The following is a 57671-nucleotide window of genomic DNA, read 5'->3' on the forward strand; positions in this document are numbered from 1 at the left end:
AGTGCGACCGTGACGTCATACGACTGCGCGACCTCTTCGGCGAACTTGGCAAACGCGATGGCTCCACCGGCGCGGTTCTTGACCGTGTGCCCGGCGAAATAGTCGGCGCCGCCCGTGGTGACCTGAATGATGCCGTCTGAGCCTGCCTCGGCGAAGCCCTGGAGGGCGGCGTTCAGGGTCTGCGAGCTCGACACGTTGACGGCGGGGAAGGCGAACGCCCCCGACTTCGCTGCATCGATCATGGCTGCGTACTGTTCCGGGCTTGCGACGGGCATGCGCGCTCCTTGACTTCGTTGGGTCAGCTTCGACAGCCCAGTCTACGCGGTAGGGTTGGGGCCATGACTGAACCTGTTTCGCTGGGCGAGTGGCAGCCCGATCGCAACCTCGCCATGGAACTCGTCCGCGCAACGGAGGCCGCCGCGATGCGCGCGACTCCGTGGATCGGCCGTGGTGACAAGAACGCCGCCGATGGCGCGGCCGTCGATGCGATGCGTCGCTTCCTCTCTACCGTCAACATGCGCGGCACCGTGGTCATCGGAGAGGGCGAGAAAGACGACGCCCCGTGGCTCTACAACGGCGAGGTCGTGGGTAACGGCGAGGGCGCTGAGTGCGACGTCGCGGTTGATCCCATCGACGGTACCCGCCTGACGGCGGAGGGTCGGCCGGGAGCGCTCTCGGTCATTGCGGTCGCCGATCGCGGCAGCATGTACGACCCGTCGGCAGTGTTCTACATGGACAAGCTCGTCTGCGGCCCTGCAGGCGTCGGCGTCGTCGATATTCGTCGCCCGATCGGCGAGAACATTCGGGCACTCGCGCGTGCGAAGAATGTCGATGTCACCGATATTCGTGTTGCCGTGCTGGATCGGCCGCGCCACGAGCAGCTCATCGCCGAGATTCGCGAGGCGGGTGCCGGCACCCGACTGCTCATGGATGGCGATGTCGCCGGTGGTGTGAATGCGGCTCGATGGGACTCGAACATCGACCTCTGCGTGGGCATCGGCGGTACGCCGGAGGGCATCATCACCGCGTGCGCGGTGAAGGCGCTCGGCGGCGTCATCCAGGGCAAGCTGTGGCCGCGCGACGATGACGAGCGTCAGCGCGCGATCGATGCCGGTCACGATCTCGACCGTGTCCTCGAAGCGAACGATCTCGTTGCGAGCGATAACTGCTACTTCGTGGCGACCGGCATCACCGACGCCGAGTTCGTCGACGGTGTGAAGCGGAATGGTCCGTTCGTTCGCGCGGAGAGCATCGTGATGCGCGCGCACTCGGGCACCATCCGCCACGTCATCAGCGATATGGATCCGAACCGCTGGGTGTGATTCTGGTGTGACAACGGAGGCCCGGGCACTGAGTGCCCGGGCCTCCGTTGCGTTTGGCGCGCGTGCGAATGGTGCGTGGTGATCGGTACGTGGTCGTATGCGCGCGGTCGTGCTCAGATTTCGAAGGGTGCGTCGGTCGGAAAGTACGCCCGGAGGCTGAGGCCAACGCCGTCTTCATCGTTCGAGAGTGTGCGCACGACGTGTTCGGCGACGGACAACGTGGGGTCGGCGTTGCCCATCAGTACGCCGACGCCGACCTGCTCGAGCATGGGAATGTCGGCTTCGGTGTCGCCGAACGCGATGCATGCGTCGAGTGGGATCTTGAGGTGCTCGGCGAGGGCTGCGAGCGCGACGTGTTTGCGCGTCGTGGTGATTTCGAGCACGCGGCCGGCGAAGTGGGCGAAGACCTCGGGCAGCGATGCGTCGATGCCGGCCTTGATTGGTGCGAGGTGCTCGGGCTCCCCGCGGAACATGACTTTGTAGACGGGGCGCTCAGGGGCTCGTGCGGCGACGTCTGGGCCGATGCGGTTCGGCCAGATCGAGGTGTTCCGTGCTTCACGCAAACCCCAGATGCCGATGTCGCTCACGTGCCACTCTGATTCGGTGTAGATGCCCACGTGCACCGGACGCCCCGCTGCGATGTCGAGCATGGTGTCCACCGCTGCCGAGGTGAAGGGGCGATCAAGGACGGTCTCGAAATCGTCGGTGTTGCGGGCACGCACGAGAGCGCCGCCGAAGGCGATGTGCGACGTCGCGGTGCCGAGTTTGTGCTCGATGATGCGTGAGGCCGCGATGCTGCGCGCGGTCACAATGGAGACGATCGCACCAGCCTCAGCGACCCGTGCGACTTCATCTCGGGTGAACGCCATGATCTGCTTTGCGCTGTTGATCAGGGTGCCATCGATATCGATGGCGACGAGTCGCAGATCGGTGCGTGTACGTTCTGCGCTCATCGACGAGCGCCCAGCACCTCGATGATGAGTGCATGGTCGTCTTGCTGGGGAAGGCCACTGACCGTGACCGACCCCAGCACCGAGCCGTCGATGAGGATGGGCACTGAGCCGCCGTGCGGGGCGAAGTCGGCCTCGGGCAGTGCGTCGGTGACCGGCCCCAGCCCCTGTGCGGCGAGCCGCTGCCCGACGAGAAAGCTCGGCAGGCCCGTGGCCTCGGCGACATTGCGCTTGCGTGGAATCCATTCGTCGTTGACCGTGCTGGTGCCGGGGAGCGCCAGTCGGTAGACCTCGTGGTCGCCGAGTTTCACTGAGACGGCGAACACGAGCCCGCGCGCCCGCCCGAGTCGCACGATCTCCTCGCCGATCTCGATCGCGTCGGCATGCGTGTACGAGTGCAGTGCCGCTTCGGTGAAGCCGGCTGCGATGATCTCGGGGTCAGCGATAAGGGGAAACGCATCTGTGGCCATGGTCATACGCTAGCGCAGCCTGCGGTCATGACAGGACAAATGAAGTGCTGGTTCATCGGTCTTCCCAGAGCCCGGTGTGTGCGTCAGCCTCGGCTACGGTGTCTTCGTCAGCACCGGCTCGTGCGCGAGCAGCTGCGAGCGCATCATGCTCGGGCGCGGGTTCGGTGACGTACTCTTCGAGTGCATGCGCGCCGCCTTCGCCGGCGGTGTCGAACGTCTCGACGGCTCGGAGTCGCTTTTCGACCGCGCGCGTGCGTCGGCCGGCCTCGCTCACGGTGTTCTGTGCCGTGGCCAGCTGCTTGCCGAGTTTCTCCCAGACCTGCCCATACTTCTGAAACTCGACTTTTGCCGCGCTCAGCACTTGCCACACCTCGGAGCTGCGCTGCTCGATGGCGAGCGTGCGGAACCCGAGCTGAAGGCTGTTGAGGAGCGACATGAGCACGGTCGGGCCGGCGACGGTGACGTGATATTCGGTCTGCAATTTGCTGGTCAACCCCGGGCGACGGATGACTTCGGCGAAGAGGCCCTCGGTCGGCAGGTACATGATGCCGAAATCGGTCGTGTACGGCGGCTCGAGGTATTTGTCGCGGATGAGTTTCGCCTGCGTCAGAATGACTCGTTCTACGGTTTTGCTTGCGGACTCGATTTCAGCGCGATCCCCGCGCTCCTGGGCTTCGAGAAGTCGCTCGTAGTCCTCCTGGGGAAACTTCGAGTCGATCGGCAGCCACACCGGGTCACCGAGATCACCGCGGCCCGGAAGCTTGACCGCGAACTCGACCCGCTCCGCGGAGCTCGGTCGCACGGCGACGTTCTCTGCATACTGCTCAGGGGTCAGCATGTCTTCGAGCTGGCGCGCGAGCTGCACCTCGCCCCAACTGCCGCGATTCTTCACGTTCGTGAGCACGCGCTTCAAGCCCCCGACATCGGTGGCGAGCGTCTGCATCTCGCCCAGGCCCTTCTGCACCTGCTCCAGGCGATCGCTCACCAAACGGAACGACTCGCCGAGTCGCCGTTCGAGCGTGCCCTGCAACTTCTCGTCGACGGTCTCGCGCATCTTCTCGAGCTTGGCTTCATTGCCCTCACGAAGCTTCTCGAGCTCATCGCGCAACACGCGCTGCAGCTCGGCCTGCTTGGCGACGTGAGTGTCGGCGAGCGCCTGCACTCTGCCGGCATTCTCGTCGAGTGAGGCCTTCAAACGATGCTGCAACTGCTCGCCGACGGCCTGACGCACCTGTTCGAGTTTCGCATCGTTGGCCTCGCGCAGGTCTTCGAACCGTGCTTCGACGCTGGCGCGCAACGAGTTCTGCGCGGTCAGCGTCGCTTGCGCTCCGGCGTGTACCCGATCGCTGATGCCGGTGAGCGACTGCCCGATTTCGCCGCGCTGCGCGGAGAGGTCGCCGCGAATCTCAGCGGCGAGACCGCGCCCGTCGAATGCCGACGCCGGCGTTGCGCCTCGCGAACCGGTGCGCAGGAACACGACGACGAGCAGCGCAACGAGCAGGAGCAGATTCGCTCCGAGCAGGATGAGGGTGGCAATCGCCATGATGCACCGTGCTTTCGATCAGTGGAAGGTTCGCATCCACGTTCTCACGGGCCACCGACATTTATGTCGTGGCTGCCCCGGTGTCGCATCAGAGCTTCAGCGGAATGGCCTTCAACTGCTGAATGCGCAGCCCAGTTTGCTTCGCGAGTGCCGTCACCGAGTCGACCCCGTGGCGCTGCGCGGCATCCGAAATGATGGCGGCGCAGGCTTCGGCGTCGGCGAGGGCATCGTGGTGCGCGAATTCGCCGTAGCCCGCCGCAGCCGCCGAAAGCGGCAAGCGATGCGATGGAATCTCGTAGGTCTTGCGCGAGACCTGCACACTGCAGAGGTACTTCAGGCGGGGCGTCGGTGCCACCGACTCGGCGCACGCTGCGCGAATCACACCCATATCGAAGCTGGCATTGTGCGCAACGGCGACATCGGCGCCGATGAACTCGCGGAGCTCGCCGAGTTGCTCACTCCACGACCGTGACTCGGCCACCATTGCCGCGGTGATGCCATGGATCTTGATGTTGAAGGGCAGAAACGCGGCGTGTGCGGCGGGCGGGCGGATCAACCAGTGCACGCGATCCACCACCACCCCGGCACGCACGCGGACCATGCCGACCGAGCATGCCGAAGACGGATGGCTGTTCGCAGTCTCGAAATCGATCGCGGTGAAGTCGACGGGCACGTGTCCACTCTGACACACACCCCTGACATTGATGCGTCCGCGTGGCGCCGGGGGTGTGCATGCGTGCGCGAGGGGCGACAATGGAGTTCACGATCCACCCGTCGAAAGGGATGACCATGGCCGAGCATCGCATCTACGGCATGAGCTTTGCGAGCATCTACCCGCACTACATCGCCAAGGCGGAGCGCAAGGGGCACACGCAGGAAGAGATTCACCAGGTCATCACCTGGCTCACGGGCTACGACGACGCCGACCTGCAGCGCGTGCTCGACGACGAGACCGACCTGCGCACGTTCTTCGCCGAGGCACCTCGCATGCACCCCAACGCGACCCAGATTACGGGCCTCATCTGCGGAATACGGGTGGAAGAGATCGAGGATCCGCTGATGCAGCAGATCCGCTACATGGACAAACTCGTCGACGAGGTCGCACGGGGCAAGAAGATGACGTCGATTCTGCGCGGAGGTGCCGCATGATTCCCGAGATCAACTACTGGGCCGTGATCGTCGCCACGCTCTCCACGATGGTCGTGGGGTCGGTGTGGTACACCCCGAAAGTGTTCGGCACACGGTGGATGCGACTCGCGAACGTGAACCCGAGCGGCGATGCGAAGGCTGCGGTCGGCCCGATCTTGGTCACGCTGGTCGTGAGTTTCATTACGGCGTGGGTGTTTGCCGGGGCGAGTTGGATCGCCTTCGCGTTCTACGGCGGCTCGTTTCTGGCGGCGACGCTCGTGACGGGGCTGCTGCTGTGGGCTGGCTTCACCGCATCGCGTTTCATCACGCACGACGCGTTTGAAGGTCGCCCAGCAGGCCTGACCGTGCTGAACATCGCGCACGAACTCGTCACCGTCGTCGTTATGGCGATCATCATTGGGGTGTGGCCGCCGGCGATCGGGTAGTGCGGGATCGCCTCGCGGCGGCGAACGGTCATGCTCGGCCGCATCCCCGCGTAGACTGATGCCTCGTGGCTCTGACTATCGGCATCGTAGGACTCCCCAACGTGGGCAAGTCGACCCTGTTCAACGCGCTCACCCAGAACGACGCGCTCGCGGCGAACTATCCGTTCGCGACGATCGAGCCGAACGTCGGCGTGGTGAACCTGCCCGACCCGCGACTCGACGCGCTCGCGGAGATCTTCGGCTCGGAGCGCATTCTGCCCGCACCGGTCAGCTTCGTCGATATCGCCGGCATCGTGCGCGGTGCCAGCGAGGGTGAAGGGTTGGGTAACCAGTTCCTCGCGAACATCCGCGAGGCTGACGCGATCGCACAGGTCGTGCGCGGATTCTCAGACCCCGACGTCATCCACGTCGACGGTGCCGTCAACCCGGCCAGCGACATGGAGACGATCAACACCGAGCTGATCATCGCCGACTTGCAGACGATCGACAAGGCGCTCGTGCGCTACGAGAAAGAGCTGAAGAACAAGAAGATCGACGCGTCCGTCGTCGATGCAGCGAAGGCCGCGCAGGCCGCGCTGAACGACGGCCAGGTGCTCTCGCAGTCGAAGATCGATCTCGAGCCGATCAAGGAGCTCGGGCTGCTGACGGCGAAGCCATTTCTGTACGTGTTCAACGTCGACGAGACTGTGCTGCAGGATCGCGCGAAGCTCGACGAGCTCGCCGCCCTGGTGGCACCGGCCCAGGCGATCTTCCTGGACGCGAAGATCGAAAGCGAACTCATCGAACTCGACGCCGAAGATGCCGCGGAACTGCTCGCGTCCATCGGCCAGGAGGAAAGCGGGCTCGACCAGCTCGCGCGCATCGGCTTCGAAACCCTGGGCCTGCAGACCTACTTGACCGCGGGCCCCAAGGAGGCGCGCGCCTGGACCATCAAGCAGGGCGCCACGGCGCCGCAGGCGGCCGGCGCGATCCACACCGACTTCGAAAAGGGCTTCATCAAGGGCGAGATCATCTCGTTCGAAGATCTCGTCGAGGCCGGTTCGGTCGCCGAGGCTCGCGCCAAGGGCAAGGCCCGCATGGAGGGCAAGGAGTACGTCATGCAAGACGGCGATGTCTGCGAGTGGCGGTTCAACGTCTGAGCTGATGCACCGCTAGCGCGGTGCGTAGCCGCACTCGGCGGTGCCGTCCGGCCGCTCGGCGCAGAGCCGTGCTCCCGGTTGCGCGAGCCCTTCGAGCGTGACCAGTCGCGCCTCCAACGCATCGATGCTTGAGTTCTGCGGAGCGGTGACGGTCACCTTTCTTGGAGACACGGTGACTGCCGTGATGTCAGGGGAATCGAGCACTGTGCTCGCTTGGGCAGTGACCGCCCCCAGCTGCGACGGTTCAGCGGTGACGCTGAGTTCGGGGTCGTCGGGCGCTCCGACGACGATCGTCAGCGACGCGAAGTCTGCGGACTCGGGCTGCGCAGAGATCGCGGACGCGAGGGCTTCCGCGTCGGCTGGCGACGCCGCGCTGAACGTCGCGCCTGCATCATCGGTCCATATCGACTCGATCAGCGCGCGGTCGGCGTCTTCAAGCCCACCGAGCAATGCACGGGCGGGCGCACCGGTCGCCTCAGCACCGAGCGACACCAGCGGGCTGGCGAATGCCACGGGGTAGTCGCTCGTCAATGCCTGCTTGGCGAGGCGCGCCGTGGCGGCGGCCACCTCGAACTCATCGTCGAGCGTGATGACGATGCCGTCAGGCGAAGCTCGCACGCCAGTCACTGCGGCCACTGGGGCGGAGTCCGTGAGGCCGAGCAGTGTCGCCTCCGCGTTCGACCACCACGATCCCGGAGGGCCCTGCACGGTGAAGTAGGCTGCGGGATCGCGCAGCGTGATGTGCGGCCCCGACGCGATGGCGATTTCGGCCAGGCGATCCGGAACCTCACGCGCCAGCGCGAACGCGGCGGTGAAATCGGTCGGGGAAGGAAGACTGAGGTCGAGCGTCACCGCGGAGATGCGCTCCGCATCATTGGCGGCGACGAGCTCGACTGACTCGACGCCCGGAACGGTCAGCAGATCATGCGCCGCGTCGGTGATGGCCGCAGTCGTCGTTGCTGATGCGACGACGGGCAGGCTGATGGATGGGGTGTGCACCGTGATGTGCACCTCGGTGCCCGACCGCTCTGCTGCGAAAGCGCTGAGTTGAGTCACCAGCGACCGGAACGCATCATCGGAAGCATCTGGACGCACGTCGACGTCGGCACTGAGCCCGCCGGTGAACGCTTGGTTATCGGCGGTCGAGAGCTCGAACCCGGCGACGGCCGGATCATCACCGAATGTTCGCGCAAAATCCCCGCGCACCGAGTCGCCGCTGCAGGCGGCGAGCAGCAGCATTGAGGCGCCGAGCAGGGCGCCGACCAGGCTGCGTCGTGCCCGCTGCCGTATCGATCGTGACCCGCTCACCATGCACATCAGCGTAGCGAGGGTGCTCGTCGCGAGGGTGCCCGCAGGGGCCTGGGCGACCGCAAGCGTGCCGGCCGGTGTCAATGTCGGTCGTGCCGATTACGCTGACGACATGGACTCAGCACCGAATGCCTCGCGCCCTGCAAGCGATGACGAGATCGAACTCCTCCTGCGCTACCTGCAGCTCGCCCGAGACGCCCTGCTCTGGAAGCTGGAGGGCGTTGGCGAGTACGACGTTCGGCGGCCGCTCACCGCGACCGGATCGAATCTGCTCGGCATCGTGAAGCACGTCGCGAGTACGGAATACGGGTACCTCACCGAATGCCTCGGTCGCGACGGGGGCATATCGACGCCCTGGATGGCCGAGGATGCTCCCGCGAACGCGGACATGTGGGCGACCGCCTCCGAGAGCCGGGCCGACATCATTGCGCTGTATCGACAGGTCTGGGCGAGCGACGATGCGGTGGTGCGCGAACTCGGCCTCGATGCGGTCGGCATCGTGCCGTGGTGGAGCGAATCCAGTGTGACCGTGCGACGCCTGCTCGTTCACATGATCGCCGAGACGCACCGTCATGCGGGCCACGCCGACATTCTGCGCGAACAGATCGACGGTGCCGCAGGCATGCGCGCTGCGGCCACGAACCTACCGGCGGGAGATGCCGAGTGGTGGCGCGACTACTCGGAGCGCGTCGAGTCCGCGGCGCGCACTGCGGCAGAGGCCGCGGGGGAGGCCGTCGGGTCGCCCGTCGCCGAGTGAATCGGTGTGTCGGTGTGCGGCAACGCGGTTTCGCGGTCTACCGCGAATGCGAGGTGCGGCATATCAACCCCGCGGTAGTGCTTCACGAAACGCGAGCGCACCGTCATTCCCAGTCGGATCGCCACGTTCATCGACGCGAGATTGGTGTCACGCACTTGTGCGTAGACACGCTCGGCGTCGAGATCAGAGAATGCGAAGTCGCGGCAGGCGACCGCCGCCTCCGTCGCATATCCGTGATGCCAGTGCGATCGTTCGAAGAGATACCCGACCTCGTGCACGCGGGCGCCGTCGATCTGCTGCCACGTGATTCCGCACTGACCGATCATCTCACCGGTCTCCCGCAGATCAACCGCCCACAATCCGAACCCGTCGGTGCGGTAGCGATCCCGCATGCTCGTCAGCCATGCATCAACTCCGGCATCATCGAACGCGCCCTCGTACGCGTGCATCGCTTCATCATCTTGCAAGATGCGCGAAAGCGCCGCGCGGTCGGCCGGTTGGATCTCGCGCAGGCTCAATCGTTCGGTGTGCAGCATCACCCTTCCATTCTGGGGTCTCGCGCTCGTTAGGGTGGAACGATGACGCACGCAGCACTCCACGATCTCTTCGCGCTCGATGGCCGCCGGGCGCTCGTCACCGGCGGCAGCTCAGGCATCGGCCGTGCGATCGCGGTCGCACTCGCAGACGCCGGCGCGCAGATCGTCATCGCGGCGCGCACCGAATCTGCGATCAACGAAACGGTGGTGCAGATCACCGAACGTGGCGGATCCGCGGTCGGCGCAGTAGCCGACCTGTCCGAGCGATCCGGAGCGCACGCGCTCGCGCAGGAGGTCGGCGACGTCGACATCCTGGTGAATTGCGCCGGCATCAACCTGCGACCCCCATTCCCGGAACTCCGTGAAACGGAGTGGGATGCGACGATGCGCGTCAACCTCGATGCCCCGTTCATCCTGGGCCAAGCGCTGGCACCGGGCATGGCGCAGCGCGGCTACGGTCGTCTCATCCACATCAGCTCGCAGCAGGCACAGCGACCGTTCGCGGCGAGCGGCGCCTACGGCGTCTCAAAGGCTGCGCTCGAGGCGCTCGCACGGAGCCAAGCCGAAGCCTGGTCGGCCCACGGCGTCACCGCCAACGTGCTCGTACCGGGATTCGTGCAGACCGCCCTGAACACCCGGCTCTCGGCCGACCCCGAGACAGTGCGTGCGCTTGCGTCGCGCACGCTCATCGGGCGAAACGGCGTTCCCGAAGACTTCGCGGCGCCTGCGGTGTTTCTCGCCGGCGCGGGCTCACGGTACGTCACCGGGCAGACGATACCCGTCGACGGTGGGTTCTCCGTGCACTGAGGTATCGGGCGTCAGCACCGACACCAGAGGCTCGAATCGTCAGCGCACCCCGCGCATCAGATGCAGGACCGGCTTGCGCACCACGACCAGCACGATGCCGACCGCAATCGATGCCAGACCAATCGTCAAGAAGTAGGGCACCTCAGTGTCTGCCGAGTAGAAACCGGAGAGCGCGCCGGCTGCCGCCGAGCCGAGAGCGATCGACAGGAAGTACAGCGCCACCATCTGCGAGTGGAATGCGTGCGGCGACAGCTTCGTTGCAAGCGACTGACCAACCGGCGAGATGCAGAGCTCCGCGAGGGTGAAGAGGAAGAGGATCAACACGATCGCGAGGAACGGCACCGAGCCGTTCGCGCCGCCCGAGAACGGGAGGAACGCGAGGAAGGCGAGGCCCATGATCATCGTGCCGAGCGCGAACTTGATCGGCGTACTGGGCTGGCGCTCGCCAAGCTTGGTCCACATCGCGGCGAAGACACCCGCGAAGATGATGATGAACACGGGGTTGATCGAGGTCACCACGCTCGGCGGCAATTCGAAGCCGAATACATGGCGATCGAGGCGCTGATCGGCGTAGATCGCCAACACCGTGAACTGCTGCTGGAACAGCGTCCAGAAGACCGCGGAGGCGATGAAGAGCGGGATGAAGGCGAAGACGCGACTGCGCTCCTCAGTGGTGACGCGGCGACTCGACCCGATGACGCTGAAGAGAGCGATCGCAGTGACGATCGTGAGCCCGACGACGATGACCGAGAGGTTCTCGGGGCGCAGTGCGCCCAGCAGGGCTGCGCCGACGATGACGATGATCGCCGCGAGCAGAATGATCGACCAGCGCGTGCGTTCGGGGCGCGTCAGCGGGTTCGTCGGTCGGGCACTCGACGCGGTGACCGTGTGCCGGCGCAGCAGCAAATACTGCACGAGGCCGAGCGCCATGCCGATGGCAGCGAGACCGAAGCCCCAATGGAAGCCCTGCCAGCCCCAGACCAGACTGGTCAGCAGCGGGCCCACGAAGCCGCCGATGTTCACGCCCATGTAGTAGATCGAGAACGCCGCGTCGCGTCGCAGATCTTTCGGGTCGTAGAGATCGCCCAGCACGGTCGAGGTCGTGGTCTTCAGTGATCCTGAACCGAGCGCGACGCTCACGAGCCCGATGGCGAGGCCGAGGCCCCCGGGGAACACGGCGAGCGCGATGTGCCCGAACATGATGATGATCGCTGCAGCGAGCAGTGTCTTCTCCGCGCCCAGCACACGGTCGGCGACCCACCCGCCGATTACCGATGAGAGATAGACGAGCCCGCCATAGGCGCCGACAATCGAAGTCGCGGCGGCCTGCGACATGCCGAGGCCGCCCTCGGAGACCGAGTAGTAGATGTAGAAGGCCAGGAGGCCCTGCATGCCGTAGAAGCTGAAGCGCTCCCACATCTCGACGCCGGCGAGGTTCGCCAGACCCCAGGGATGCCCGAAGAAGCCGCGCTCGTCGCGCGAGTTCGGTCGCGGTGCGCTTGCGTCGTGCGCCGTGCTGGTCTGTTCGGTCACGGGTGTCCTCTGAATCCTCCCGCCATGGGCTGACGGGACTCGGTGGTTGCGGCCGTGCTCGATCCTACTCGGGGCCACGGATACCGCGCAGGCTGCGGTGTCGAGCGCCCGCCGAATGTCGGCCCGTCGTGTTAGCTTGAGCGCACCACGGTGCAATCGTGACGGTGAATCAGGAGGCAGACATGACCGAGCCAGTCAAGGGCCCCAAATCCTACTTCCCATCGATCGAGGCCAAGTATGGCCACTCGATCGATGAATGGATGGAACGCTTGCGACCATTCGCCGGTCAGAAGCACATGGAACAGGTGGCATTTCTGAAAGAGCAGGGCATGGGGCATGGTCATGCCAATGCGCTCGTGCATGTCTTCCGGGCCGAGCACGACGGAGCCTGACCGGCCATGACTCGCCTGCCGGTGCGCGCGCAGGTGCGTTTGCGCTGGGCGATTGCGGTCGTCGTGGGCGGAGCCGTCGCTGTGGCCTCGGTGCCGGTTCTGGGAGTGCCGGCCGGTGTACTCGCGGGGTGGAGTGCCATTGCCGGCGTGAGCTCGGTCACCGTGCTCCTGCAGGTCTGGCGTCTCTCGCCAGCTGAGACCCGCAGCCATGCGACTGCGGAAGACCCTGGACGCAGGGTCGCGCGCGTCGTCGCCACCATCGGCAGCATCGTGAGCCTGGGGGCGGTCGCGGTGGTGATCGTGCAGGCGAGGCACGCCGAAGGGGCGCTCGGGCCGGTACTCGCGGCGCTCGCGCTCCTCAGCATCGTGGCGTCGTGGACCCTGATTCACGTCGATTACTTGTTGCGTTACGCGCGTGAGTATTACGACACCGAAGCAGACGGTACCGTGAAGCGGGGCATTGATTTCAATCAAGAAGCCGACCCCTGCTACGTCGATTTCGCCTATTTCTCGGTGGGCCTCGGCATGACCTACCAAGTGTCAGACACCGACGTGCAGCGCACGGAGATTCGGCGCCTCGTGATCGCGCAAACCCTGCTCGCCTATCTCTTCGGAGCGGGCATTCTGGCGACGGTGATCAATCTGGTCGCGGGGCTCGGATGAGTGGTGCGGTGACAGGACTGCGTACCTCGGTCGCAGTGCTGCGAGGCCGACGATGCGGGGCCGACGATGCGGGGCGCAATCACAGACGATGCACGCGAGCGAGAGGTAGCCTGAGGCCATGAGCATTCCGGCAATGCCGGGGTTCGATGCGAACCCCGGCGAGGAACCCGAAGACGATGAGATCACGATCTCGGCGAGCGCGTTGCGATCGCTCGGAGACCAGATGCAGCGCTTCCTCCTCGAGTACCGATTCGCGATGCAAGAGGTTGAGACGAAACTCGCAATTCTGCGCGAAGAGTTTCTGCACATGCACGAGTACAACCCCATCGAGCACGTATCGAGCCGCGTGAAGTCGGTCGACAGCCTCGTCGCAAAACTGGAGCGACGCGGTATCGGCACCGACTTCGACATCATCCGCACCGAGATCTACGACATCGCAGGAGTGCGTGTCACGTGCGCATTTATTCGCGATGTCTACCAGCTCTTCGATCTGCTGACTCAGCAAGATGACATCACCGTGCTCGAGGTCGAAGACTATATCGAGACGCCGAAACCCAACGGGTACAAGAGCCTGCACACGATCATCTCGGTGCCGGTCTACCTCTCAACGGGGCGAGTGGATGTGCCCGTCGAAGTGCAATTCCGCACGATCGCCATGGATTTCTGGGCCAGCCTCGAGCATAAGATCTACTACAAGTACGCACGCCAGGTGCCCGACACCCTCATTCGCGAACTCAAGCACGCCGCTGAGACCGCTGCAGAACTCGATACGCGCATGGAGCGACTGCACGTGCAGATGCACGGCGAACCGCCGTCTCAGGCGACGCCGCTCGAACTGCACCGCGTCGCCGAGCAGATCCACCGCGCCTAGCGGCGGCTCCCATTCAGCGCTTCACGCAGGGCGAACCCGGGAGTGGCGCGGCCGTGCGATCAGGAACGCGATCACTGCGATCGCTGCGGCGCACGTCATGACGATGCCGAGCGGCACTGCGGTGCGTTCGCCCGCAATACTCACGAGTGGTGAGGCGAGCGCGGCAAGACCGAACTGCAGTGCGCCGAGCAGAGCTGACGCGGAGCCTGCGGCACGCGGCACCGCCCCCAGGGCGAGCGCGGTCGAATTGCCGAGCACGAACCCGAGCGAAGCGACCACCACGAATACTGCCGCGGCAATGCTCCACGGCGTGATCGGGGCGATCGCACAGCAAACGACGGCCACGGAGCCGATCACGACGCTGCTGAGACCGAAGCTGATCAGGCGGTGGGGCGCAATGCGCCCCACCCATCGAGCCGAGATGGCGCTCGCCCCCATCAGGCCGAGCGCGTTGAGCCCGAACAGGAGCCCGTATTGCAGCTCCGAGACACCGATCAAGGATTGATACAGGAATGGAGACGCAGAGATATACGCCATCATCGCGGTGAATGCGCTGGCGAACGCGACGGTGTATCCGAGGTACTGGCGCGACAGTAGATCTCGCAACGGTGACCCGAGTGCTAGTTTTGCCTGGGCGAGTTCGGCGCGACGGGCGGGCGTCAGAGATTCACGCACGCCGAAGATGGCGGCGACCAGCATGATCGCGGCGATCCCGAGCACGATTGCGAGTACCCCGCGCCACCCCAGAGCGTCGGCGAACAGGCCGCCGACGAGCGGTGCGATGACCGGGGCGACACCGGTGACGATCATCATCAGGCTCATTGCGCGTGCGACCGCGGCGCCTCGCGCGAGATCTGAAATGATCGCTCGACTGAGTACCATGCCTGCCGCACCCGACATGCCCTGAAGCAGGCGTGCACCGATGAGCATGCCCAGCGAGGGCGCACACACCGCGCCGAGGCTTGAGGCCACCAGTACTGCTGCGCCGATGAGGAGCAACGGTCGACGACCGAAGCGATCGGAGAGCGGGCCGAACACGAGCTGACCGGCGGCGATTCCGAGGAGGAACGCGGTCAGCGTCAGCTGCACACCGGTCGGGGTCGCCTCGAACTCGCGCCCAATTGCAAGAAACGACGGAAGGTACAGGTCAGTCGCGAACGGTGCCACGGCAGACAGCAGCGCCAAGATGAGCAGGAGGCCGCCAGAGAGGGCCGGGGGGCGCTGCGGCGAGCCGACGGGCAATGCGGGCGGTACTGGTGCAGGGGGAGTGGACACGAATAGTTATTTTAACATAACCACTTTGGGTCACCGTACGATATGTGCATGGCCGCATCGCAGACCGACGCCGAGGCGCTCGCCGATATCGCCAGCGCAGTGCTCTCGTTGGCGCGAGAGATCGAGTTTCGCCACGCCCACGACGACTACATTCCACTGACGCAGACCGAACGGCTCGTGCTGGGCACGCTCGATCGGCAAGGCGAGAGCGCGCCGAGCGCACTTGCCGCGCAACTGGGCCTGCAGCGTTCAAATCTGAGCACGGCCCTGCGCGGATTGGAATCGAAAGGGTTGGTCGGGCGACGCCGCTCGGACCCGGATGGTCGAGGAGTGCTCGTGAGCTCGACGCCGCTCGCCGCCGAGAATCTGGCGCGATTGCGAGCGCGGTGGTCGCAGGTCATTGCATCGGTGGCTCCTGAAGACGTCGAGCCCTCGGATCTCGCGCGGCTCTTGAGCGGCATGGCACAGGCATTCGTGGACCGCCGACGCACGGGCGACTGAATCCGCATCCCACTCGTCGGCCGCGTATTGCCCGTGTCAGACCCACGGACGCCAACAAAACGCGGTAGCGTCGCAGGTATGGTGAGCGAACATCTGCCGGGCGGATCCGGCGGCGTGTGGCGAGTATCAGAGCCGGGGCAGGAAACCCGAGTGCACCGGCCGACTGGCCCGTGGACCCCGGCTGTGCACGCGCTCCTGGAATATCTGCGTGCCGCGGGGCTTGACGGCGTGCCTCGCGTACACGGCCTGGATGCGGACGGGCGCGAAGTGCTCGAGTATCTGCCCGGCGATACCCTCGACCCCGAGCGTGAGACGGTGTCGGACGCGGCGCTCGCCGCAGCCGTGAAGTGGTTGCGTCGGTATCACGATGTCGTGCAGGGCTTCCGGCCCGGTGCTCTCGAGTGGCGACAGGGGCTGCAACCGTTGCGCGACGACCAGGTCATCTGCCACAACGATCCGGGGCTCTACAACTGGGTCGTGAGCGATGGCGCATTCGCAGGCATGATCGATTGGGACCGGGCCGGTCCGGGCCGACCGATCGATGATCTCGCCTTTCTCTGCTGGTCAGGAGTTCCGCTGTTGCGCGAGACCCCGACGCACGATGCCGCACGACGGTTGAGAGTCGCGGCCGATGCCTACGGAGGCATCGACGTGGCGGAACTGCTGGATGCCGTCGATACGCGTATGGCGCTCATCTCGGAGCGTTGGAAAGCTGGTCTTGACCGGCGCGATCCCGGAACCATTGCGCTGCGCGATGCCGGCATCATGGGTCGCCATGAAGCGCGCGTCGCCGCATTCCGCGAGCGCAGCGAGCTGATTCGTCGTGAAACCTGCACAGTATCGCCGAGCACCGAGGAGACACCATGACCTTGTCCATCGCCGATGGCGGCATCGAGACCGCGCTCACCGATCGTCTCGGTCAGCACCTCCGAGAGTTCGCGGCATTCGAATTGCTCGATACAGCGGCGGGCAGGATCGCCCTCACCGAGTACTACGCACCCTTCATCGCAGTGGCGAGGCAGCACGCGTTGCCGCTCGTGCTCGACACCCCCACCTGGCGCGCGAACACCGACTGGGGCGAACGGCTCGGCTACCGTGCAGATGCGCTCGCACGGATCAACGCGGATGCCGTTGCCTTCGTGCGTGAGCTCGACGAGGAATCGCCCGTCGGTGCACCCGAGATCGTCGTCAACGGCTGTGTCGGGCCGCGGACCGATGAGTACGTGGCCGCGCAGCGCATGACGGCCGGGGAAGCGGAGGAATACCACGCCCCGCAGGTGCGCGCACTCGCGGAGGCGGGTGCCGACCGCGTGACCTCGGTGACCACCCTCGATGCTGTGGAAGGCATCGGGGTTGTGCGCGCCGCTCTTGCCGCGCGTGTGCCCGGTGCGGTGTCGTTCATCGTCGGTGCCGATGGCTTGCTCGCCGATGGCAGCACGCTCGATGCGGCAATCGCCGAGGTCGACGCGGCGACGGAGGGTGGAGCAGTCGGCTTTTTGGTGAACTGCGCGCACCCCGCGGAGGCCGCTCGAGCACTCGAACACGCGCACGGTGCGGCCGAACTCGAGCGATTGATCGGCTTTCGGCTGAATGCAGCTCGCGCGGGAACAGACTCTGCTGATTCAGCAGCAGACTTCGCCGCAGCTGAGATCGCACTCCGTAACGCTGCCCCGTCGGCGAACGTGTTCGGGGGGTGCTGCGGCACCGATGTCGACCACATCGCAGCGCTCGCAGCAGCGATGGGGGAGCGGCCAACCGCGGGTTGACACCGATCTTTCCGGCGGACGTGGTTAGGCTGTCGGCGTGAGTAAAGACCCATTCGAGGAACTCTTCGGCCCGGCGGACTCTGCAGAGCCTCCGACTGAGCCGCAGCCGGTTCCCGCGCGCCAGCGCCTCTCGTACGAGCAGGCGGAACGCGTGCGCACGGCGCAATTGTCCACTGAACCACGCGCCGCACGCTCGCAGAGCGGCGAAGCTCCGCGAGCGCTGCCTTGGATTGTCGTCGGCGTCGTCGCCGTCGTCGCGATCATCGTCTGCATCGTGTTGGTCAACATCGCGCGCGGAGGGCAGGCCTCCGAATCCCCGAAGCCGAGCAGCTCACCGTCGTCGACGCCGAGCGCCACCCCGACTCCGTCGGCGCCAGACGAAGACGATGCGGCCGATGCACAGGCCGACGCCGACGGCGACGACGCGGATGACCCGAACGCGGTTCCCGATGTCGAGGTTGGGCCGACGTCTCAACTCCAGATCACCCAGTGGAACGCGACGTCAGATCTGAGCCAGAAGTTCGGCCGCACCCAGTACTACATCGAGGGCGAGAACCTGCAGCTGCTGGAAAGCCCCCTCATCGCGTCACTGCCGGAGTCGTGCGCCGCGATGCGCACACAATGGGGCGCAACGCGCGGAGCCGATGGCACCTTCACGCTGATGAAGCCCGCGGAGAAGTGCGCGGCGGCACCCGAGGTCTATGACGAAATCTGGGGTCTGACCGACGCGTTCGTGAAGACCATCAAAGTCACCGCGTAGCGCCAGCAGTCGCCGCGTCAGCCTCCTGCTGGCGCGGCGAACAAGCCTGGCGCGAGCAGCACGGCGAGCGGATACCCCGCGAAACTGACGATATCGAGAATCCAGTGGGCGACGATCAGCGGGAGTGATCGACCCCAGCGCTGGTAGGCCCAGCCGAAGACCACCCCCATTACGACGTTGCCGATGAAGCCGCCGAAGCCCTGGTACAGGTGATAGCTGCCGCGGAGCAGCGCACTGGCGACGATCGTCGCCCAAGGACCCCACCCCAATCGCCGCAGTCGATCGAAGAGGTAGGCGACGACGATGAGTTCTTCGCCGAGTGCGGCGCGAAGTGCCTGCAGCACGAGCACCGGAACGGTCCACCAGGCGGCGTCGAGTGCGGTGGGAACAACGGTCGCATTGATGCCGATCTGCTTCGCGAACAGGTAGAACGCGATCCCCGGAATCCCGATGAGTGCCGCGAGGACGAACCCGCCGCCGACCTCCCGCGCCCACCACCCGCGGGCAGCGCCGGGAACGCGTCCGAACCCGAGTCGTGACAGGTGCGGGGTGCGATACGACCACAGCAGGAACACGACGAGCGCGATTGGGGCGAGCCCGAACGCGAACTGCAGCAACTGGTAGACGAGATCGAAGACCGGGCGATCCGACAGTGATCGATTGATCGTCGCCGTCTGCGTTGACAGTGCCGTGTCTCGGGTGAGCCGCTCGGTAATGGAGACAATCGCGTAGACCGCGGATGCTCCGAACGAGAGCGCGAGCACAATCGCGATCTCCCAGCGCAACCGGGTGCGAGATGCAGAAGCTGGCATGGCCACAGCGTACTGCGACCTCGCGAGACGAATGTTGGGAGCGCACAGTTCGAAGACTTTCGAATGGAAATCGGTGAGCGAACTCCTACAGAAATCGGTTACGAAGGCGTTACGCTCTGTCGATTTGTGCGCATCCGGTCTGACAGGTCGCTAGGCTGTGAACGACCATCGATTCTGTTGGACGTCCGTGAATAGAGACATTCGTGGTCATCCGGCAGACACTTTCAAGGAGGAAACCAGTGAAGCGATCACGGATCGGTTACGGGCTCATCGCCCTGGCCGCCGCAGGCGCCCTGGCGCTGTCCGGCTGCTCGTCGAGCGGCGGAAACAGCGGCGGCGGCGAAGCAGACAGCGCGGCCATCATCACGACGAACGGCTCGGAGCCGCAGAACCCGTTGATCGCCACCAACACCAATGAGGTCGGCGGTGGCAAGATCCTCGACCTGATCTTCGCAGGTCTGGTCTACTACGACGCAGAGGGCGCGGCGCACAACGATATCGCCGAGTCCATCGAGAGCGATGACGCGACGAACTACACCATCAAGATTCGCGACGACGCGACCTTCACCGATGGCACGCCCGTCAAGGCGGAGAATTTCGTCAAGGCGTGGAACTACGGCGCCAACGCCGAGAACACTCAGCTCAACAGCTACTTCTTCGAGGACATCGAGGGCTTCAGCTATGAAGAGAACGTCGCTGAGCTCTCGGGCCTCAAGGTCGTCGATGACACTACCTTCACGGTGAAGCTCAACAAGGCCGCATCGGACTTCCCGCTGCGCTTGGGCTACTCGGCGTTCTACCCGCTGCCCGACTCGGCATTCGACGACATGGACGCACAGGGCGAGAACCCCGTCGTCAACGGCCCGTACAAGCTGGCCGGCGATGACGCGTGGCAGCACGACGAGCAGATCGAGCTCGTCGTGAACGAGGACTACAACGGACCCCGCGTGCCGCAGAACGGTGGCGTGACCATCAAGTTCTACGCCACGCAGGATGCGTCGTACTCCGACCTCCTCGGCGGCAACGTCGACGTCATCGACCAGATCCCCGAGACCCAGCTCGCCAACTTCGAGTCTGATCTCGACGGCCGCTCGGTCAACCAGCCGGCAGCGATCTTCCAGTCCTTCACCATCCCGGAGCGCCTCGAGCACTTCTCGGGCGACGAGGGCAAGCTGCGCCGCCAGGCCATCTCGATGTCGATCAACCGCGAGCAGATCACGGACAAGATCTTCGAGGGCACCCGCACCCCGGCAAGCGACTTCACCTCGCCCGTCATCGACGGCTGGAGCGACTCGCTCGAGGGCGCAGACGTGCTGGCCTACAACCCCGACGAGGCGAAGAAGCTGTGGGCTGAAGCCGACGCGATCTCGCCGTGGTCGGGCACCTTCGAGATCGCTTACAACTCGGACGGTGGCCACCAGGCTTGGGTCGACGCGACGACAAACAGCATCGCATCGACGCTCGGCATCGACGCGGCAGGCAAGGCCTACCCGAAGTTCGACGTGCTGCGCGAAGAAGTGACGAACCGCACGATCCAGACCGCCTTCCGCACCGGTTGGCAGGCTGACTACCCGGGTCTGTTCAACTTCCTCGGGCCGTTGTACGCAACGAACGCCTCCTCGAACGACGGTGACTACTCGAACCCCGAGTTCGACAAGCTGCTGCAGGAGGGCTCGGTCGACACCGACATCGCTTCGGCGAACGAGAAGTTCCAGCAGGCTCAGGAGATCCTCCTCGAAGACCTGCCGGCCTTCCCGCTCTGGTACTCGAACGTGAACGGCGGCTACGGCGAGAACGTTCAGAACGTCGAGTTCGGTTGGAACTCGGTGCCGCTCTACTACGAGATCACCAAGAACTAACCACCCCGAAGTCGGAGGCCCCGGGCGCACTGCCCGGGGCCTCCGCGCTGGGCGGAGCGCTACCCGCGCACCGCCTGGACCCAGACCTGTAAACCGGAAACATCGACGTTCCCTGAGTTTGCATCGCAACACAACTGCGAGAGAATACGCGACATGTTCAACAATCAGATTCGGAGGAACGGCACATGCTGAGATACGTCCTCTTCCGACTGCTCCAGGTCATCCCAGTGCTGCTGGGCACGACCTTCCTCATCTACTTCATGGTCTTCGCCATGCCCGGCGACCCCATCCTCGCCATGTTCGGCGACAAGACGCCCGACCCCGCGGTTGTCGAGCGCCTCCGCGAGCAATACAACCTCGATCAGCCTTTCATCGTGCAGTACCTGCTCTACCTCAAGGGCGTGCTGATCGGAGACTTCGGTACCAGCCTGTCGGGTCAGTCGGTCTCGAGCATTCTGGAGCGCACCTTCCCGGTGACGATCAAGCTTGCGGCGATGGCCATCGTCATCGAGCTCGCGATCGCGATCACCGTCGGCCTCATCTCGGGTCTGCGCAAGGGCAAGCTGTTCGACAACGTCAACCTGATCATCGGTCTGCTCTTCATGAGCGTGCCGATCTTCGTGATCGCCTTCATCGCGCAGTGGGGCCTCGGCATCAAGCTTGGCTGGTTCCGCACGACCGTCGGTACCGGGGCGCCGGTGCAAGACCTGCTGCTTCCCGCGATCGTGCTGGGCTTCTCGCTCTACGCGACGAGCATGCGGCTCACGCGAGCGTCGGTGATTGACACGATGAACCAGGACTTCGTACGCACCGCGTACGCCAAGGGCCTGAGCCGCGGCCGCGTCATTCCGGTGCACGTGCTGCGCAACTCGCTGATCCCGACCATCACCAACACGGCCACCGACTTCGGTGTGCTCATGGTGGGCGCCACCGTCACCGAGGGCATCTTCAACGTGCCCGGTGTCGGCAACGCACTCTTCGGTGCGATCCTGAAGGGCGACAACCCGCTGGTCGTCTCCTTCGTCACGTTCATGGTGCTCATCTACCTCGGCGTCAACCTGGTCGTCGACCTGATGTACGCCGTACTCGACCCGAGGATTCGTTATGCCTGATCCGAAGAAACCGAACGTGGAGCATTTCGTCGCTCCGTTCGAAGAGACGCCGGTCGCCGCCGTCGATGCGGTGAAGATCGACGAGAAGAAGTCAAACCTGTGGCTCGACGCCTGGCGCGATATGCGCGGCCGTCCGATGTTCTGGATCTCCGCCGTCATCATCGTCGTCGTGCTCGCCGTCGCGCTGTTCCCGCAGTGGTTCACGCAGGTGGACCCCCGCGCCGCCGATCTCGCGATGTCGAAGGAGGGCCCGACCGCCGGGCACCTGCTCGGATTCACCGCGCAGGGTCAGGATGTGTTCGCGCGCATCATCTACGGCACCTCCACCTCGGTGTCCGTCGGCATCCTCGTCGTGCTGATCACGTTCGTGGTCGGTATCGTCGCGGGCTCGCTGGCCGGTTTCTTCGGGGGCTGGGTCGATACCGTGCTGTCGCGTCTCGGCGACATCTTCTTCTCGATTCCTTACATCCTCGCGGCGGTCATCGTCATGACGGTGTTCCAGGAGTACCGCAATCCTCTGGTGATCGCATTCGCGATCGGCGGCTTCTCGTGGCCGGTGTCCGCGCGTATTCTTCGCTCGGAGATTCTGCGAGTGCGCAACGCCGACTTTGTGATGGCATCAACGGCGCTCGGGCTCTCGAAGTTCAAGACGCTGATTCGCCACGTGCTGCCAAACTCGATCGCACCGCTGCTCGTCGTCACGACGCTGTCGCTCTCCGCGGCGATCGTCGCCGAGGCCGTGCTGTCGTTCCTGGGCGTCGGCCTGCCGCCGGCCGAGTACATCAGCTGGGGCAACGATATCTCCGCGGCACAGCGAGATCTGCGGAATGATCCGCAGCTGCTTCTCTGGCCGTCACTCGCGCTCGCGACCACCGTGCTCGGCTTCGTGCTGCTGGGCGAGGTCGTTCGCGATGCGCTCGATCCGAAGGCGAGGGCACAGCGATGAGCGAGCAGCAGCCACTCCTGAGCGTCCGCGACCTGAAGGTCGAGTTCGGCTCGAAGAAGGAGCGCCGCGAGGTGCTCCACGGCATCGGTTTCGATGTCTACCCCGGCGAGACCGTTGCGATCGTCGGCGAGTCCGGTTCGGGCAAGTCGACGACGATGCACGCCGTCATCAATCTGCTCCCGGGTACCGGTCAGGTCTCCGGCGGTTCTGTCACCTGGCAGGGGCGCGAGTTGGTGGGTATCGGCCGTCGCGACATGGAATCGATTCGCGGTCGCGAGATCGGTCTCGTGCCGCAAGATCCGATGTCGAACCTGAACCCGGTGTGGTCGATCGGCTTCCAGGTCGAAGAGGCGATTCGTGCGAATGGACTTGCCTCGGGCAAGAAGGAAGTTCGCGCGCGCGCCGTCGAGGTGCTCGAGCAGGCCGGTCTGCAGAACGCCGAGCAGCGCATGAAGCAGTACCCCCACCAGTTCTCGGGCGGTATGAAGCAGCGCGCGCTGATCGGCATCGGCCTCGCGGCGAACCCGCAGTTGCTGATCGCCGACGAGCCGACTTCGGCGCTCGACGTCACGGTGCAGCGGGTCGTACTCGATCACCTGCAGAAGCTGACGAACGAGCTCGGCACGGCCGTGGTCTTCATCACGCACGACCTCGGCCTCGCGGCCGAGCGCGCGGAGAAGCTCATCGTCATGTATCAGGGCAACATCGTCGAGTCGGGCCCGAGCCGCGAAATTCTCGAACGTCCGCAGCACCCGTACACGAAGCGTCTCGTGTCGGCGGCTCCGAGCCTTGCATCCCGCCGTATTGGCGATGATGCGACGCTTCCGACGGCGCCGACCGCGACTTTCGACCTCGCCGCACTCGCGGAGGAGTCGAAGCCGACGGTTAAGCACGGCGAAGCCATGATCGAGGTCAGTGATCTCGGCAAGGTGTACAAGCTGCGCAAGGGCAACTTCGGGTCGGAAGACTTCCACGCCGTATCGGGGGCGACGTTCACGGTCAATCGCGGCGAGACCATGGCCCTGGTGGGCGAGTCCGGTTCGGGCAAGTCCACGATCGCGAAGATGGTGCTGCAGCTCGAGCAGCCGTCGTCGGGCTCGGTGAAGATTGCGGGCAAGGAGACCCGCGGCATGTCGTCGCGCGAGCTCTTCGGCTTGCGACGCACGCTGCAGCCCGTGTTCCAGGATCCGTACGGGTCGCTCGATCCGCTGCATAACATCGGCAACACGATCATGGAGCCGCTCAAGATTCACAACGTGGGCGATGCGGCGAGCCGCAAGGCGCGCGTGCTGGAGCTGCTCGATCAGGTCGCGCTGCCGCGCGAACTGGCGACGCGGTACCCGAACGAGCTCTCAGGCGGTCAGCGTCAGCGCGTCGCCGTGGCTCGTGGTCTGGCACTCAAGCCCGACATTCTCGTGCTCGATGAAGCCGTTTCGGCGCTCGACGTGCTGGTGCAGGCGCAGATTCTCGATCTGCTCGCCGAACTGCAGCGCGACCTCGGGTTGACGTATCTGTTCATCACGCACGATCTTGCGGTCGTGCGCCTCATCGCGGATCGCGTCTGCGTGATGCAGCAGGGGCGCATCGTGGAGCAGGCCACCACCGATGAGGTGTTCGAGAACCCTCGCGAGGAGTACACGAAGAACTTGCTCGCGGCTATCCCGGGCGCGCATATCGAGCTCGGTCTCGAGGCGTAACCTCTCGCACGCAGACGCCCCCGATTGTCCGGAATGCCGGACAGTCGGGGGCGTCGCTGCGTTGTCGGGGGCTCCCGGTCACGATGGGATAGAGGCACGCGGATTTCCCGCAGACTGCACACGAAAGGTCCAATGATGGCACTTCCCGGCGCACGCCCCGTCCGATCACCCCGCGGCACCGAACTCTCGGCGAAGAGCTGGCAGACGGAGGCTCCGCTGCGCATGCTCATGAACAATCTCGATCCCGAGGTCGCCGAGCGCCCCGATGATCTGGTCGTCTACGGCGGCACGGGGCGTGCGGCGCGCAGCTGGGAGGCCTTCGATGCGATCGTCGATACGCTGCGCGATCTCGAAGAAGACGAGACCCTGCTGGTGCAGTCGGGCAAGCCGGTCGGCGTCTTCCGCACCAACGTGTGGGCACCCCGCGTGCTGATCGCGAACTCGAACCTCGTGGGCGATTGGGCGACCTGGCCCGAGTTCCGCAAGCTCGAAGCCGAGGGGCTGATGATGTACGGCCAGATGACGGCGGGGTCGTGGATCTACATCGGCACGCAGGGCATTCTGCAGGGCACGTACGAGACGTTCGCGGCGGCAGGGCGCAAGCTGCAGGGGCAGGGGCGGATCGCCGCTGCCGCAGACAAGGGGCCGCTCGCGGGCACGATCACCCTGACGGGCGGCTGCGGTGGCATGGGCGGCGCGCAGCCGCTCGCCGTGACCCTGAATGACGGCGCCTGCCTCATCGTCGACGTCGATCGCACCCGCCTGGAGCGTCGCGTCGGCAAGCGGTATCTCGACGAAGTGGTCGATGATCTTGATGAGGCGCTGGCGAAGGTGCAGCAGGCGAAAGACGAGCAGCGCGGCTGGTCGGTGGGTCTGGTCGGCAACGCCGCCAAGGTGTTCCCGGAGATCCTGCGCCGGCACCAGTCAGGCGAGGTCGTGATCGATCTCGTGACCGACCAGACGTCGGCGCATGATCCGCTGTCGTACCTGCCGATCGGCTACCACGTCGACGAGCGGCTCGCGCGGGCCGATGCCGACCCGGAGCAGTTCACGGCGGACGCGCAGGCGGCGATGGCCCAGCACGTGCGGGCCATGGTCGAGTTCCAGGATGCGGGTGCCGAGGTCTTCGATTACGGCAATTCCATCCGCGATGAGGCACGCAAGGGCGGCTACGACCGTGCGTTCGAATTCCCGGGTTTCGTGCCGGCATACATTCGTCCGCTGTTCTGCGAGGGGCTCGGGCCGTTCCGCTGGGCCGCGCTGTCGGGCGATCCCGAAGACATCCGCGTCACCGACGCGGCGCTCAAGGAGCTGTTCCCCGAGAACACGCACCTGCACAACTGGCTCGACGCTGCGGCCGAGCGGGTCGAGTTCGAGGGTCTGCCGGCGCGCATCTGCTGGCTCGGGTACGGCGAGCGCGCTCGCGCGGCGGTGCGCTTCAACGAGCTGGTCGCGGAGGGCAAGTTGTCGGCACCGATCGTCATCGGTCGCGACCACCTCGATTCGGGGTCGGTGGCGTCGCCGTATCGTGAGACCGAGGCGATGGCTGACGGTTCTGACGCGATCTCCGACTGGCCGCTGCTCAACGCGCTGACCGCGGCGTCGTCGGGGGCGACGTGGGTGTCGCTGCATCACGGCGGCGGGGTCGGAATCGGCCGTTCGCAGCACTCGGGGCAGGTATCGGTTGCTGATGGCACCCCGCTGGCTGCGGAGAAGCTGCAGCGTCTGCTCACGAACGACCCGGGCATGGGCGTGATACGTCACGTCGATGCCGGTTACCAGCGTGCGGTCGACGTGGCGCAGGAGCGCGGGGTCCGTGTTCCGGTGGCACCCGTGATTCGCAACACCGATACGGCCTGGTGATCCGATGACTCACGTGACGCGCAGCCTGCTCATCGACAACATCGGCGAGCTGACGACGAACGACGATGCCCATGGCGGTCGCATGCGCGATGCGGCGGTGGTGGTCGAGCAGGATCGCGTCGCGTGGGTCGGGCCGTCGTCGCAGGCGCCGTCAGCCGACGAGCGCCTCGACGCCGCCGGTCGCGCAGTTTTGCCGGGGTGGGTGGATTCGCACACGCACCTCGTGTTCGCCGGTGACCGGACCGCCGAGTTCGAGGCCCGAATGGCGGGGGAGTCGTACGCGGCCGGCGGCATCAACGTGACGGTCTCGGCGACGCGTGCGGCGTCGGACGCCGAGCTCGAGGCGAACCTCGAACGGCTCGTCGCGGAGGCGCGGCAGGGCGGCACCACGACGATGGAGACGAAGACCGGGTATGGGTTGACCGTCGCCGACGAGGTGCGCTCGGCGCAGATTGCGGGGCGCCACGTCGACGCGGTCACTTTTCTGGGGGCGCACGTGGTTCCCGCCGGATCGGATCCGGAATCGTACCTCGATCTCGTGACGGGACCGATGCTCGAAGCCGTGGCCCCGCACGTCAGTGCGGTCGACGTGTTCTGCGAGACCGGCGCCTTCGATGAGGCGGCAAGTCGTCGCGTACTCGACGCCGCCGGCCGAGCCGGCCTCGCGACGCGCGTGCACGGCAATCAGTTGGGCCACGGCCCGGGGGTGCGCGTTGCGGTCGATGCGGGATCGCTGAGCGTCGATCACCTCGGCTTTCTGAGCGAGGGCGACGTCGCGGCGCTCGCCGGTTCGTGGGGTGATTGGCGCGGTGGCGTCGGTCGCCGCGGCACGGTCGCGACGGTGCTGCCCGCCTGTGATCTCTCGACGCGCATGCCGCTGGCTCCCGCGCGTGAACTGCTCGATGCCGGTGCAGTGGTCGCGATCGCCTCGAACGCGAACCCGGGCACGTCGTACACGAGCTCGATGGCGTTCTGTGTCGCCACGGCGGTGCTGCAGATGCGGCTGACGATCCAGGAGGCCGTGCGGGCGGCGACACTCGGCGGTGCGTTGGCGCTGGGCATGGAACGCGATGGGTGGCACGACGCTGCCGGGGTGGCCCAGGGGGCCGTCGGCATGGTGCGACCCGGCGCGCGCGCCGACCTGCAGATGCTCGCCGCGCCGTCGGTGACGCACCTCGCGTACCGGCCGGGGATGCCGCTCGTCGATGCCGTGTGGCGGGCGGGCGCGCGCATCGTCTGAGAGCGCTACTTTGCGGACCCCTCAATACAGAGTGTTGAGGGGTCCAGTGCGACCTGCCAGACAGATTTACCGTTCCGTTACTGCTTCGTGATGACGCGTCGCTAGGCTGCGGAGTACGAAACCGGGAGCATCCACACCGACGTGATGCGCACTGCCCGGTGAGTGAGAGGGAAAGCATTGAAGAAGACGATGATGTCTGCGGCCGCTCTGATGGGCGCAGCACTGCTGTTCACCGGTTGCGCCACCAGCAGCACGACCGGCGGTTCCGGTGGCGACAGCGGTGGGGGCGGTGGCGAGATCACCGTCGGTACGACTGATAAGGTCACCTCGCTCGACCCGGCGGGCTCGTACGACAACGGCTCGTTCGCGGTCATGAACCAGGTCTACCCGTTCCTGCTCAACAGTGTGTACGGCACCGCGGAGGTCACCCCCGATATTGCTGAGTCGGCCGAGTTCACCTCGCCCACCGAATACACGGTGAAGCTCAAGTCGGGGCTGAAGTTCGCGAACGGCAACGACCTCACGTCGAGCGACGTCAAGTTCTCGTTCGATCGCCAGGTCGCGATCAACGACCCGAACGGCCCCGCATCGCTGCTCGGCAACCTCGACAAGGTCGAGGCGCCTGATGACACGACCGTGGTGTTCACGCTGAAGAACGGCGACGACCAAGTCTGGCCGCTGATTCTCTCGAGCCCCGCCGCCCCGATCGTCGACGAGGACGTGTTCTCGGCCGACTCGGTCACGAGCGACGACGACATCGTGAAGGGCAAGGCGTTCGCCGGCCAGTACGAGATCACCTCGTACAAGCTCAACGAGCTCATCGCCTACGCGCCCTACGACGGCTATCAGGGCAATCTCGGTGCAGCCGAGAACGACGGCGTGAACGTGAAGTACTACGCCGACGCGTCGAACTTGAAGCTCGACATCGCGGGCGGCGCGATCGATGTGGCCTTCCGCTCGTTGTCGGCCACCGACAACGACGAACTCGCGAAGAACGACAAGGTGAAGCTCGTCGAGGGCCCCGGCGGCGAAACCCGCTACATCGTCTTCAACTTCAACACGATGCCGTACGGCGCGACGACGGCCGACGCCGACCCGGCGAAAGCCCAGGCTGTGCGCCAGGCCGCGGCCGACCTTGTCGATCGCGCGGCGATCGCGAAGGACGTCTACAAGGACACGTACAGCCCGCTGTACTCGTTCGTGCCCGAGGGGCTGCCCGGTGCGACCGAGCCGCTGAAGGAGCTCTACGGTGACGGCGACGGCGGCCCCGACGTCGAGAAGGCGAAGAAGGCACTCGCCGATGCGGGTGTCGAGACGCCGGTGCAGCTCAGCCTGCAGTACAACGGCGACCACTACGGCCCGTCGTCGGGTGACGAGTACGCACAGGTGAAGACGCAGCTGGAGCAGGACGGCCTTTTCGCGGTCAACCTGCAGCAGACCGAGTGGGTGCAGTACAGCAAGGATCGCACCGCAGACGTGTACCCGGCGTACCAGCTCGGCTGGTTCCCCGACTACTCGGATGCCGACAACTACCTGTCGCCGTTCTTCCTCAAGGAGAACTTCCTCGGCAACCACTACGACAATGCCGAGGTCAACGACCTGATCGTCGAGCAGCAGACCGAGACCGACCAGGCCAAGCGTCTTGAGGATCTGGGCAAGATCCAGGAGCTCGTCGCGAACGATCTGTCGACGCTGCCGCTGCTCCAGGGCAAGCAGGTGGCCTACACGGGCACTTCGGTCGAGGGCACGACCCTCGACGCGTCGTTCAAGTTCCGGTACGCCCCCATCACCAAGTAGCGATCGTCAGGGCAGCGGGCTCCACCCTCGGGTTGGGGCCCGTTGCCGTGATCGACGCGAACAGGCTTCACTCATGACTGCTCCCGCATCTGTCGTCGCGGCGCGACGCGCTCCGACCGGGGGAGGGCTCGGGCGCTACGTGCTCATCCGGCTCCTCCTCATCATCCCCACGGTGTTCATTCTCGTCACCGTCGTCTTCTTCCTCATGCGCCTCACCGGCGACCCGATCACGGCGGCGCTCGGCGGCCGGCTGCCCGCCGACCAGCTCGCGGCGCGTGTACACGAGGCCGGGTACGACCGGCCACTGATCGTGCAGTACCTCGACTACCTGGGCGGTATCTTCCGCGGTGATTTCGGCACCACGATCACCGATCACCGCCCCGTGATCGAGATCCTGCTGCAGTACGGCTCGGCCACGCTCGAACTCGCCTTCTACGCGCTCATCGTCGCGTTCGTCATCAGCATTCCGCTCGGCCTCATCGCTGCCTACCGCCGCGACCGCTGGCAAGACGCGGTGCTGCGCATTATGGCGATTCTGGCGTATGCGACCCCGATCTTCTTCGTCGGGCTGCTGCTGAAACTCGTGTTCTCCGTGTGGCTCGGGGTGCTCCCCGTGGCCGGGCGCGCGGGCACGCGCACCGAACTCGTGATGGGCGGGGTCGATTCGCCGACGGGCATCTATCTGCTCGATGCGATTCGTTTGGGCGATCCGGCACTCATCGGTGATGTGCTGCAGCACGCGATTCTGCCCGCCATCGCGCTCGGTCTGCTCACCGCCGGCGTCTTCCTGCGCCTCATCCGCACGAACGTGATTGGCACCTTCGGGCAGCAGTACGTCACCAGCGGCCGGTCGCGCGGTGTGAGCGAGTACCGTCTGCTCACCAAGCACGCGTTCCGACCCGCGCTCATTCCGATCATCACCGTCATGGGCATGCAGGTCGCGATGCTGCTCGCCGGTGCGGTGCTGACCGAGACGACATTCGAGTGGAAGGGGCTCGGCTTCATGCTCGCCGAGTATCTGAAGGCTCGTGACTTCGTGGCGGTGCAGGGCATCGTTGTCATGATCGCCGTCATTGTCGCGGTCACGAACTTCATCGTGGACCTCGTCGCTGCGGCCGTCGACCCGAGGGTGAGGTACTGATCATGTCCATGCGAGATCTTCCGACCCCCACGACCGAGGCACTGTCGGTGCCGGTGCCGAAGCGGCGCCTGCGCGAACGTCTCCCCGTCGTATCCCATCTGCGTCAGAGTGTGGGACTGCAGCGCGGCATGCTGATCACGGGGCTCGCGCTCACGGTGGTTTTCGTGCTGCTCGCGCTGCTGGCGCCGCTGATCGCGCCCTACGGTTGGGCACAGCAATCGATCGACGGCGTCGCCTTCGGTACCCAGCAAGCCCCGAACGCGACCAACCTGCTCGGCACCACGGTGTCGGGGTTCGACGTGCTGTCTCGAGTGATCTGGGGCGCTCAGACGGCGCTCTTCGTCATCGCCGCCGCGATCCTGTGCTCGATCTTCATCGGTATCGCGCTCGGGCTCGTCTCCGGCTACTTCGGCGGCTGGCTCGATCGCGTGCTCGTCGTGCTCTCCGACGCGATCTACGCGTTCCCGTCGCTGCTGCTCGCGATCGTGATGTCGATCGTGATCAGCCGAGGCCAGTCGACGCTGTTCGGCGGCATCGCGGCGACCGCGATCTCGATCACGGTGGTGTTCGTGCCGCAATACTTCCGCGTGATTCGCGCCGAGGTGGTGCGGGTGCGCTCCGAGCCGTTCGTCGAGGCCGCACGGGTCATCGGCGTGCCGACCGGGCGCATTCTCGTGCGCCACGTGCTCCGCAACTCGGTGCGCTCGCTGCCCGTCGTCGTCACGCTCAACGCGTCGGAGGCGCTGCTGACCCTCGCGGGTCTCGGCTTCCTCGGCTTCGGCATCGAGGCCACCTCGGCGGCCGAGTGGGGGTACGACCTCAACCGTTCGGTCGCCGACGTGACGAGCGGCATCTGGTGGACGAGCGTCTTCCCCGGCCTCGCCATCGTGCTCGTGGTGCTCGGCATCACGCTCGTCGGTGAAAGCCTCAACGATCTGTCCGATCCGCGCCTGCGACAGCGGCGTCGACTGAAGGGGGTGGCCCGATGAACCGCATCGCAGAAATCACCGACCTGCGGGTCACGTTCGCCACGGATGGCGCCCCGGTCGAGGCCGTGAAGGGCATTTCGATCGCCGCGAACGCGGGCGAGGTGCTCGCGATCGTGGGCGAGTCGGGATCGGGCAAGACCGTCACCGCGAACGCGCTGCTCGGCCTGCTCCCCGAGACTGCGACGCTTGAGGGTGCACTGATCGTGCGCTCACGCAGCGGCGCCGAGATCGACGTCGTACGCGCGAGCCACGCGGAGCTGCGCGCAATGCGCGGCGACGACGCGGCGATGGTGTTCCAGGAGCCGTCGACGGCGCTGAACCCGGTGTACCCCGTCGGGTGGCAGATCACCGAGGGCCTCCGTGCGCACCGACAGATCGGCAAGAAAGAGGCGCGAGCCGAGGCGATCGACATTCTGCGTCGCGTCGGCATTCCCGACCCTGAGCGCCGCGTCGACGAGTACCCGCACCAGTTCTCGGGTGGTCAGAAGCAGCGCATCGTCATCGCGATGGCACTGGTGCTGAACGCGGGGCTGATCGTCGCCGACGAGCCGACGACCGCGCTCGATGTGACGGTGCAGGCCGAGATCCTCGACTTGCTGCGCGTCTGCCGCGACGAGTTCGGGGCGACGATCGTGCTCATCACCCACAACATGGGTGTCGTCGCCGACCTCGCCGATCGCGTTGTGGTCATGTACCAGGGCGACATCGTCGAGGAGGCGCCGGTCGCCGAACTGTTTGCGTCACCGCGCGAGCAGTACACCCGCGATCTGTTGGCCGCGGTGCCGCACGTCGGTCACGGCAAGTCGCGCACACAGCCACGGCCAGAGCCGGGCGACGCTGAGACGCCGCGCGAAACGACGGGCCACGTCATCGTCGCCGAGGGCGCGCAGATCGGGTACCCGTCGCGCTTCGGCCGCGGGGCGACCGTCGCCGTGCACGGGGTCGACTTCTCAGTCGCTCCGGGCGAGGTCGTGGGGCTCGTGGGCGAGTCCGGATCGGGCAAGACGACGATCGGACGCGCCGTCGTGGGCCTGACCAAGGTCGTCGACGGGTCGCTGCGCGTGCTCGGGCACGAGATGCGCGACGCGAAGCCGCGCTCGCTCGCCCCGTTGCGGCCCGATATCGGCTTCGTGTTCCAAGACCCGGCGACCAGCTTCAATCCGCTGCTCTCGATCTCCGAGTGCATCGCGGAGCCCCTCATCGTGCACGGTCGCGCGAGCAGCCCCGCTGCGGCTCGGGCGCGAGTGAACGAGCTGCTCGATGCGGTGCGTCTACCCGCGACGTTCGGAGACCGCTTCCCGCACGAGCTGTCGGGCGGTCAGCGCCAGCGCGCCTCGCTGGCGCGTGCGCTCGCGCTCGACCCGAAGCTGCTCATTGCCGACGAGCCGACGAGCGCACTCGACGTGTCGGTGCAGGCGACGGTGCTCGAGCTCTTCGTGCAGCTGCAGGCGGAGCTCGGGTTCGCGTCGCTGTTCATCAGCCACGACCTCGCGGTCATCGATGCGGTGTCCGACCGCATCATCGTGCTGCAGCAGGGACGCATCATGGAGCAGGGCAGCACCGCGCAGGTGCTGGGCCGCCCCACCAACGCCTACACCCGCGAACTGCTGGCCGCGATTCCGGTACCGGATCCGGCCGAGCAAGCGAAGCGACGAGAGGCCTCGCGGGCGCTGCGCGCCAGCTGAGAAAGGGGCGCACATAGCCGTCGCGCGCGGGGTTCGGGAGCAGTCCTCCCACCCCGCGCGCGATTCGGCGTGAACACGCCGGTTGATCCGCTAAAATAGTGCGTCGGCGTTTTTCGGTGCCACCGCGGGGTGAACCCGCTCCGTGGCCGGCATCCCGCCGTGCCGACACAACCTCGTCTCGTTAGGACTCCACCTTTATGGCTCTCGCCACTCGCGAAGACCTCCGCAACGTTGCCATCGTCGCACACGTCGACCACGGCAAGACCACGCTCGTCGATGCCATGCTGCGTCAGACCAACTCCTTCGACGCGCACGCCGACGTCGACGATCGAGTCATGGACTCGAACGATCTCGAGCGCGAAAAGGGCATCACCATTCTGGCCAAGAACACGGCCATCACCTATGAGGGTGCGCACGCCAACGGCACCCCCATCGTCATCAACGTGGTCGATACGCCGGGTCACGCCGACTTCGGCGGCGAGGTCGAGCGCGCACTGTCGATGGTCGACGGCGTCGTGCTGCTCGTCGATGCTTCTGAGGGTCCGCTGCCCCAGACCCGCTTCGTGCTGCGCAAGGCGCTCGAGTCGAAGCTCCCCGTGATTCTCGCGGTCAACAAGACCGACCGCCCCGACTCGCGCATCGAAGAGGTCGAGGGCGAGGCGCAGGATCTGCTGCTCGGCCTCGCATCGGACCTGTCGGAAGATCACCCTGACATCGACGTCGACGCCGTGCTCAACGTGCCGACCGTCTACCTCTCGGGTCGCGCCGGCGCCGCGTCGCACGATCGCCCCGTCGATGGCGAGCTGCCGAACAACCCGGATCTGGAGCCTCTCTTCCAGACCATCCTCGAGCGCGTGCCGGCTCCGCAGTACGACACCGACTTCCCGCTGCAGGCGCACGTGACGAACCTCGATTCGTCGCCGTTCCTCGGTCGTATCGCGCTGCTGCGCGTGCACCACGGCTGGATCAAGAAGGGCGAAACCGTCGCCTGGGTGCAGCACGACGGCACCGTGCAGAACGTGCGCGTCACCGAGCTCATGCTCACCAAGGCGCTCACCCGCTACCCGGCCGAGAAGGCGGGCCCCGGCGATATCGTCGCCATCGCGGGTATCGAGAACATCACCATCGGTGAGACCATCGCCGACGCCGAAGATGTGCGGCCGCTGCCGACCATCACGGTTGATGATCCCGCCATCTCGATGACCATCGGTGCGAACACCTCGCCGCTCGTCGGCAAGGTGAAGGGCCACAAGCTCACCGCCCGCATGATCAAAGACCGCCTCGATCGCGAGCTCATCGGTAACGTGTCGCTGCGCGTGCTCGACGTGGGCCGCCCCGACGCGTGGGAGGTGCAGGGCCGCGGCGAGCTGGCTCTCGCCATCCTCGTCGAGAACATGCGCCGCGAGGGCTTCGAACTCACCGTCGGCAAGCCCCAGGTGGTCACCAAGGAGGTCAACGGCAAGAAGCACGAGCCGTTCGAGCACCTCACCATCGACACCCCCGAAGAGCACCTCGGTGCGATCACGCAGCTGCTCGCAGCGCGCAAGGGGCGCATGGAGAACATGGTGAACAACGGCACCGGCTGGGTGCGCATGGAGTTCATCGTGCCGTCGCGCGGCCTCATCGGCTTCCGCTCGGAGTTCATGACCATCACCCGCGGCACCGGCATCGCAAACGCGATCTCGCACGGCTACGACGAGTGGGCGGGCGTCATCACGACCCGCAACAACGGCTCGATCGTCTCCGACCGCTCGGGTGTCGTCACGCCCTTCGCGATGATCAACCTGCAGGAGCGCATGAGCTTCTTCGTCGCTCCGACCGAAGAGGTCTACGAGGGCATGGTCATCGGTGAGAACTCGCGCTCCGAAGACATGGACGTGAACATCACCAAGGAGAAGAAGCTGACGAACATGCGTTCGGCATCGGCTGATTCCTTCGAGTCGATGACGCCCCCGCGCAAGCTCACCCTTGAGGAGTGCCTCGAGTTCGCCCGCGAAGACGAGTGCGTCGAGGTCACCCCCGAGATCGTGCGCATCCGCAAGGTCGAGCTCGCCGCGAGCCTGCGCGCACGCTCGGCATCGCGTCAGAAGAACCAGAAGTAACGTTTTTCGTTCACCCGCAGGCCCCGGATCGCGCAGCGCGCGGCTCGGGGCCTGCGGCGTTTCTGCGGGGGCCTGGGGCGGGTGACGCGGCTTCGGAGCGTCGGCCTGGTGAGCGGGCGTAGGATCGGGCCATGTCGATCATTCACCGCACCACTCTGAGCCCGTCGAAGTACGAATTGCTTGCGGCCTGGCTGCCGTCGCAGCCTTGGTTCGGGGGCGATGCTGCGCAGCTGGAGCCGGTTGGCGCCTACCGATTCGACGACCCCGAGGGCGAGGTCGGTCTCGAGGGGCACGTGTTCACCGCGGGCGACGAGACGGCGTACCACCTGGCGCTGAGCTACCGCGGCGCACCGCTCGACGACGCTGAAGAGTTTCTCGTCGGCACCACGGAGCACGGGGTGCTCGGCACCAGGTGGGTGTACGCGGCGATCGGCGACCCGGTGTTCCGCGCGGTGCTCGGTGCAGCGATCGTGCGGGGCGAAACAGGGAGCCGGGAGTACACGCAGGACGCAGACGGCGCGACCGCGGAGCGCGAGCCCACCGTACGTGTGCGCGGTACAGGAAACGACGACGGAGCGGGCCCCGAGCTCGCCGCCGTGCGGTTGACGACTGAGGGTGCCGTGAGCATCGCCGAGACCGAGTTCGCGACCCTCGCGGTGTACCACGTTGTCGCCCTCGACGCCGGGGGAGACCCAGCGGGTACGCTCACGCTGCGCGGCGAGTGGGTGGGGGCGGTCGACGCGTTGCTCGCGTCGCTGCGCGTGTAGGCGCCGCACACGGCTCGGTTGCCAGCCACGGCTCGGCGGCCACTCGCGGCTCGCCCGCGCGACACGACCGAACCGCCTCGTTTTCGTGTTTGCCGAGGGAAGCGCTAGAGTATTCCTTGCGTGAAAAACGCAATCGGGATGTGGCGCAGCTTGGTAGCGCACGTCGTTCGGGACGACGGGGTCGCAGGTTCAAATCCTGTCATCCCGACGATATGGCCCGGAATTCCGCTGAAAAATCAGCGAGGTTCCGGGCCTTCGTCGTTTCTACATCCCTGCGATTTCTGGGCCTCAGGCTGTTTTCCCCATCCTTCTCCGCGCCTCCCCGAAATGGGGTCACTATGTGTACGTTTTTCACGTGGAGTCGAGGGTGGCACAGCACTTTTTGACACCAATCCCAGATGAGAATGGTTGGTTCAGGCCGGGCATGCGCCCCGGTGCCCGTACACTGCTTCCTTGCGTGAGTGAGAGCGCGTACAGTCGGAGCACCATGATTGCGCCCGAAGACATTCGAAAGCTGCTCGTCGCGGAGCGAGCGCGCATCGCTGAGCGTGTGACGAAGCTCGACACCGACCTCGACGCCTTGACGCGGGCCCGCCGTGGGTCTGTCGATGACGACGAACACGACCCTGATGGGGAGCCGCTCTCGGCGCGGTGGTCATTGCTCGCCGGCCTGCTCGAATCGGCGCACGACGACGCTCGCCGGGTTGAGACAGCGCTGCGCCGACACGACGACGGTACCTACGGGGTCTGCGCAGAGTGCGGCGCGCGGATTCCGCCGGGGCAGCTCGAAGTGCGCCCGTTCCGCGAACGCTGCGTCGCCTGCACACCGTAAGCCGCGCTGGGCTGCGACGAGGTCACGATGCTGATCGACAAGTCAGTCGGACCGGCCGAGTGAACGTGGCAACACCGCGGCGCGGAGGCGAGCCGCGCGGTCGGCCGATGCGCGCAGTGACTGCCTTGCGACCCGCAACTCCGTGACGATCGCATCGGGCGGGGTCCGGTGATCCTGCGCCGGATGGCCCGCGCTCCCTGTCGCTGGCTCGCTCGGGCCGTAGCGCTCGCGCTCCATCGTGTGCGCGATGCTCCGAGCGCTCGCCGTAGCGCTTCCGCTCAGGGCCCCACGACGCTCCCAGGCATCGATCCAGGCGGTCGAGGTGCGGGCGCGCGGCGGATCGCCGACGGCCTCGCTCAGCCACCCCAGATCGCGGGCGGTGTCGCGCAGTTCATCCCAGGCGTTGCTGCCCGGTCGGTCGCCGTGTGCGATGCGTCGCAGTCGGCGCGATCGTCGCATTCCACGCCACACGGAAGGCACCGCGATGATCACGAGCAGTGCGCAGGCGGCGAGCAGGAGTGCGACGGGCGCCAGTGGGGTCGTGACGGCCGGCGAGTCCGTCGCCGTGGGTACTGGATCCGTCGGGTCGAGCGTGGGCTGATCGCTGGGCTGCGGCGCCGACGTCGGCGTGGGGTCAGTGTCGTCAGTCGGAACGGCCGCGTCAGAGTTAGCGGTCGTGGTGTCAGAGGTGCCGTCTGCGGTGGCTCCGGCGCCCCCTGGCGTGGGTTCGAACGACACCCAGCCCAGATCATCGACATAGATCTCGGGCCACGCGTGCAGTTGCCGCCCGAGCACGCGCGTTGCGTCGTCGCGTTCGGCGCGGCTCGCGTATCCGACAGCCACACGCGTTGGCACCCCGAGTTCGCGCGCCATCACGGCGAACGTGGCGGCGTAGTGCACGCAGAATCCGCTTCGGGTCGTGAGGAAATCGGTCATGACGGCATAGGGGTCGTCGGGGTCGGCGCCAGGCTCGTAGGGTGCCGATTCCGAGTAGGCGAAGCTGCCGCTGCGGAACCAGTCTTGGAGCGCGTGGCCCACGGCGAGGCGATCGGGTGCCGCCCCTGCGACCTCCGCTGCGGCACCCGAGAGCTCCGACGGCATGCCGGCGGGGAGCGCCAGGTATGGCGCGAGAGCCGAGTCGTCATCGAGGCTCGCCGGATCGAGCCTCGACAGGGCGGCGGACGTGAGCGACGCGACGGCCTCACCAGGCAACCGATCGGCGTCGAGCGGCGTCGCGGTTGCGGTGTACCTGGAGTCGCGACGGGTGATGTCGCGCTCGGAGCGCACGGTGTTCGACTGCTCGGCCCAGTTCCAGCGATCGGGGCGGAAACCCCCCGCGTCGCCGGGGGCAGCGACACGCTCGGTCGATTGCGGCAGCGGGAGCCAGGAGCTGAGAAGGCCCTCGACGGTCACCTGCACGGTGCGGGTGCGCAGGTGCGACTGCGCTGCCGTGGGGGCGCCCGGCTCGGCAGCGACGGCAGCCGGCACCGCATCTGCCGCGCGTGCCGGTCGAGTAGTGAGGTTCTGGTCGGTCAGTGCGGTTTCGGGTTGCCAGACGCCGCCCTCGAAATCGGCCAGGGTTGCGAGGGTGAAGCGGAGCGGGCCCGGCACCGAGCTGCGGTAGATGAACACGGGGGAACTGCTCCGCGCGCGGAGATCCTCGGCAAGCGCGAGCGTTACGTCTGGCACCGACTGCGAGACGGGTGAGGCCAGCAGCGAGTCGTTCCAGAGTCGATCGCGCGAAGCGGGAAGCACTGCGACGATACCCGCGGCGAGGCCGGTCACGACGAGCGCCGCGACACCGCCCTGCCAGGTCACTCGTGGGGCGGAGACGGCCGCGAGCAGTGCCAGGAGCAACGTCGTTGCGATGAGCGTCGGCGATCCGGCACTGACTCCCGTCACTGCCGAGGGCACGAGCAACACCAGCGCGACGACGCCACCGGCGATCAGCGGCGTATCTGCGGCGTCGGCGAGGAAGACGGTCGCTGCGGCCATGAGTAGCACGACCGCGAGTACGAGGTCAGAGAGGGGGCCGTCGACCGTCAGCGGCGCGGAGCCGGTGACGATCTGCAGCTGCGCTTGCTCGAGCAGTGCGGTGGCATCGCTCCACCAGAGCGCCGCGCGCCCACCGCCCCACACCCACACCGCGACACCCAGTGCACCCGCGAAGGTGCCGGCCAGTGCCGCATACACCGGGCGCCGGTGACGCGCGCGTACGACGGCAGAGACGATGACGGTGCCCGTGATCACGCCCATTGCGGCGAACCACCAACCGCCCCATTCGAGCACCGTCGTCAGCGCTGCGAGCACGACGCCCCACAAGACGAGCAGGAGGCCGCTCGACCAGAGTCGGGAGCGGCGGCGTTCGGGGTCGACGAATCGGTGCACGGGCTTCGGCCGCGATGCTGAGCGCAGTGGCGAGGTCGCGGTGGTCACGCGGGCTCCGAGACGAGCAGGATGCGCCACTCCGGCGGCAGCGGCACGGGCCCCGTCGATGACGACCCGTCGCGCATCACGATCATCGTGCCGCCGCGCGAGTGCGGCAGCGCTTCGAGCAGCCGTCGGTGCGGCGCTCCGGTGACGACGACCACCGGGAGCTCGGCCGACGCGGTCGACCGCGACGATCGTGCCTCAGCGGCGGGCGCATCGACCTCGGCGCGCGCCACGACGGCGAGCTCGCGGAGCGGGGAGTCGATGCTCCCCGTATGGTCGATCTGCCCACCACCGGCGGAGTCGAGCAGATGATCGCCCAGCTCGAGATGCATCGCGACGCCCTGCTCAGCCCAGAGAGCCAGCACCGTTGCCGTCGCCGAAACTGCGCGCTCGAATTCGGCGTCGCTCGCGTACGCTGCCGGGTCGAGGTCCAGGCGCACGGAGCGAACCCGACGAGACGCCGGCTCGGGGAGATTCACCAGCAACTCGCCCTGGCGCGCGCTCTTCTTCCAGTTGATCTGCCGAGTCGCATCGCCCGTGCGGTACTCGCGCAGCGCGCCCCCGCCTTCGGCGCCCTCACCGGTGCGCCCGACCGCTGCAGCGTCGAGGTCGCCGGGGGCAGACACTTGGGAGGGCTCTGCCTTGAGTCGCTTGCGGAGTGCAGCAAGCGGCGCGGGGAGTACGCGCACCACCGTGTGCGCCGCACAGGGCACGCGCACTGCGGCGAGCCCGAACGGGTCGGAGTACCGGAGCGCTGAGACCTCGAGTCGCGCATCGCCTCGGCGGTCGGCGATCCATGACGTTGCGGCTCGCGCGTCACTGCCCGGGTGCAGTTCGAGCGGACTCAACCGACGGGCACCATCGAGCGACCACTCCGCGGTCGCGATGACGGGTACCCGGAGGCGGTGGGAGATCACCGCGGAGAGTTCGAGCGCCGACCCGACCGTGGGGGTTCGATCGGTCATGCGGAGTGTGGCCCGGGCTCGCGCCAGCGCACCGATCACGCAGCTCGCACCGATCGCCACGACGACGAGCGCGGCGAAGGCCGCCGCGAATTGCCACACGTCGCGCAGGCCGATCGCGAACCAGGCCGCCGCAAGCACGGCGGCGGCGGCGAGGCATCCCCACCCGCGCGCGGTCAAGGTCACGGGCGATGCTCGCCACCAGGCGCGGGTTCGCGCCCGTCGGGGTCGTGCGGCTCGGGGTCGTGCGGCTCGCAGTCGCGCAGTTCGGGCCATCAGCGCACGGGGAGACCGGCGAGGATCTCGGCGACGACGTCGGTCGACGCCCGGGCCGCCTCGTCTGCTCGTGCGAAGCGACCGCGGGGCACCAGGCGGTGCGCGAGCACGGCCGCGGCGAGGTGTGCGACATCGTCGGGTGAGACGTAGCTGCGGCCGAGCACGGCGGCGCGGGCACGGCTCATGCGGCTCAGGTGCACGGTCGCGCGCGGGCTGGCACCGAGGGCGATGCTCGGGTGTGCACGCGTCGCCGCGATGATGTCGACCAGATATGCGCCGACGGCATCTGACAGGTGCACCTCGCCGACGGCGAGTTGTGCGGCGCGCACCTCAGCGATGGACGCGACCAGTGGGGTGGACTGGCTGATCCGGCGCCCCGACTGCTCGAGTGCGATGCGCAGTTCGGATGCGGCATCGGGGTACCCCAGTGAGATGCGGGTCATGAATCGATCGCGCTGCGCCTCGGGAAGCGCGAAGGTGCCCGCCATGTCTTGCGGGTTCTGCGTCGCCGCGACGATGAACACCTCGGACAGGCGATGCGTATGGCCGTCGACCGTGACCGACTGCTCCTCCATGGCCTCGAGCAATGCCGACTGCGTCTTCGGCGTCGCCCGGTTCACCTCGTCGCCGATGATGATGTTCGCGAAGATCGGCCCCGGATGGAACACGAACTGGCCCGTCTCCTGGTCGTACACCGAGAGACCGGTGACATCGGTGGGCAGCATGTCAGAGGTGAACTGGATGCGTCGCACGTTCGCGCTGATCGCCCGACCCAGTGCCTGCGCGAGTGTGGTCTTGCCGACGCCGGGCACGTCTTCGAGCAGCAGATGCCCTCGCGCGAGCACCGTGGTGATGACGGTCTCGATGACATCGGGCTGGCCCTGGATCGCGCGGCCGAGCGCAGCGGCGAGTCTCGCGGCGAGCTCGGCGGGGGAGGGTGCTGCGGGCACGGCTCGGTCAGTCTGCTCGTCCACCTCGGTCGTCGACATCGTCACGGCCCTTCCCGTCGCGGTTCACAGGAAGCATTGCACATCAGTCCGAGTGAGCGATATATGCGGATGGATCGAATCAGCCGGTGATGGCGTACCCGGTCATGAAACGGTGCAGGTAGGCCGCGAACTTCGGTTCGGGATCGGCCCCGTCGAATCCCGCGATGAGTGCCAGGCGGGATGACGCGACGACCCCGGCGGTGACCACGACGAGCGCATCGTCGTCGAGCCCGGGGAGGCGCCGGGCGAGCGTCGCGGAGTGCGTGCGTTCACTCGCATCTGCGACCTCGAGGAACACCGCCCAGTACTCTTCGCGCGTGCGCAGCAGCCGCATGAAGTCGACGATGCGGCCTGGGAGCGAGCCGAGAACCGCAACGTGGAATGCCTCGCGCGCGGCCGCTTCGAAGGGGAGCGGCGAGTTGATGATGCGCTCGCCGAAGGTGCGGGTCATCTCGTCGAAGAACGGGCGGATGAGCTGCGGTTTCGTGGGGAAGTACCGGTGGAAGCTGCGTGCCGAGATCCCGGTCGTGCGGCACAGCTCGGCCACTCCGATGTCGAGTGTGCCGGCATTGAGAAACGCCTCGATGCACTCGCGCGAGACGGCGAGCACTTTCTCTTCGGATGCCACGGGGCTAGTCTAGGTCCGCAATCGGTTGGCAGATTCTGCCAGCCTTCATCAGTGATACACGTGCAAAGGAGTACCGCACATGACTCAGGTTGATCCGTACGCAAAGGTCCGCCTCGATGGGAAGCGTCTCATCGTCACCGGCGGCGGCAGCGGAATGGGCAAGGAAGCGGCGCTGCTGTTCGCTGGACGCGGGGCGAAGGTGACGATCGCTGACGTGAACGTCGCCGGCGCTGAAGCCGTCGTCGAGCAGATCACGGCCGCGGGCGGCGCGGCGCACTTCGTCGAGACGAACCTCACCGTCGATGCCGACGTGCAGCGCCTCGTCGAGCGCGCAGTGGCGCAGTACGACGGGCTCGATGGTGCCTTCAACAACGCCGGCATCATCGGGCCGACCGGTTCGGTCGCCGACCTCAGCTTCGACGAGTGGCAGAAAGTCATCGCGGTGAACCTCAACGCGGTGTTCCTCTCGCTGAAGCACGAGATTAACTACCTCGTCGAGAACGGTGGCGGCTCCATCGTCAACACCGTGTCGACCGCGGGTCGCTTCGCCTACCCGAACCTGCCCGCGTACGTCGCGAGCAAGCACGGTGCGCTCGGTCTCACCCGCCAGGCCGCCTACGACTACGCCGGCCGAGGCCTGCGCATCAACGCGGTGCTGCCCGGATCGACCGAGACCCCACTCGCGGCGGCGGCACTTGAGGATCCGGTGATCGCCGAGGGCGTGAAGAAGGCGCAGCCGATCGGTCGCTTGGGCCAGCCCGCCGAGATCGCCGAGGTGGCGGCGTTCCTGCTGTCCGACGCTGCGTCGTTCGTGGTCGGCGCCGACTTCTACGTCGACGGCGGTGTGAGCGTCAACCCGTAAGCGCGTCGCGCTCGATGCGCTCGCTGCGGATTGGTGTCACTTTGTGCTGTCTCAACCGCGAAATCGGCTTCGAACGCCGCACAAAGTGACACCAATCCGCAGGGCGCCGGCGCTGGCACGGGCCGGTGGGAGAGCGTCGAGCGCAGAGCGACGCGCTAGACGCTGCCGCCGAGCTCGCCCGTGAGGCGGGCGTGCATCGTGCGGCTGACGGTGTTCATGCCGACGAACTCCACGGTTGCCCCGTACTGGCGGTACTTCGTTTCGATGGCGTCGAGCGCCGCCACGGTCGAGGCATCCCAGACGTGCGCGCCGGTTAGGTCGATGACGACGTGCGCAGGATCGCGGTGGTATTCGAACAGAGTCGTGAGGTCGTTGCTCGAAGCGAAGAAGAGCTCGCCCGTGACGGTGTAGCGCACGGACGGCTCGGCGATCCCGCTCGCCGCATCGCTCGCACTGACCTCGCGCTGCACGTCGACGACGCGCGCGACCCGGCGCACGAACAGCACGGACGCGACGATGACGCCGCCGATGACGCCGACGGCGAGGTTGTGGGTCGCGACGACGAGGGCGACGGTCGCGAGCATCACGAAGGTCTCGCTCTTGGGGAGGCGTCGCAGCGTCGCGGGCGCGATCGAGTGCCAGTCGAAGGCGCCGATCGACACCATGATCATGACGGCCACGAGTGCCGCCATCGGAATCAGCGAGACCACGTCTCCGAGGGCGACCACGAGCACGAGCAGAAAGACGCCGGCCAAGAACGTCGAGATGCGGGTGCGCGCTCCCGACGCCTTCACATTGATCATCGTTTGACCGATCACGGCGCAGCCGCCCATGCCGCCGAACAGCCCCGACATCATGTTCGCAACGCCCTGCCCCCAGCTCTCTCGGGTCTTGTTCGAGTGGGTGTCGGTGATCTCGTCGACGAGCTTCGCCGTCATGAGCGACTCCATGAGCCCGACGAGTGCCATCGCGAACGCGAACGGTGCGATCGTGGCGAAGGTCTCCCAGGTGAGCGGCACGTGCGGAATGAAGAGCTCGGGCAGGCTCTGCGGCAGTTCGCCCTGATCGCCGACGGTCGGCACCGCGATGCGCGCGACGACCACGACGACGGTGACCACGATCACGGCAATGAGCGGTGCGGGGATTGCGGTGGTGAGCTTGGGGAAACCGAGCAGGATCGCGATGCCGAACACGACCAGCGGGTACACGAGCCAGGGCACCCCGATGAGGTGTGGCAGCTGCGACAGCATGACGAGGATCGCGAGCGAGTTCACGAAGCCGACCATGACGCTGCGCGGAATGAAGCGCATGAGCTTCGCGACACCGCTCACGGCGAAGAGGATCTGGAAGACGCCGGCGAGGATCACCGTGGCGATGAACATGTCCATGCCGTAGGTGGGGGCGACGGGCGCGATCACGAGTGCCACGGCGCCGGTGGCGGCCGAGATCATGGCTGGCCGACCGCCGACAAAGGCGATCGTCACGGCCATGATGAAGGAGGAGAAGAGCCCGACTTTGGGGTCGACCCCGGCGATGACCGAGAAGGCGATGGCTTCGGGGATCAGGGCGAGCGCGACGACGAGCCCGGCGAGCACCTCACGGGTGAGGAGACGCGGTGATCTGAGCGCGCCGAGCACGGAGGGCTCGGCAGCGGCGCGGTTCTGCGCCGCGAGGGGAGTGCGGTTCACCGGACTACTGTACCTCCGGCGAGCACCGGTCTGATCACGCCGAAGCCGAGCAGCCGGTCGCGCGTTTCATGACCGGACATCAGAGGTCAAGGGGCAGCGCGATCCCGGGCTCGATCAGTAGAATTTGGGTGAAGCCACTGGGAGGTGCGATGACCGGATTGCAGGGACTCACCGGAGGGCGCGAGCTGGTGATGGTGTCGAACCGTTTGCCGGTCGACCGGGTCGTCGAAGCCGATGGGTCGACGGCGTGGCGCACCTCGCCGGGAGGCCTGGTGACCGCGGTCGAGCCGATCGTTGAACAGCTCGGATGTGTGTGGGTGGGCTGGGCAGGCAGCGCCGACGAACACGTCGATCCGTTCGAGATCGGGCGGATGCGCCTCGAACCCGTCGAGCTCTCCACCGACGATGTCGAGCTGTACTACGAGGGCTTCTCGAACGGCACGCTGTGGCCGCTCTATCACGATGTCATCGCCCCGCCCGAGTTTCACCGGCAGTGGTGGGATCGCTATCGCAAGGTGAACCAGCGCTTCGCGGAGCGCGTCGCCGCAGTGGCGGCCGAGGGCGCGATCGCCTGGATCCACGACTATCAGCTGCAACTGGTGCCCGCGATGCTGCGCGAGCTGCGACCCGATCTTACGATCGGCTTCTTCCTGCACATCCCCTTCCCGCCCCGCGGCCTCTTTGAACAGTTGCCTTGGCGCCGCTCGATCATCTCGGGGCTGCTGGGCGCCGATGTCATCGGGTTCCAGCGCGTGCCCGACGCCATCAGCTTCCGCACGATCGCCGATCGGTACACGCACACGCAGGCGCTGGGCAACACGATGGTGCTGCCGGCGACGACCGATGCCCCGGGCCGCACGGTGCTGGCGCAAGAGTTTCCGATTTCGATCGACGCGGCGGCGTTCGCCGAGGTCGCACGTCGCCCGGAAACCCAGGATCGCGCTCGCCAGATCCGCGCGGAGCTCGGCAACCCGAAGACCGTGATGCTCGGGGTGGATCGCCTGGACTACACCAAGGGAATCCGTCACCGGCTGAAGGCGTTCGACGAGCTATTGATCGACGACGAGATCGACGCCTCGCAGATCGTGCTGGTGCAGGTCGCGAGCCCGAGTCGTGAACGCGTCGACGCCTATCGACAGCTGCGCGACGAAGTCGAGGTGACCGTGGGGCGCATCAATGGCGAGCACGGCACCATCGGCCACGCACCGCTCGTCTACCTGCATCGCGGGTACTCGCGGGAGGAGATGGTGGCGATGTATTTGGCCGCCGATGTGCTGGTCGTCACGCCGCTGCGAGACGGCATGAATCTCGTCGCCAAAGAGTACGTCGCGTGCCGAGAAGACGAGCAGGGCGTGCTCATTCTCAGTGAGTTCGCCGGCGCGGCTGATGAACTCCGCGACGCGTTGCTGGTGAACCCGCACGACATCGAGGGCTTGAAAGCGGCGATGCTACGGGCGGTGCACATGCCGCAGGAGGAGCAGCACCGGCGCATGCACGGCATGCGGCGCGCGGTGCACGACAACGATGTGGCGCACTGGGCGTCGGGGTTCTTGGGATCGATGACCGCGATCTCGGAATCGCGCGCGACGGCACACACCGGCGGGCCCGAAGACGGCATGACCGGGCCGATCTCGATCGTGCCCCCGGCCTTCGTGCCGCGCAGCGTCGGAGACCGGTTGCGGCGCATCGCGACCGCGTCATCGCTGCTTGTCGCCACCGACTTCGACGGCACCATCGCGCCCATCGTGCGCCGACCGCAGGATGCGCGCATGCTGCCGCGCGCTCGCCAAGCGCTTGAGCTGCTGAATGCGGCGCCTGGGGTGCGCGTCGCACTGCTGTCGGGCCGCTCGCTCGACGGTCTGGCCGAAACCGGCACCGGCACGGGAGGCGAGGGGTGGATCATCTCGGGATCGCACGGCTCGGAACTCACCGGCCTCGAGCTGCCCGGCGTCTCGGGGGCCGACGGTGGAGCACCCACGGCCGAAGAGGTCGAGTGGCTGCAGCGGGTGAATCGTCGCTTCGAACGCGTGCTCGGCGGTGAACCCGGCGTGCGACTGGAACGGAAGCCGTTCGGCATCGCGGTGCACACCCGTGAAGTGCGCGACCCCGACCAGAGTCGCGAGTTGCAGGCAGCAGCGGTCGAACTCGGCATCGCCGAGGGGTTGCACGTGCGCGAGGGCAAAGAGGTGCGCGAATTCTCGGTGCGCGCGTCGAACAAGGGTGCGGTGCTGCAGAGCATTCGCGATGCCCTGCCCAGCGGCCCCGTGCTCTTCCTGGGCGATGACGTCACCGACGAAGACGCCTTTGCCGTGCTGGGGCCCGACGATCTCGGCATCAAGGTTGGGCCTGGCGACACGGCGGCGACCGGGCGCGTGCCCGATCCGGAAACCGTCGCCGCAGTGCTCGCCCGACTGGTCGAACTGCGCACCGGCATCGTCATCGGCTCCGACTGAGCAGCCCAGGCACACGCGGCCGGGCGAAATCAACCCCGCTGACACTCGATCCGCGAAATTCTACGATCGAGTGACAGGAATGCGTCGCCGGTGATCTGCCGACGATGCTCACGCAGAGGGGAACGATCATGGCTGAATTGTGGGAGCCCACGGACGAGATCGACGGAGACGAAGAGCTGGTCGTCACGGATCATCGCGATGAGGATCGCCCGCTCGTCGACGCTGCTGAGGAGCAGGCGGTCGAGGTTACCGCCGACGACCCGCGCGATGCGCTGGAAGAGCTGGGCGAAGATGTGTCGTCGTCGCCCGCGCGCCGGGCTGAGGACACTGACGGAAAGGCGCTCTGAGCGTGGGCCGCGCGGACGGAGCGCGGCGGAGCTTCGGCGTCGAGGAAGAGTACCTGCTGCTCGACGCCGAATCGGGCATCCCCGCCGATCGCGCCGCTCAGGTCGTCGCCTTGCGCCCGGAGCTGCGCGGCGACGTTGATCGCGAGTTCTTTGCCAGTCAGCTTGAAACGGCATCACCCGTCTGCATATCGGGAGAGGAAGCCGACGAAGCCCTGCTGCGCTTTCGCGCGCTTGCGGGAGCGGCGGCGACCGAGGCCGGCGCGGTGCTCGCGAGCACGGGTCTGCCGCCGATCGGAGGAGAACACGAGGGCTCGGTCACGCCGAAAGCTCGCTACCGAGAGATCCGAGCGGAACTGCGCGCGGCCGCCGCGCACCAGTACGTGACGGGCACGCACGTGCACGTCGCCGTGCCCTCGCCTGATGCCGGGGTGATCGCCCTGCGCGGACTCGCCCGCTGGGCTCCGGCACTGCTCGCCATCACGGCGAACTCGCCTGTGTGGTGCGGTGAAGAGACCGGACTCGCGAGCTGGCGGCACATCAAGAGCATGTCTTGGCCGCTCGCGGGATATCCGCCGGAGTTCGCGGATGGTGCGGAGTACGAGCGCACGATCAGCACGCTCGTCGACACCGGGGTACTCATCGATTCTGGTGTGGTGACCTGGGTCGCGCGGCTCTCAGACCGCTTTCCGACCGTCGAACTGCGCATCGCCGATGCGCAGTTGCGCGCACAGGATTCGGTGTCGTTTGCCTTGTTGGTGCGCGGACTCATCGACCGTATTCTCGCCGACTCCGAGTCGGGGAGCGCTCCGGTTCCGCTGGTTCCCGGACTCGTCGACGGCGCGATCTGGATGGCGGCCCGAGACGGCCTCACCGGATCGTTGATCGATCCGGCTGACGGCACCGCACGACCCGCGTCGGCCATGCTCGACGAGATGCTCGCATTCGCGCTGCCGTCACTCGAGGCGTTCGGCGATGCCGAGCGGGTCGGCACCTATCTCGAGCAGCTGCGCACCACGGGCGGGCCGGCGCAACACCAGCTCACGGCGTTCCGGGACGGTGGTGTGGACGGGCTGCTTGCGCTCTACCAAGAGGCTCAGGGTCAGGCACCCGCGCACGAGCAGTCGCCGTCAGATTCGCACCCCCATGGGTGATGCGGCAGGCGGGGCCTCCGAGAGGCCCCGCCGATCTCGCGCGTCGAATCGACGCGGACGCCGTGGCGAACAGATCACGCGCGAGCGATCAGGCGATGCCTTCATCTACCGTCGGGGCGGGCGGCGCGTGACTGCGGCCAAGGAGATTGCGCGGATCGAAGCTCTGGCGATCCCGCCCGCCTGGAATGACGTGCGCATCGCGCGCTCGCCCGCGGCGAAAGTGCTCGCGCGCGGCATCGATGCTGCCGGCCGCACGCAGATGATCTATCACCCGAAGTTTCGGCAGCGCCGGGAACGCGAGAAGTTCGCGCGCCTAGGCCGTTTCGGCACCGCGCTTCCGAAACTGCGATCGCGGGTTGACCGTGATCTGCGCCGTCGTCGGCTCAGCCGCGAGCGCGTGGTCGCCTGCGTGATCCACCTGATCGACCTCGAATTCTTCCGCGTGGGCAACGCCGAGTACGCCGAGCAGCACGGGAGCTACGGCGTCACGACGCTGCGCGAGGAGCACATCTCGACCACGGGCAGCTCCGTGCGCTTCGACTTTGTCGGCAAGAGCGGCAAGCGGCACGAGCGACGAGTCGCCGACGCTCGAGTTGCGCGCCTGATCGCGCGTCTCGAGGAGCTTCCGGGCGCCGAGGTGTTCAGGTTTCTCGAAGACACAGGCGTTTCGCGGCGAGTGCGGAGTACCCATGTCAACGCGTATGTGAAGCGGGTGATGGGTGAGGAGTTCACGGCGAAAGACTTTCGCACCTGGGGCGGCAGTCGCATCGCGCTCTCTGCGCTGCTCGAGCAAGACGAGGCGGAGTTCACGACGGAACGGGCTGCCGCAGCCGCGGCGCGCGTGGCCGTGCAGGCGGCGTCGGCGCGACTGGGCAATACCCCGACGGTGACCCGGACGTCGTATATCGACCCGAGAGTGCTCGCCCTGGCGGAGGACGCCGAGGCTCGGGCTCGGCTTCGGAAGGCGCGAGTGAAGATGCGGACGCGCGCGCACCTCAGCGTCGACGAGCAGTGCTTGCTCGTGCTGCTCGCGCGGCGTGCGCAAGGATAAACCTCGCGGTCTACTCCGCCGTGCCGACGGTGTTCACGGTGTGCGCGAACCGTTGGCGATAGCGATCGCCGGCCTCCGCGATAGCGGGTTCGCCCAAGACACCGACGGTCGCCGCGTCGGCGAGGAGGGGCGCTCCATCGGGGCCACGACCCACGACTCGCCCGCTCACCAACCACAGCGCATCGGCATCGAACGGGGCAGCTGCGAGGCGCGTGATCTGTCTGGCGAGCCAATCGCCGATCGGGCGATACCACCATTCCTCCGGTTGCAGCGGGTGAGCGGGCACCCCCGGCAGCGCGAGGCCGCTTTCGGCATCAATGCTGACCAGGCCGCTGAGGCTCGGCTCATGCGCTGCGATCACGTGCAACTGGGGGTGGCGTCGCAGCAGCGCCTCCACCTCGTAGAGCGAGTCGATACTGTGCGAGCGTCGATCATCATCAGGCGTATGCGGCGCGGCGAGTCCGTCGACCCAGACGTGATCGTGGCCGAGCGGCTCGAGGTATTCGAGCCCGAAATCGAAGGGTACGTCTGCTGCGCCTCCCGGCATCACGAGTCCCACGCTGAATCCTCCCATTCGTGTCGTGCGAGCCGACCGGCACGTCACGCGCGGCGCACAGCGCACCGGCGAGAATGGCGATCGTTGCGGTGCTGACGATGGTACGAGCGCTGCACCCGGTGAGACGAGCCCCTTGCGTATCACCGTGCGAGGCGGTTACCGTCTGGAGGCGCCGCGCAGTCGTTCGAAACGTACGGCATTCGATGTCGCAAGCGACCAGAGGCTAGCAACGCCGCGTGGAGCTGTCGAGGCCCTGCTGAGGTGGCGAGACGCGGCGTAGCGTCGAGTACACACGACGAAAGGATGACACATGCCGAAGTCGAAAACTCCCCAGCTGAAGGATCCCGAGCTGTACGATCGCCTGCGCGATGAGGGCAACTCCGCCGAGAAAGCAGCGCGAATCTCAAACGCTGCCGCAAAAGAGGGCCGTTCGAAGATCGGCCGTCGCGGCGGTAACGCTGAAGATTACGAGGATCGTACCGTGCCTGAACTGCGCCGTCGCGCGAAAGAGCTCGGCCTCAGCGGGTACTCCGGGCTGCGCAAGACAGAGCTCATTGAGCTGCTGCGCGACCACTGACATCTCTCGCTGACGCGCGGCAAACCGACGATACGAAGAGGAGTATGTATGACCCCGAATCTCGATCCCCGCACGAAGTACCCGAAAGCGCCGCTGCCCCAGCAGGAGCAGCCGAGCCAGCCAGGACTCACGCAGCCGATGCGGCCGCAGCCCGACCATGGCGAAGACACCTATCGGGGGAGCGGTCGTCTGGCCGGGTATCGCGCCCTCATCACCGGCGGAGACTCGGGCATCGGGCGCGCCGTCGCTATCGCATACGCACGCGAGGGCGCCGACGTTGCGATCGCCTATCTCCCCGAGGAGCAGGAGGACGCCGAGCAGACACTGGCTCAGATCGAGCAGGCGGATCGGAAGGGTGTGCTGCTGCCTGGCGACCTGAGTCGTGAATCTGACTGCATCCAGACCGTTGAGCGCGCCGTTCAGGAACTCGGCGGACTCGACATTTTGGTGCTGAACGCTGCGACGCAGCGCGAGCGCGAAGACAACGCCGCAATCACGCGGGATGCGGTCGAGCAGGTGTTCGCAACGAACCTCGTCGCCCCGATCCTTCTCTTCCGCGAGGCCGCACCGCACTTGCAGCCGGGAGCCAGCGTCATCGTCTCGGCGTCGGTGCAGGCATACCAGCCATCACCCGACCTGCTCGACTATGCCATGACGAAAGCAGCGCTGGTTGCCTTTACGCATGCCCTCGCCGAGCAGCAAGGCGAACGCGGGGTGCGGGTGAACGCGGTCGCACCTGGACCCATCTGGACGCCACTGATTCCGGCGACGGGCTGGGACCAGAAGCAAGTGCATTTTGGCGAAGACACTCCGCTTGGACGACCAGGGCAGCCTGCCGAGCTTGCGGGTGCCTATGTCTACCTCGCCTCTGAGGAAGCGTCGTACGTGTCAGGAGCCGTGGTCCCGGTGACTGGCGGCAAGTACCTGTAATCGTGCTTCGCCGCGCCTCACGCGAGCGCGAGCATCTCGCGCGTGAACGGGTGCTGCGGGTTCGCGAAGACCGCCTCCGTCGCCCCGCGCTCCACGACTTCGCCGTGCTGCATGATGATCAGCCGGTCGCAGACGGTGCGCACTGCGGCGAGGTCGTGCGAGACGAATACGATCGCGACCGCGTGGTCTCGCTGTAGCGAGCTCAGCAACTGGAGGATGCCGGCCTGCGTCGCCACGTCGAGCGCCGAGACCGGTTCGTCGCAGACGAGCATGTCGGGCCGGGCTGCCAGTGCGCGGGCGATCGCGACACGTTGGCGTTGGCCGCCCGAGAGCGTCACCGGGAAGCGATCGAGCAGCTCGGCGCCGAGCCCGACTTCGGCCAGCAACTCCTCAGCGGTGCGCCTGGCGCCGGACGCATCGGCGCGTACGGACGTTTCGATGATGCGGCGCACGCGCCAGCGCGGGTCGAACGTCGCGAGGGGATCCTGCGGAATCAAACGGACCTGCGCAGCCGCGTCGGTGCGTTCGAGGAGACCCGTATCCAGGCGCTCGGCACCGGCGAGGATGCGTGCGAGCGTGGTCTTGCCAGCGCCTGATTCGCCGACCACGCCGATGGCCTCGCCGCGCCGCACGTCGAGGTCCACGCCGAAGATTCCCGCGCGGTCACCCGTCGGGGTGGCGAACTGCCGGCTCGCTCCGCTGAGCGCGAGCAGGGGAGCGCCGGGACGCGCGGTGGGGCCGGGCTTCGGTCCGTTCGGGGTGGCAGCGACCAGCGCACGTGTCGCGCGGTGCTGCGGGCGCTGCAAGAGGTCGTCGGTTGCCCCCGCCTCGACGATCCGACCGTTGTCAATGACGAGAATGCGATCGGCGAGCTGCTCCACGCTGCGCAGATCGTGGCTGATGAACAGCACCCCGGTGCCGCGATCCCGTATCTCAGCGAACAGGCCGAGCACGCGGGCGGCGGTGGTCGGGTCGAGCGCGGTCGTGGGTTCGTCGGCGATGAGGATCGCCGGGTCTCCCGAGAGCGCTGCCGCGATCAGGGCGCGTTGACGCATGCCGCCGGAGAGCTCGGGGGAGCGCTGCCGCAGGCGGTCGGCGGCGCCGGGGAGCCCCGCTTCGGTGAGCGCCGTGACGACGCGTGACCGACGCTCGCCGCGCAGCACCCCGCGGATTGCGAGGGTTTCGCCGACCTCGTCACCGATAGTGCGCAGCGGATCGAGTGACTGCAGCGCATCTTGCAGCACGAGTCCGATCGCGTCGCCGCGCACGGCCCGCCAAGCACGCTGCGATGCTTTCTGCAGCTCCAGGCCGTTGACGATGAGGCGATCCGATGCCACCGACCAGCCCGGCTCGGCCTGCACGAGCCCCAGGAGCGCGCGGGCGAGCACCGACTTTCCGGCGCCCGAGGCCCCCACGACGGCGACGCACTCGCCCGCGGCGACCGAGAACGAGATCTCCTCGAGCACCGAAACCCGATGGCGCCCGCGCCCGAGCCCGACCTCGAGACCGGCGACCTCGAGCACGGGAGCGGTTCCGGTGACCGCGCTCATGCGCGTCCCCCCTTCGCCAGTGCGCGGCCGATGACGGTCAGCGCCGTCGCGGTCACGACGATCGCGAGACCGGGGAAAACGGTCATCCACCACGCGGTGGTGAGATACACGCGGCCGGCGTTCAGCATGGCTCCCCACTCAGGCGACGGCGGTTCCGTGCCGAGCCCCAGGAAGCCGAGCGCGGAAACCCACACGATCGCCTGCCCGACCCCGAGAGTGGCCGCCGAGACGAGTGGCCACGCCGCGTTCGGAGCGATGTGGCGCACGAACCTGCGAGGAGCCGAGATCTCGTCGAGACGCGCCCATTCCACGTACCCACTGCCTGCCACGCGTCGCGCGGTGCCGCGGAGCAGGCGCGCGTACCCGGGGATCGTCGCGAGCCCGATCGCCAGAATCGAGGCGCGCGGACCGCCGCCCATGACCGAGATGAAGAGCAGCGCGAGCACGAGCGTCGGCAGTGCGAAGAGCACCTCGAACGCGCGCGCGAGTGCCGCGTCGACCCATCGCGGGCCCACGCCCGATGCGAAGCCGAGCACCGCGCCGATGCCGACACCGATGGCGGTCGCTGCGAGCCCGATGCCGAGCGACGCACTGGTGCCGTGCACGATGCGCGCGGCAATGTCGCGCCCCGATTCGTCGGTGCCGAACGGGTGCGCCCACGATGGCGGTCGGAACGCGTCGGCCGGGTGAATCGCGAGCGGGTCCGTGGGCGCGAGCACCTGCGGCGCGACGACCGCGAGCACCGCGACGGCGAGCACGAGCAGGCTGAGTGCTCCCGGCCACCCGAGTGCAGTCCACACCCGGCCTCCGCGGGGTCTCCGTCGGGTGACGCGGCGCGGCGAGAGGCTCCCTGGAGACCCGTTCAGCTGCCCGCCGTTCACAGCGTCACCTCGCGGTCAGCTCGCACTCGCACCCGCACCCGCACCGCCGGATCGATGAGCCGTTCAGCGATGTCGGCGAGCAGCATCACGGCGACATACAGCAGTGCGATGATCGAGACGACGCCCATGACCACGGGCACGTCGCGCACCGACGCAGCTTCGAGCAGCAGGCGGCCGAGCCCCGGGCGAGCGAACAGCGCTTCGACCACGACCGCGCCGCTGAGCAGCGACCCGTAGGCCCAACCCGAGAGTGCGATCGCCGGGAGCGCGGCGTGGCGCAGCGTGTGCGCGAGCAGCACGCGCGTCTCACTGGCGCCGCGAGCGCGAGCGGTGGTGGCGAAGGGTTGTGATCCGGCCTCCTCGAGTGAGCCGTGCATCACGTGCGCGAGATAGCCGGCGATCGGAATCGCGAGGGTCAGCACGGGCAGCACGAGCGACGCCGGCGCATTCCCCGAGCTCGTCGCGGGGAACCAGTGCAGCGCGCCGGCGAAGATCAGGATGCCGACGGCACCGAGGAAGAACTGCGGGATTACCGACGAAACAGTGGCGATCCCGGAGAGCGCGGCCCGAGTCGCACGCCCCCAGCGGCCGCGACCGAGCACCCCGAGCAGCGCGCCGGCCAACGCGAATGCCCAGGCCACGACGAGTGCGAGCGTCGAGATGAGCACGGTCGGCCAGAAGTTCGCCGCGAGCAACCCGCTCACCGGTTGCTTGCGCGCGTACGAGTCCCCGAACTGCAGTGTCGCGGTGTTCCAGAGCTGCGTCAGGTACTGCACCGCGATCGGCCGGTCCAGGCCGTAGGCGATGCGCGCCCGTTCGAAGGCCTCGGGAGTGGCCTGCGAGCCGGGCCCGCCCATGATCGCCTCCAGCGGATCACCCGACACGCGAAGCGCGATGAACACGATGGTTGCGGTGATCCAGACCACGAGCACCGCCGAGCCGATGCGGCGCAGCACCGCGCCACCGATGCGTCGCGCCCGGAGGCGTGAGGCATCGGCGCGCGGTGCGTCGCCCCGCGATGCGCGGGGTGGTTCAGAAGTGCTCACTGCAGCAGTGTGCCGTATTCGGGGCTCCGAAGGGATTCCGGTTACTTCGTGAGCTTCGCGTTGATGAACGTGGGCGTCGCGATCGTGCCGAGTGTCGTCACCCCGGTTGCACCGTTGACGAGGAAGTGATTCTGCTGATCGTAGAGCGGCAGGATCGCGTAGCTCTCGAGCACGCGCTGCTGCGCGTCGGCGTAGATCGCGTCGCGCTTCGCCGTGTCCTGCTCGGCGGCGGCCGCGTCGAGGAGCTGGTCGAGCTCAGGATCGTCGAGCTGCGCGTGATTCGCGAAGTAGCCCGACGGTGCCGGCGTGATGCCGTCCGAGTGGTAGAGGAAGCGCAGTACGTCGGGTCCGACCTTCGTGTACGGCGCGTCGACGGCCTCGTACTCGTTCGCGCCGAGCTTGCCGTACCAGGTGCTCAGGTCGACGGGCTCGAGCTGCACGTCGAAACCGACTGCGGCCGTGTTGGCCTGGATCTGTTCAAAGAGCGACTGCTCCGCGGCGACCGACTGGTTCGTGCTCACGGGGAATCGCACGGTCAGTCGCTTCCCGTCCTTCACGCGCACGCCGTCGCTGCCGGCGGTCCAGCCGGCGTCGTCGAGTAGCTTCGCCGCAGCCTGCGCGTCCGTGGTGAAGAGGCCGTCGTCGGAGGTCGCCGCCGGTTCCGTGCTGGCGAGGGGGGAGAAGCTCTGCGCCGCAGTGCCCTGGAAGAGCGACTCGATGCCCGGGCCCGGATCGGCCACGCGCACAAATGCCTCACGCACTCGGATGTCGTCGAACGGAGCCTGGCCTGTGTTGAGCTCGATGCGGTTCACCGATCCCGGGCGTGGGGCATCGATGTGGGTGAAGCCGGCGCCGTCGGCGGCGACGATATCGCTGGGCAGCGGGTTGTCGATCACGTCAACCTCGCCCGAAGCGAGCGCCGACTGACGCGTCGCGGCATCGGGGATGAAGCGCCATTCGATGGCGTCCAGGTATGCGGCACCGTCGTGGTCTGCCTCGGGGCCCGGCGTGCGGTAGTCGTCGTTGCGCACGAGCGTCACGCTCTGCTGCGGCTTCCAGCTGTCCACGATGAAGGGGCCGGTGCCGATGGGTGCCTGGCAGTTCTCGTCCATGCCGCGCGCGATCCCGGCAGGAGACTCGATGGCGTTCCACTGCTGGCTCAGCGATTCGAGCAGCGCGGAGTCGGGCGACGACAGGTGGAACCGCACGTGCGTGGCATCGACGGGCTCGACGCTCTGCACCTTCGACACGGCGAGCACCCCGGTCGACGACCCGGTGTCCGGATCTTGCAGGTGCTCGATGTTCGCCTTGACGGCCTCCGCGTCGAACGGGGTGCCGTCGGTGAAAGTGACGTCGCTCTGCAGCGTGAAGTCCCAGGTGAGGCCATCGGCGCTCGTGGTCCACTCGGTGGCGAGCCACGGCGTGATGGTGCCGTCGGCATCGCGGCCCACGAGTGGCTCGAGGTACTGCGTCGAGATCAGGGCCTGCGGGTAGTTGCCGCCGACGTGCGGGTCGAGGCAGGTGGGCTCGGCGTCGCCGGTCGCGTAGACGAGCGTGCCGCCATCCTCCGTTTCCGGTTCCGCGGCGGTGCCGCCCCCGGCGCACGCGGCGAGGGTGAGGGCGCTCGCCGCGGCGATGGCGGTCAGGGCAAGCGTGCGCGGAAGTGTGCGGGGGCGGTGCTGCGAGGCCATGCGGCGGCTCCTCGGGTTCGGGCGATCCACTGTTGTTGGATTGAGTTCAACAAGCCGAGTGTAGTCGATCCGCGCGCCTACGCGCATCTGCACGGCACATCACGGGTGATCGGCCGATACAGTGAGAGCATGTCTTCGACTCGCGGGCGCCCGCACGCCTCCTCTCGCGAGATGCTCGCGGATGCCGCGTGCGAGCTCTTTCTCGAGCGCGGGTACGAGGCGACCTCCGTGACCGAGGTGACCCGCCGAGCAGGCGTGAGTCGATCCAGCTTCTTCAACTACTTCGCGTCGAAGTCCGAGATTCTCTGGTACGTCTTCGACCGCCGGATCGCGGCGCTCGATGCCGCCCTTGCCGAGGCCTCGGTACCGGTCACCACAGCTCTGCGCGTGTTCGCGTCGGGGGAGCACCCCGACGCGCTCGCGCTGGCGGTCGCCGAAGCGCGCACCATGGGGGTGGAAGACGAGCTGGCGGCCGGGCGCGCGGAGCGCCAGCTCCGCATCGCAGACCTGGTCGGAGCCCGGCTGCGGCGAGACGGCGTCGATGCGCTGGTCGCGGAGATTCAGGCCGCGGGGTACGCCGCTGCGCTCGTG

The 57671-nt window shown here is 66.9% G+C and carries 54 protein-coding genes and 1 tRNA gene (2 of these 55 cut by a window edge); 35 read left to right on the forward strand and 20 right to left on the reverse strand.

Annotation, left to right across the window (positions count from 1 at the left end; translation table 11 throughout):
• A protein-coding gene (gene fbaA, locus CH42_RS03660) for a class II fructose-bisphosphate aldolase (protein WP_053351849.1) crosses the window boundary here: on the reverse strand, nt 1-275 show its 5' portion. It extends 754 nt beyond the left edge of the window; only the first 275 of its 1029 coding nucleotides appear in the window; its start codon is at nt 273-275; its stop codon lies off the left edge, out of view.
• 63 nt (nt 276-338) lie between these two features.
• Here fbaA and glpX point away from each other — a divergent pair, with 63 nt between their 5' ends.
• A complete protein-coding gene (gene glpX, locus CH42_RS03665; protein WP_053351850.1) occupies nt 339-1322 on the forward strand; it encodes a class II fructose-bisphosphatase in 984 nt (327 codons plus the stop codon).
• 113 nt (nt 1323-1435) lie between these two features.
• Here glpX and CH42_RS03670 read toward each other — a convergent pair whose 3' ends face one another.
• The 4 genes from CH42_RS03670 to CH42_RS03685 all read right to left on the reverse strand — a co-directional run bounded on the left by CH42_RS03670 (nt 1436) and on the right by CH42_RS03685 (nt 4958).
• A complete protein-coding gene (locus tag CH42_RS03670; protein ID WP_053351851.1) occupies nt 1436-2275 on the reverse strand; it encodes an HAD hydrolase family protein in 840 nt (279 codons plus the stop codon).
• On the reverse strand, nt 2272-2742 hold the full coding sequence (locus CH42_RS03675; protein ID WP_162231058.1) for a heme-binding protein: 471 nt from the start codon (nt 2740-2742) through the stop codon (nt 2272-2274). The genes CH42_RS03670 and CH42_RS03675 overlap by 4 nt, the downstream gene beginning before the upstream one ends.
• A gap of 52 nt (nt 2743-2794) precedes the next feature.
• Nucleotides 2795-4285 (reverse strand): DNA recombination protein RmuC, encoded by a 1491-nt coding sequence (gene rmuC, locus CH42_RS03680; RefSeq protein ID WP_082309275.1) that lies wholly within the window; start codon nt 4283-4285, stop codon nt 2795-2797.
• An 88-nt stretch (nt 4286-4373) separates the two neighbouring features.
• Complete coding sequence (locus CH42_RS03685) at nt 4374-4958, reverse strand: exonuclease domain-containing protein (RefSeq protein ID WP_053351853.1); 585 nt, start codon at nt 4956-4958, stop codon at nt 4374-4376.
• Nucleotides 4959-5074: 116 nt separating this feature from the next.
• Between CH42_RS03685 and CH42_RS03690 the strand changes: the two genes are divergently transcribed.
• The 3 genes from CH42_RS03690 (at nt 5075) to ychF (ending at nt 6998) form a co-directional block, all read left to right on the forward strand.
• Nucleotides 5075-5434 (forward strand): DUF2200 domain-containing protein, encoded by a 360-nt coding sequence (locus CH42_RS03690; protein WP_053352045.1) that lies wholly within the window; start codon nt 5075-5077, stop codon nt 5432-5434.
• Nucleotides 5431-5859: a DUF1761 domain-containing protein gene (locus CH42_RS03695; RefSeq protein WP_053351854.1), complete on the forward strand. Its 429-nt coding sequence runs from the start codon at nt 5431-5433 to the stop codon at nt 5857-5859. The genes CH42_RS03690 and CH42_RS03695 overlap by 4 nt, the downstream gene beginning before the upstream one ends.
• A 65-nt stretch (nt 5860-5924) precedes the next feature.
• Nucleotides 5925-6998, forward strand: a complete 1074-nt coding sequence (gene ychF, locus CH42_RS03700; protein WP_053351855.1) for a redox-regulated ATPase YchF — start codon at nt 5925-5927, stop codon at nt 6996-6998.
• A gap of 12 nt (nt 6999-7010) precedes the next feature.
• Here ychF and CH42_RS03705 read toward each other — a convergent pair whose 3' ends face one another.
• Entirely contained in the window at nt 7011-8309 is a 1299-nt protein-coding gene (locus CH42_RS03705; protein ID WP_053351856.1) for a hypothetical protein, read from the reverse strand.
• Between the two features lie 109 nt (nt 8310-8418).
• Between CH42_RS03705 and CH42_RS03710 the strand changes: the two genes are divergently transcribed.
• Nucleotides 8419-9063, forward strand: coding sequence for a DinB family protein (locus CH42_RS03710; protein ID WP_053352046.1), 645 nt, complete (start codon nt 8419-8421; stop codon nt 9061-9063).
• On the opposite strand, the gene CH42_RS03715 is transcribed toward CH42_RS03710, so the two are convergent.
• The gene (locus tag CH42_RS03715; protein ID WP_193392071.1) at nt 8982-9599 is read right to left on the reverse strand and encodes a GNAT family N-acetyltransferase; all 618 of its coding nucleotides are present in this window, start codon (nt 9597-9599) and stop codon (nt 8982-8984) included. The genes CH42_RS03710 and CH42_RS03715 overlap by 82 nt on opposite strands.
• Nucleotides 9600-9641: 42 nt before the next feature.
• Here CH42_RS03715 and CH42_RS03720 point away from each other — a divergent pair, with 42 nt between their 5' ends.
• On the forward strand, nt 9642-10406 hold the full coding sequence (locus CH42_RS03720) for an SDR family NAD(P)-dependent oxidoreductase (RefSeq protein WP_053351857.1): 765 nt from the start codon (nt 9642-9644) through the stop codon (nt 10404-10406).
• Nucleotides 10407-10445: 39 nt separating this feature from the next.
• Here CH42_RS03720 and CH42_RS03725 read toward each other — a convergent pair whose 3' ends face one another.
• Nucleotides 10446-11939 carry a peptide MFS transporter gene (locus CH42_RS03725; RefSeq protein WP_053351858.1) on the reverse strand — a complete coding sequence of 498 codons (1494 nt, stop codon included), beginning with the start codon at nt 11937-11939 and terminating at the stop codon, nt 10446-10448.
• 182 nt (nt 11940-12121) lie between these two features.
• Here CH42_RS03725 and CH42_RS03730 point away from each other — a divergent pair, with 182 nt between their 5' ends.
• From CH42_RS03730 to CH42_RS03740, 3 genes are all read left to right on the forward strand, one after another.
• Nucleotides 12122-12331, forward strand: a complete 210-nt coding sequence (locus CH42_RS03730; RefSeq protein WP_053351859.1) for a DUF4287 domain-containing protein — start codon at nt 12122-12124, stop codon at nt 12329-12331.
• Nucleotides 12332-12337: 6 nt separating this feature from the next.
• Entirely contained in the window at nt 12338-12994 is a 657-nt protein-coding gene (locus CH42_RS03735) for a DUF1345 domain-containing protein (RefSeq protein ID WP_053351860.1), read from the forward strand.
• A 133-nt stretch (nt 12995-13127) separates the two neighbouring features.
• The gene (locus CH42_RS03740) at nt 13128-13865 is read left to right on the forward strand and encodes a GTP pyrophosphokinase (protein ID WP_053351861.1); all 738 of its coding nucleotides are present in this window, start codon (nt 13128-13130) and stop codon (nt 13863-13865) included.
• Nucleotides 13866-13886: 21 nt separating this feature from the next.
• On the opposite strand, the gene CH42_RS03745 is transcribed toward CH42_RS03740, so the two are convergent.
• Nucleotides 13887-15140, reverse strand: coding sequence for a multidrug effflux MFS transporter (locus CH42_RS03745; protein WP_082309278.1), 1254 nt, complete (start codon nt 15138-15140; stop codon nt 13887-13889).
• A gap of 48 nt (nt 15141-15188) precedes the next feature.
• Here CH42_RS03745 and CH42_RS03750 point away from each other — a divergent pair, with 48 nt between their 5' ends.
• The 4 genes from CH42_RS03750 (at nt 15189) to CH42_RS03765 (ending at nt 18167) form a co-directional block, all read left to right on the forward strand.
• Nucleotides 15189-15641 carry a MarR family winged helix-turn-helix transcriptional regulator gene (locus CH42_RS03750; protein ID WP_053351863.1) on the forward strand — a complete coding sequence of 151 codons (453 nt, stop codon included), beginning with the start codon at nt 15189-15191 and terminating at the stop codon, nt 15639-15641.
• A 78-nt stretch (nt 15642-15719) separates the two neighbouring features.
• Nucleotides 15720-16508 carry a phosphotransferase gene (locus CH42_RS03755; protein ID WP_053351864.1) on the forward strand — a complete coding sequence of 263 codons (789 nt, stop codon included), beginning with the start codon at nt 15720-15722 and terminating at the stop codon, nt 16506-16508.
• Nucleotides 16505-17407: a homocysteine S-methyltransferase family protein gene (locus CH42_RS03760; RefSeq protein WP_053351865.1), complete on the forward strand. Its 903-nt coding sequence runs from the start codon at nt 16505-16507 to the stop codon at nt 17405-17407. Before CH42_RS03755 ends, CH42_RS03760 begins: the two co-directional genes overlap by 4 nt.
• A 37-nt stretch (nt 17408-17444) precedes the next feature.
• A complete protein-coding gene (locus CH42_RS03765; protein ID WP_053351866.1) occupies nt 17445-18167 on the forward strand; it encodes a hypothetical protein in 723 nt (240 codons plus the stop codon).
• A 17-nt stretch (nt 18168-18184) separates the two neighbouring features.
• Here the strand turns inward: CH42_RS03765 and CH42_RS03770 are convergent, their stop codons facing one another.
• Complete coding sequence (locus CH42_RS03770; protein ID WP_053351867.1) at nt 18185-18979, reverse strand: CPBP family intramembrane glutamic endopeptidase; 795 nt, start codon at nt 18977-18979, stop codon at nt 18185-18187.
• 239 nt (nt 18980-19218) lie between these two features.
• Here CH42_RS03770 and CH42_RS03775 point away from each other — a divergent pair, with 239 nt between their 5' ends.
• The 14 genes from CH42_RS03775 (at nt 19219) to CH42_RS03840 (ending at nt 37009) form a co-directional block, all read left to right on the forward strand.
• Nucleotides 19219-20838 (forward strand): peptide ABC transporter substrate-binding protein, encoded by a 1620-nt coding sequence (locus CH42_RS03775; protein ID WP_053351868.1) that lies wholly within the window; start codon nt 19219-19221, stop codon nt 20836-20838.
• Nucleotides 20839-21023: 185 nt separating this feature from the next.
• Nucleotides 21024-21950, forward strand: coding sequence for an ABC transporter permease (locus tag CH42_RS03780; protein ID WP_053351869.1), 927 nt, complete (start codon nt 21024-21026; stop codon nt 21948-21950).
• Nucleotides 21943-22896 carry an ABC transporter permease gene (locus CH42_RS03785; protein WP_053351870.1) on the forward strand — a complete coding sequence of 318 codons (954 nt, stop codon included), beginning with the start codon at nt 21943-21945 and terminating at the stop codon, nt 22894-22896. Before CH42_RS03780 ends, CH42_RS03785 begins: the two co-directional genes overlap by 8 nt.
• Nucleotides 22893-24593, forward strand: a complete 1701-nt coding sequence (locus CH42_RS03790; RefSeq protein WP_053351871.1) for a dipeptide ABC transporter ATP-binding protein — start codon at nt 22893-22895, stop codon at nt 24591-24593. The genes CH42_RS03785 and CH42_RS03790 overlap by 4 nt, the downstream gene beginning before the upstream one ends.
• Before the next feature lie 135 nt (nt 24594-24728).
• Nucleotides 24729-26456, forward strand: coding sequence for a urocanate hydratase (gene hutU, locus CH42_RS03795; protein WP_053352047.1), 1728 nt, complete (start codon nt 24729-24731; stop codon nt 26454-26456).
• Nucleotides 26457-26460: 4 nt separating this feature from the next.
• Nucleotides 26461-27696: an imidazolonepropionase gene (hutI, locus tag CH42_RS03800; protein ID WP_053351872.1), complete on the forward strand. Its 1236-nt coding sequence runs from the start codon at nt 26461-26463 to the stop codon at nt 27694-27696.
• A gap of 192 nt (nt 27697-27888) precedes the next feature.
• A complete protein-coding gene (locus CH42_RS03805; protein ID WP_053352048.1) occupies nt 27889-29493 on the forward strand; it encodes an ABC transporter substrate-binding protein in 1605 nt (534 codons plus the stop codon).
• A gap of 73 nt (nt 29494-29566) precedes the next feature.
• Nucleotides 29567-30634, forward strand: a complete 1068-nt coding sequence (locus CH42_RS03810; RefSeq protein WP_053351873.1) for an ABC transporter permease — start codon at nt 29567-29569, stop codon at nt 30632-30634.
• 2 nt (nt 30635-30636) lie between these two features.
• Nucleotides 30637-31623, forward strand: a complete 987-nt coding sequence (locus CH42_RS03815; protein WP_053351874.1) for an ABC transporter permease — start codon at nt 30637-30639, stop codon at nt 31621-31623.
• A complete protein-coding gene (locus CH42_RS03820; protein ID WP_053351875.1) occupies nt 31620-33308 on the forward strand; it encodes a dipeptide ABC transporter ATP-binding protein in 1689 nt (562 codons plus the stop codon). Before CH42_RS03815 ends, CH42_RS03820 begins: the two co-directional genes overlap by 4 nt.
• Before the next feature lie 197 nt (nt 33309-33505).
• On the forward strand, nt 33506-35410 hold the full coding sequence (gene typA, locus CH42_RS03825; protein WP_053351876.1) for a translational GTPase TypA: 1905 nt from the start codon (nt 33506-33508) through the stop codon (nt 35408-35410).
• Nucleotides 35411-35541: 131 nt separating this feature from the next.
• The gene (locus CH42_RS03830) at nt 35542-36177 is read left to right on the forward strand and encodes a CG0192-related protein (RefSeq protein ID WP_053351877.1); all 636 of its coding nucleotides are present in this window, start codon (nt 35542-35544) and stop codon (nt 36175-36177) included.
• 134 nt (nt 36178-36311) lie between these two features.
• A tRNA-Pro gene (locus CH42_RS03835) sits at nt 36312-36385 on the forward strand.
• A 279-nt stretch (nt 36386-36664) separates the two neighbouring features.
• Nucleotides 36665-37009 (forward strand): TraR/DksA family transcriptional regulator, encoded by a 345-nt coding sequence (locus CH42_RS03840; RefSeq protein ID WP_053351878.1) that lies wholly within the window; start codon nt 36665-36667, stop codon nt 37007-37009.
• A gap of 42 nt (nt 37010-37051) precedes the next feature.
• Here CH42_RS03840 and CH42_RS03845 read toward each other — a convergent pair whose 3' ends face one another.
• The 4 genes from CH42_RS03845 to CH42_RS03860 all read right to left on the reverse strand — a co-directional run bounded on the left by CH42_RS03845 (nt 37052) and on the right by CH42_RS03860 (nt 42297).
• Nucleotides 37052-39445: a DUF3488 and transglutaminase-like domain-containing protein gene (locus CH42_RS03845; RefSeq protein ID WP_053351879.1), complete on the reverse strand. Its 2394-nt coding sequence runs from the start codon at nt 39443-39445 to the stop codon at nt 37052-37054.
• Nucleotides 39442-40590: a DUF58 domain-containing protein gene (locus CH42_RS03850; RefSeq protein WP_053351880.1), complete on the reverse strand. Its 1149-nt coding sequence runs from the start codon at nt 40588-40590 to the stop codon at nt 39442-39444. The genes CH42_RS03845 and CH42_RS03850 overlap by 4 nt, the downstream gene beginning before the upstream one ends.
• Nucleotides 40591-40679: 89 nt before the next feature.
• Nucleotides 40680-41669: an AAA family ATPase gene (locus tag CH42_RS03855; protein WP_053351881.1), complete on the reverse strand. Its 990-nt coding sequence runs from the start codon at nt 41667-41669 to the stop codon at nt 40680-40682.
• A gap of 79 nt (nt 41670-41748) precedes the next feature.
• Nucleotides 41749-42297 carry a TetR/AcrR family transcriptional regulator gene (locus tag CH42_RS03860; RefSeq protein WP_053351882.1) on the reverse strand — a complete coding sequence of 183 codons (549 nt, stop codon included), beginning with the start codon at nt 42295-42297 and terminating at the stop codon, nt 41749-41751.
• Between the two features lie 79 nt (nt 42298-42376).
• Here CH42_RS03860 and CH42_RS03865 point away from each other — a divergent pair, with 79 nt between their 5' ends.
• Entirely contained in the window at nt 42377-43159 is a 783-nt protein-coding gene (locus CH42_RS03865; protein ID WP_053351883.1) for an SDR family NAD(P)-dependent oxidoreductase, read from the forward strand.
• A 155-nt stretch (nt 43160-43314) separates the two neighbouring features.
• Here CH42_RS03865 and CH42_RS03870 read toward each other — a convergent pair whose 3' ends face one another.
• Nucleotides 43315-44847, reverse strand: a complete 1533-nt coding sequence (locus CH42_RS03870; RefSeq protein ID WP_053351884.1) for a SulP family inorganic anion transporter — start codon at nt 44845-44847, stop codon at nt 43315-43317.
• Between the two features lie 149 nt (nt 44848-44996).
• On the opposite strand from CH42_RS03870, the gene CH42_RS03875 reads away from it, so the two are divergent.
• The 4 genes from CH42_RS03875 to CH42_RS03890 all read left to right on the forward strand — a co-directional run bounded on the left by CH42_RS03875 (nt 44997) and on the right by CH42_RS03890 (nt 49849).
• A complete protein-coding gene (locus CH42_RS03875) occupies nt 44997-47300 on the forward strand; it encodes a bifunctional alpha,alpha-trehalose-phosphate synthase (UDP-forming)/trehalose-phosphatase (RefSeq protein WP_053351885.1) in 2304 nt (767 codons plus the stop codon).
• A 128-nt stretch (nt 47301-47428) separates the two neighbouring features.
• Complete coding sequence (locus tag CH42_RS03880) at nt 47429-47647, forward strand: hypothetical protein (RefSeq protein WP_053352049.1); 219 nt, start codon at nt 47429-47431, stop codon at nt 47645-47647.
• A gap of 2 nt (nt 47648-47649) precedes the next feature.
• The gene (locus CH42_RS03885) at nt 47650-48798 is read left to right on the forward strand and encodes a carboxylate-amine ligase (protein WP_053351886.1); all 1149 of its coding nucleotides are present in this window, start codon (nt 47650-47652) and stop codon (nt 48796-48798) included.
• A 103-nt stretch (nt 48799-48901) separates the two neighbouring features.
• Nucleotides 48902-49849, forward strand: coding sequence for a DNA topoisomerase IB (locus tag CH42_RS03890; protein WP_368730399.1), 948 nt, complete (start codon nt 48902-48904; stop codon nt 49847-49849).
• A gap of 10 nt (nt 49850-49859) precedes the next feature.
• Here the strand turns inward: CH42_RS03890 and CH42_RS03895 are convergent, their stop codons facing one another.
• The gene (locus CH42_RS03895) at nt 49860-50408 is read right to left on the reverse strand and encodes a DUF6098 family protein (RefSeq protein WP_053351887.1); all 549 of its coding nucleotides are present in this window, start codon (nt 50406-50408) and stop codon (nt 49860-49862) included.
• Nucleotides 50409-50715: 307 nt separating this feature from the next.
• Here CH42_RS03895 and CH42_RS03900 point away from each other — a divergent pair, with 307 nt between their 5' ends.
• Both CH42_RS03900 and CH42_RS03905 read left to right on the forward strand, forming a co-directional pair.
• Nucleotides 50716-50982, forward strand: coding sequence for a DUF7218 family protein (locus tag CH42_RS03900; RefSeq protein WP_053351888.1), 267 nt, complete (start codon nt 50716-50718; stop codon nt 50980-50982).
• Nucleotides 50983-51030: 48 nt separating this feature from the next.
• The gene (locus CH42_RS03905) at nt 51031-51912 is read left to right on the forward strand and encodes an SDR family oxidoreductase (RefSeq protein ID WP_053351889.1); all 882 of its coding nucleotides are present in this window, start codon (nt 51031-51033) and stop codon (nt 51910-51912) included.
• Nucleotides 51913-51929: 17 nt separating this feature from the next.
• Here the strand turns inward: CH42_RS03905 and CH42_RS03910 are convergent, their stop codons facing one another.
• The 4 genes from CH42_RS03910 to CH42_RS03925 all read right to left on the reverse strand — a co-directional run bounded on the left by CH42_RS03910 (nt 51930) and on the right by CH42_RS03925 (nt 57080).
• Entirely contained in the window at nt 51930-53462 is a 1533-nt protein-coding gene (locus CH42_RS03910; protein WP_053351890.1) for an ATP-binding cassette domain-containing protein, read from the reverse strand.
• A complete protein-coding gene (locus tag CH42_RS03915; RefSeq protein WP_053351891.1) occupies nt 53459-54262 on the reverse strand; it encodes an ABC transporter permease in 804 nt (267 codons plus the stop codon). The genes CH42_RS03910 and CH42_RS03915 overlap by 4 nt, the downstream gene beginning before the upstream one ends.
• A 77-nt stretch (nt 54263-54339) precedes the next feature.
• A complete protein-coding gene (locus CH42_RS03920; RefSeq protein WP_306455192.1) occupies nt 54340-55389 on the reverse strand; it encodes an ABC transporter permease in 1050 nt (349 codons plus the stop codon).
• A 41-nt stretch (nt 55390-55430) separates the two neighbouring features.
• A complete protein-coding gene (locus CH42_RS03925) occupies nt 55431-57080 on the reverse strand; it encodes an ABC transporter substrate-binding protein (RefSeq protein WP_053351892.1) in 1650 nt (549 codons plus the stop codon).
• 129 nt (nt 57081-57209) lie between these two features.
• On the opposite strand from CH42_RS03925, the gene CH42_RS03930 reads away from it, so the two are divergent.
• On the forward strand, nt 57210-57671 hold the 5' portion of the coding sequence (locus tag CH42_RS03930) for a TetR/AcrR family transcriptional regulator (RefSeq protein WP_053351893.1). The gene runs 99 nt beyond the window's last position; the window shows 462 of its 561 coding nt (coding positions 1-462); the start codon lies at nt 57210-57212; its stop codon lies beyond the right edge, outside the window.

Source organism: Leucobacter musarum subsp. musarum (genome assembly GCF_001273845.1).
Classification (GTDB): Bacteria; Actinomycetota; Actinomycetes; order Actinomycetales; family Microbacteriaceae; genus Leucobacter; species Leucobacter musarum.

Bases quoted from the DNA above. Each gene is read 5' to 3' on its own strand.
- typA (WP_053351876.1), top strand. From the start codon at position 33,506: ATGGCTCTCGCCACTCGCGAAGACCTCCGCAACGTTGCCATCGTCGCA.
- glpX (WP_053351850.1), top strand. From the start codon at position 339: ATGACTGAACCTGTTTCGCTGGGCGAGTGGCAGCCCGATCGCAACCTC.
- CH42_RS03790 (WP_053351871.1), top strand. From the start codon at position 22,893: ATGAGCGAGCAGCAGCCACTCCTGAGCGTCCGCGACCTGAAGGTCGAG.
- hutU (WP_053352047.1), top strand. From the start codon at position 24,729: ATGGCACTTCCCGGCGCACGCCCCGTCCGATCACCCCGCGGCACCGAA.
- CH42_RS03865 (WP_053351883.1), top strand. From the start codon at position 42,377: ATGACTCAGGTTGATCCGTACGCAAAGGTCCGCCTCGATGGGAAGCGT.
- CH42_RS03905 (WP_053351889.1), top strand. From the start codon at position 51,031: ATGACCCCGAATCTCGATCCCCGCACGAAGTACCCGAAAGCGCCGCTG.
- CH42_RS03670 (WP_053351851.1), bottom strand. From the start codon at position 2,275: ATGAGCGCAGAACGTACACGCACCGATCTGCGACTCGTCGCCATCGAT.
- CH42_RS03740 (WP_053351861.1), top strand. From the start codon at position 13,128: ATGCCGGGGTTCGATGCGAACCCCGGCGAGGAACCCGAAGACGATGAG.
- CH42_RS03710 (WP_053352046.1), top strand. From the start codon at position 8,419: ATGGACTCAGCACCGAATGCCTCGCGCCCTGCAAGCGATGACGAGATC.
- CH42_RS03690 (WP_053352045.1), top strand. From the start codon at position 5,075: ATGGCCGAGCATCGCATCTACGGCATGAGCTTTGCGAGCATCTACCCG.
- CH42_RS03805 (WP_053352048.1), top strand. From the start codon at position 27,889: ATGTCTGCGGCCGCTCTGATGGGCGCAGCACTGCTGTTCACCGGTTGC.
- CH42_RS03880 (WP_053352049.1), top strand. From the start codon at position 47,429: ATGGCTGAATTGTGGGAGCCCACGGACGAGATCGACGGAGACGAAGAG.
- CH42_RS03760 (WP_053351865.1), top strand. From the start codon at position 16,505: ATGACCTTGTCCATCGCCGATGGCGGCATCGAGACCGCGCTCACCGAT.
- CH42_RS03770 (WP_053351867.1), bottom strand. From the start codon at position 18,979: ATGCCAGCTTCTGCATCTCGCACCCGGTTGCGCTGGGAGATCGCGATT.
- CH42_RS03750 (WP_053351863.1), top strand. From the start codon at position 15,189: ATGGCCGCATCGCAGACCGACGCCGAGGCGCTCGCCGATATCGCCAGC.
- CH42_RS03830 (WP_053351877.1), top strand. From the start codon at position 35,542: ATGTCGATCATTCACCGCACCACTCTGAGCCCGTCGAAGTACGAATTG.
- CH42_RS03755 (WP_053351864.1), top strand. From the start codon at position 15,720: ATGGTGAGCGAACATCTGCCGGGCGGATCCGGCGGCGTGTGGCGAGTA.
- CH42_RS03675 (WP_162231058.1), bottom strand. From the start codon at position 2,742: ATGGCCACAGATGCGTTTCCCCTTATCGCTGACCCCGAGATCATCGCA.
- CH42_RS03910 (WP_053351890.1), bottom strand. From the start codon at position 53,462: ATGAGCGCGGTCACCGGAACCGCTCCCGTGCTCGAGGTCGCCGGTCTC.
- CH42_RS03810 (WP_053351873.1), top strand. From the start codon at position 29,567: ATGACTGCTCCCGCATCTGTCGTCGCGGCGCGACGCGCTCCGACCGGG.
- rmuC (WP_082309275.1), bottom strand. From the start codon at position 4,285: ATGGCGATTGCCACCCTCATCCTGCTCGGAGCGAATCTGCTCCTGCTC.
- CH42_RS03820 (WP_053351875.1), top strand. From the start codon at position 31,620: ATGAACCGCATCGCAGAAATCACCGACCTGCGGGTCACGTTCGCCACG.
- CH42_RS03720 (WP_053351857.1), top strand. From the start codon at position 9,642: ATGACGCACGCAGCACTCCACGATCTCTTCGCGCTCGATGGCCGCCGG.
- CH42_RS03730 (WP_053351859.1), top strand. From the start codon at position 12,122: ATGACCGAGCCAGTCAAGGGCCCCAAATCCTACTTCCCATCGATCGAG.
- CH42_RS03695 (WP_053351854.1), top strand. From the start codon at position 5,431: ATGATTCCCGAGATCAACTACTGGGCCGTGATCGTCGCCACGCTCTCC.
- CH42_RS03780 (WP_053351869.1), top strand. From the start codon at position 21,024: ATGCTGAGATACGTCCTCTTCCGACTGCTCCAGGTCATCCCAGTGCTG.
- CH42_RS03925 (WP_053351892.1), bottom strand. From the start codon at position 57,080: ATGGCCTCGCAGCACCGCCCCCGCACACTTCCGCGCACGCTTGCCCTG.
- CH42_RS03900 (WP_053351888.1), top strand. From the start codon at position 50,716: ATGCCGAAGTCGAAAACTCCCCAGCTGAAGGATCCCGAGCTGTACGAT.
- CH42_RS03715 (WP_193392071.1), bottom strand. From the start codon at position 9,599: ATGCTGCACACCGAACGATTGAGCCTGCGCGAGATCCAACCGGCCGAC.
- CH42_RS03735 (WP_053351860.1), top strand. From the start codon at position 12,338: ATGACTCGCCTGCCGGTGCGCGCGCAGGTGCGTTTGCGCTGGGCGATT.
- CH42_RS03875 (WP_053351885.1), top strand. From the start codon at position 44,997: ATGACCGGATTGCAGGGACTCACCGGAGGGCGCGAGCTGGTGATGGTG.
- CH42_RS03785 (WP_053351870.1), top strand. From the start codon at position 21,943: ATGCCTGATCCGAAGAAACCGAACGTGGAGCATTTCGTCGCTCCGTTC.
- CH42_RS03815 (WP_053351874.1), top strand. From the start codon at position 30,637: ATGTCCATGCGAGATCTTCCGACCCCCACGACCGAGGCACTGTCGGTG.
- hutI (WP_053351872.1), top strand. From the start codon at position 26,461: ATGACTCACGTGACGCGCAGCCTGCTCATCGACAACATCGGCGAGCTG.
- CH42_RS03840 (WP_053351878.1), top strand. From the start codon at position 36,665: ATGATTGCGCCCGAAGACATTCGAAAGCTGCTCGTCGCGGAGCGAGCG.
- CH42_RS03855 (WP_053351881.1), bottom strand. From the start codon at position 41,669: ATGTCGACGACCGAGGTGGACGAGCAGACTGACCGAGCCGTGCCCGCA.
- CH42_RS03705 (WP_053351856.1), bottom strand. From the start codon at position 8,309: ATGGTGAGCGGGTCACGATCGATACGGCAGCGGGCACGACGCAGCCTG.